Annotated in this window: 58 protein-coding genes; 36 read left to right on the forward strand and 22 right to left on the reverse strand. The window is 35.6% G+C overall.

Annotated features, from left to right (window positions below):
- Positions 1-100: 100 nt before the first annotated feature.
- The 10 genes from GN105_RS06430 to GN105_RS06475 form a co-directional block, all read right to left on the reverse strand.
- Positions 101-364 (reverse strand): hypothetical protein, encoded by a 264-nt coding sequence (locus GN105_RS06430; RefSeq protein ID WP_155284584.1) that lies wholly within the window; start codon positions 362-364, stop codon positions 101-103.
- Between the two features lie 321 nt (positions 365-685).
- Positions 686-2143, reverse strand: coding sequence for a Fe-S cluster assembly protein SufB (gene sufB / locus GN105_RS06435; RefSeq protein WP_155284585.1), 1458 nt, complete (start codon positions 2141-2143; stop codon positions 686-688).
- A gap of 91 nt (positions 2144-2234) precedes the next feature.
- The gene (locus tag GN105_RS06440) at positions 2235-2624 is read right to left on the reverse strand and encodes a four helix bundle protein (RefSeq protein WP_155284586.1); all 390 of its coding nucleotides are present in this window, start codon (positions 2622-2624) and stop codon (positions 2235-2237) included.
- 72 nt (positions 2625-2696) lie between these two features.
- Complete coding sequence (locus tag GN105_RS06445) at positions 2697-3026, reverse strand: HesB/IscA family protein (RefSeq protein WP_155284587.1); 330 nt, start codon at positions 3024-3026, stop codon at positions 2697-2699.
- A 183-nt stretch (positions 3027-3209) separates the two neighbouring features.
- Entirely contained in the window at positions 3210-3761 is a 552-nt protein-coding gene (locus GN105_RS06450; protein WP_155284588.1) for a TlpA family protein disulfide reductase, read from the reverse strand.
- Between the two features lie 156 nt (positions 3762-3917).
- Positions 3918-5132 (reverse strand): 2-oxoglutarate dehydrogenase complex dihydrolipoyllysine-residue succinyltransferase, encoded by a 1215-nt coding sequence (gene odhB, locus GN105_RS06455; RefSeq protein WP_155284589.1) that lies wholly within the window; start codon positions 5130-5132, stop codon positions 3918-3920.
- A 51-nt stretch (positions 5133-5183) separates the two neighbouring features.
- A complete protein-coding gene (locus GN105_RS06460; protein ID WP_155284590.1) occupies positions 5184-5513 on the reverse strand; it encodes a hypothetical protein in 330 nt (109 codons plus the stop codon).
- A 411-nt stretch (positions 5514-5924) separates the two neighbouring features.
- Entirely contained in the window at positions 5925-6236 is a 312-nt protein-coding gene (locus tag GN105_RS06465) for a virulence protein (protein WP_155284591.1), read from the reverse strand.
- Positions 6237-6563: 327 nt separating this feature from the next.
- Entirely contained in the window at positions 6564-7145 is a 582-nt protein-coding gene (locus GN105_RS06470; protein ID WP_155284592.1) for a hypothetical protein, read from the reverse strand.
- Positions 7146-7592: 447 nt separating this feature from the next.
- Positions 7593-10394, reverse strand: coding sequence for a 2-oxoglutarate dehydrogenase E1 component (locus GN105_RS06475; RefSeq protein ID WP_155284593.1), 2802 nt, complete (start codon positions 10392-10394; stop codon positions 7593-7595).
- A gap of 345 nt (positions 10395-10739) precedes the next feature.
- Here GN105_RS06475 and GN105_RS06480 point away from each other — a divergent pair, with 345 nt between their 5' ends.
- The 29 genes from GN105_RS06480 to GN105_RS06620 all read left to right on the forward strand — a co-directional run bounded on the left by GN105_RS06480 (position 10740) and on the right by GN105_RS06620 (position 38818).
- The gene (locus GN105_RS06480; RefSeq protein ID WP_155284687.1) at positions 10740-11123 is read left to right on the forward strand and encodes an START-like domain-containing protein; all 384 of its coding nucleotides are present in this window, start codon (positions 10740-10742) and stop codon (positions 11121-11123) included.
- A gap of 17 nt (positions 11124-11140) precedes the next feature.
- A complete protein-coding gene (locus GN105_RS06485; protein WP_155284594.1) occupies positions 11141-11995 on the forward strand; it encodes an aminotransferase class IV in 855 nt (284 codons plus the stop codon).
- A gap of 90 nt (positions 11996-12085) precedes the next feature.
- Positions 12086-13393, forward strand: a complete 1308-nt coding sequence (gene rimO / locus GN105_RS06490; RefSeq protein WP_155284595.1) for a 30S ribosomal protein S12 methylthiotransferase RimO — start codon at positions 12086-12088, stop codon at positions 13391-13393.
- A 126-nt stretch (positions 13394-13519) separates the two neighbouring features.
- Positions 13520-14002 carry a DUF3127 domain-containing protein gene (locus tag GN105_RS06495; protein ID WP_155284596.1) on the forward strand — a complete coding sequence of 161 codons (483 nt, stop codon included), beginning with the start codon at positions 13520-13522 and terminating at the stop codon, positions 14000-14002.
- A 3-nt stretch (positions 14003-14005) separates the two neighbouring features.
- On the forward strand, positions 14006-14650 hold the full coding sequence (gene aat, locus GN105_RS06500; protein ID WP_155284597.1) for a leucyl/phenylalanyl-tRNA--protein transferase: 645 nt from the start codon (positions 14006-14008) through the stop codon (positions 14648-14650).
- Between the two features lie 365 nt (positions 14651-15015).
- Positions 15016-18081, forward strand: a complete 3066-nt coding sequence (locus GN105_RS06505) for a SusC/RagA family TonB-linked outer membrane protein (protein WP_227977411.1) — start codon at positions 15016-15018, stop codon at positions 18079-18081.
- 12 nt (positions 18082-18093) lie between these two features.
- Positions 18094-19716 carry a RagB/SusD family nutrient uptake outer membrane protein gene (locus GN105_RS06510; protein ID WP_155284598.1) on the forward strand — a complete coding sequence of 541 codons (1623 nt, stop codon included), beginning with the start codon at positions 18094-18096 and terminating at the stop codon, positions 19714-19716.
- 31 nt (positions 19717-19747) lie between these two features.
- Complete coding sequence (locus tag GN105_RS06515; protein WP_155284599.1) at positions 19748-20218, forward strand: DUF5018-related domain-containing protein; 471 nt, start codon at positions 19748-19750, stop codon at positions 20216-20218.
- A 220-nt stretch (positions 20219-20438) separates the two neighbouring features.
- Entirely contained in the window at positions 20439-21512 is a 1074-nt protein-coding gene (gene prfA, locus GN105_RS06520) for a peptide chain release factor 1 (protein ID WP_155284600.1), read from the forward strand.
- A 90-nt stretch (positions 21513-21602) separates the two neighbouring features.
- The gene (locus tag GN105_RS06525; RefSeq protein ID WP_227977410.1) at positions 21603-22619 is read left to right on the forward strand and encodes a DNA adenine methylase; all 1017 of its coding nucleotides are present in this window, start codon (positions 21603-21605) and stop codon (positions 22617-22619) included.
- Positions 22603-23436 carry a type II restriction endonuclease gene (locus tag GN105_RS06530; protein ID WP_155284601.1) on the forward strand — a complete coding sequence of 278 codons (834 nt, stop codon included), beginning with the start codon at positions 22603-22605 and terminating at the stop codon, positions 23434-23436. The genes GN105_RS06525 and GN105_RS06530 overlap by 17 nt, the downstream gene beginning before the upstream one ends.
- Positions 23437-23453: 17 nt before the next feature.
- On the forward strand, positions 23454-25214 hold the full coding sequence (locus GN105_RS06535; protein WP_155284602.1) for an ATP-dependent nuclease: 1761 nt from the start codon (positions 23454-23456) through the stop codon (positions 25212-25214).
- The gene (locus GN105_RS06540; RefSeq protein WP_155284603.1) at positions 25207-26010 is read left to right on the forward strand and encodes a DNA-methyltransferase; all 804 of its coding nucleotides are present in this window, start codon (positions 25207-25209) and stop codon (positions 26008-26010) included. Before GN105_RS06535 ends, GN105_RS06540 begins: the two co-directional genes overlap by 8 nt.
- Positions 26011-26016: 6 nt before the next feature.
- Entirely contained in the window at positions 26017-26370 is a 354-nt protein-coding gene (locus GN105_RS06545; protein ID WP_155284604.1) for a VOC family protein, read from the forward strand.
- A 219-nt stretch (positions 26371-26589) separates the two neighbouring features.
- Positions 26590-27777 carry an Ig-like domain-containing protein gene (locus tag GN105_RS06550; RefSeq protein WP_155284605.1) on the forward strand — a complete coding sequence of 396 codons (1188 nt, stop codon included), beginning with the start codon at positions 26590-26592 and terminating at the stop codon, positions 27775-27777.
- A gap of 513 nt (positions 27778-28290) precedes the next feature.
- Positions 28291-28947 carry a PQLLE family protein gene (locus tag GN105_RS06555; protein WP_155284606.1) on the forward strand — a complete coding sequence of 219 codons (657 nt, stop codon included), beginning with the start codon at positions 28291-28293 and terminating at the stop codon, positions 28945-28947.
- Positions 28948-29058: 111 nt separating this feature from the next.
- Positions 29059-30105: a hypothetical protein gene (locus tag GN105_RS06560; protein ID WP_155284607.1), complete on the forward strand. Its 1047-nt coding sequence runs from the start codon at positions 29059-29061 to the stop codon at positions 30103-30105.
- A gap of 94 nt (positions 30106-30199) precedes the next feature.
- The gene (locus GN105_RS06565) at positions 30200-30751 is read left to right on the forward strand and encodes a hypothetical protein (protein ID WP_227977409.1); all 552 of its coding nucleotides are present in this window, start codon (positions 30200-30202) and stop codon (positions 30749-30751) included.
- 34 nt (positions 30752-30785) lie between these two features.
- Positions 30786-30995: a hypothetical protein gene (locus tag GN105_RS06570; protein WP_155284608.1), complete on the forward strand. Its 210-nt coding sequence runs from the start codon at positions 30786-30788 to the stop codon at positions 30993-30995.
- Positions 30996-31164: 169 nt separating this feature from the next.
- A complete protein-coding gene (locus tag GN105_RS06575; RefSeq protein ID WP_155284609.1) occupies positions 31165-31863 on the forward strand; it encodes a hypothetical protein in 699 nt (232 codons plus the stop codon).
- A 22-nt stretch (positions 31864-31885) separates the two neighbouring features.
- Entirely contained in the window at positions 31886-32296 is a 411-nt protein-coding gene (locus tag GN105_RS06580; protein ID WP_155284610.1) for a DUF2262 domain-containing protein, read from the forward strand.
- Positions 32297-32443: 147 nt separating this feature from the next.
- Positions 32444-32971: a hypothetical protein gene (locus GN105_RS06585; protein ID WP_155284611.1), complete on the forward strand. Its 528-nt coding sequence runs from the start codon at positions 32444-32446 to the stop codon at positions 32969-32971.
- 121 nt (positions 32972-33092) lie between these two features.
- Positions 33093-34151, forward strand: coding sequence for an ankyrin repeat domain-containing protein (locus tag GN105_RS06590; RefSeq protein ID WP_155284612.1), 1059 nt, complete (start codon positions 33093-33095; stop codon positions 34149-34151).
- Positions 34152-34220: 69 nt separating this feature from the next.
- Positions 34221-34874, forward strand: coding sequence for a hypothetical protein (locus tag GN105_RS06595; RefSeq protein WP_155284613.1), 654 nt, complete (start codon positions 34221-34223; stop codon positions 34872-34874).
- A gap of 18 nt (positions 34875-34892) precedes the next feature.
- Complete coding sequence (locus tag GN105_RS06600; RefSeq protein WP_155284614.1) at positions 34893-35342, forward strand: DMP19 family protein; 450 nt, start codon at positions 34893-34895, stop codon at positions 35340-35342.
- A 34-nt stretch (positions 35343-35376) separates the two neighbouring features.
- The gene (locus tag GN105_RS06605; protein ID WP_155284615.1) at positions 35377-35940 is read left to right on the forward strand and encodes an SMI1/KNR4 family protein; all 564 of its coding nucleotides are present in this window, start codon (positions 35377-35379) and stop codon (positions 35938-35940) included.
- A gap of 61 nt (positions 35941-36001) precedes the next feature.
- A complete protein-coding gene (locus tag GN105_RS06610; RefSeq protein ID WP_155284616.1) occupies positions 36002-36301 on the forward strand; it encodes a hypothetical protein in 300 nt (99 codons plus the stop codon).
- A gap of 344 nt (positions 36302-36645) precedes the next feature.
- Complete coding sequence (gene pyrF, locus GN105_RS06615) at positions 36646-37458, forward strand: orotidine-5'-phosphate decarboxylase (RefSeq protein ID WP_155284617.1); 813 nt, start codon at positions 36646-36648, stop codon at positions 37456-37458.
- Between the two features lie 178 nt (positions 37459-37636).
- The gene (locus tag GN105_RS06620; protein ID WP_155284618.1) at positions 37637-38818 is read left to right on the forward strand and encodes an Ig-like domain-containing protein; all 1182 of its coding nucleotides are present in this window, start codon (positions 37637-37639) and stop codon (positions 38816-38818) included.
- Positions 38819-38940: 122 nt separating this feature from the next.
- Here GN105_RS06620 and folE read toward each other — a convergent pair whose 3' ends face one another.
- The 3 genes from folE to GN105_RS06635 all read right to left on the reverse strand — a co-directional run bounded on the left by folE (position 38941) and on the right by GN105_RS06635 (position 41934).
- Complete coding sequence (gene folE / locus GN105_RS06625; protein WP_155284619.1) at positions 38941-39615, reverse strand: GTP cyclohydrolase I FolE; 675 nt, start codon at positions 39613-39615, stop codon at positions 38941-38943.
- A 94-nt stretch (positions 39616-39709) separates the two neighbouring features.
- Positions 39710-40879, reverse strand: a complete 1170-nt coding sequence (locus GN105_RS06630; RefSeq protein WP_155284620.1) for a dicarboxylate/amino acid:cation symporter — start codon at positions 40877-40879, stop codon at positions 39710-39712.
- A gap of 44 nt (positions 40880-40923) precedes the next feature.
- Positions 40924-41934: a 3-oxoacyl-ACP synthase III family protein gene (locus GN105_RS06635; protein WP_155284621.1), complete on the reverse strand. Its 1011-nt coding sequence runs from the start codon at positions 41932-41934 to the stop codon at positions 40924-40926.
- Between the two features lie 145 nt (positions 41935-42079).
- On the opposite strand from GN105_RS06635, the gene GN105_RS06640 reads away from it, so the two are divergent.
- Positions 42080-43009, forward strand: a complete 930-nt coding sequence (locus GN105_RS06640) for a lytic transglycosylase domain-containing protein (protein ID WP_155284622.1) — start codon at positions 42080-42082, stop codon at positions 43007-43009.
- Positions 43010-43068: 59 nt separating this feature from the next.
- Here GN105_RS06640 and GN105_RS06645 read toward each other — a convergent pair whose 3' ends face one another.
- Positions 43069-45069 carry a family 20 glycosylhydrolase gene (locus tag GN105_RS06645; RefSeq protein WP_155284623.1) on the reverse strand — a complete coding sequence of 667 codons (2001 nt, stop codon included), beginning with the start codon at positions 45067-45069 and terminating at the stop codon, positions 43069-43071.
- A 143-nt stretch (positions 45070-45212) separates the two neighbouring features.
- Between GN105_RS06645 and ribD the strand changes: the two genes are divergently transcribed.
- The gene (gene ribD / locus GN105_RS06650) at positions 45213-46259 is read left to right on the forward strand and encodes a bifunctional diaminohydroxyphosphoribosylaminopyrimidine deaminase/5-amino-6-(5-phosphoribosylamino)uracil reductase RibD (protein ID WP_173014976.1); all 1047 of its coding nucleotides are present in this window, start codon (positions 45213-45215) and stop codon (positions 46257-46259) included.
- Positions 46260-46280: 21 nt separating this feature from the next.
- Positions 46281-46892: an IMPACT family protein gene (locus GN105_RS06655; RefSeq protein WP_155284624.1), complete on the forward strand. Its 612-nt coding sequence runs from the start codon at positions 46281-46283 to the stop codon at positions 46890-46892.
- Here GN105_RS06655 and GN105_RS06660 read toward each other — a convergent pair.
- The 3 genes from GN105_RS06660 to cmk are packed head-to-tail and all read right to left on the reverse strand — an operon-like array spanning position 46872 to position 49072.
- Positions 46872-47666, reverse strand: coding sequence for a TIGR02757 family protein (locus GN105_RS06660; protein ID WP_155284625.1), 795 nt, complete (start codon positions 47664-47666; stop codon positions 46872-46874). The two genes, GN105_RS06655 and GN105_RS06660, sit on opposite strands and share 21 nt — an antisense overlap.
- Entirely contained in the window at positions 47663-48322 is a 660-nt protein-coding gene (locus GN105_RS06665) for an ABC transporter ATP-binding protein (protein WP_155284626.1), read from the reverse strand. Before GN105_RS06665 ends, GN105_RS06660 begins: the two co-directional genes overlap by 4 nt.
- Before the next feature lie 12 nt (positions 48323-48334).
- Positions 48335-49072, reverse strand: coding sequence for a (d)CMP kinase (gene cmk, locus GN105_RS06670; RefSeq protein WP_155284627.1), 738 nt, complete (start codon positions 49070-49072; stop codon positions 48335-48337).
- A 190-nt stretch (positions 49073-49262) separates the two neighbouring features.
- On the opposite strand from cmk, the gene GN105_RS06675 reads away from it, so the two are divergent.
- From GN105_RS06675 to GN105_RS06685, 3 genes are read left to right on the forward strand one after another with little or no spacing between them, the layout of a single operon-like run.
- Positions 49263-49763 carry an RNA polymerase sigma factor gene (locus GN105_RS06675; protein WP_155284628.1) on the forward strand — a complete coding sequence of 167 codons (501 nt, stop codon included), beginning with the start codon at positions 49263-49265 and terminating at the stop codon, positions 49761-49763.
- Positions 49764-49765: 2 nt separating this feature from the next.
- Entirely contained in the window at positions 49766-50542 is a 777-nt protein-coding gene (locus tag GN105_RS06680) for a hypothetical protein (protein ID WP_155284629.1), read from the forward strand.
- A gap of 11 nt (positions 50543-50553) precedes the next feature.
- On the forward strand, positions 50554-50811 hold the full coding sequence (locus GN105_RS06685; protein ID WP_155284630.1) for a hypothetical protein: 258 nt from the start codon (positions 50554-50556) through the stop codon (positions 50809-50811).
- Positions 50812-50857: 46 nt separating this feature from the next.
- Here GN105_RS06685 and eno read toward each other — a convergent pair whose 3' ends face one another.
- The 5 genes from eno to GN105_RS06710 form a co-directional block, all read right to left on the reverse strand.
- Positions 50858-52147 carry a phosphopyruvate hydratase gene (gene eno / locus GN105_RS06690; protein ID WP_155284631.1) on the reverse strand — a complete coding sequence of 430 codons (1290 nt, stop codon included), beginning with the start codon at positions 52145-52147 and terminating at the stop codon, positions 50858-50860.
- Positions 52148-52356: 209 nt separating this feature from the next.
- Positions 52357-53457, reverse strand: a complete 1101-nt coding sequence (carA, locus tag GN105_RS06695) for a glutamine-hydrolyzing carbamoyl-phosphate synthase small subunit (RefSeq protein WP_155284632.1) — start codon at positions 53455-53457, stop codon at positions 52357-52359.
- 139 nt (positions 53458-53596) lie between these two features.
- The gene (locus GN105_RS06700) at positions 53597-55117 is read right to left on the reverse strand and encodes a sulfatase family protein (RefSeq protein WP_155284633.1); all 1521 of its coding nucleotides are present in this window, start codon (positions 55115-55117) and stop codon (positions 53597-53599) included.
- A 41-nt stretch (positions 55118-55158) separates the two neighbouring features.
- Complete coding sequence (locus GN105_RS06705; protein WP_155284634.1) at positions 55159-55935, reverse strand: ABC transporter ATP-binding protein; 777 nt, start codon at positions 55933-55935, stop codon at positions 55159-55161.
- Between the two features lie 36 nt (positions 55936-55971).
- Positions 55972-56709, reverse strand: a complete 738-nt coding sequence (locus GN105_RS06710; protein WP_155284635.1) for an MlaE family ABC transporter permease — start codon at positions 56707-56709, stop codon at positions 55972-55974.
- Positions 56710-56996: 287 nt separating this feature from the next.
- Between GN105_RS06710 and GN105_RS06715 the strand changes: the two genes are divergently transcribed.
- Positions 56997-57590: an HD domain-containing protein gene (locus tag GN105_RS06715; protein WP_155284692.1), complete on the forward strand. Its 594-nt coding sequence runs from the start codon at positions 56997-56999 to the stop codon at positions 57588-57590.
- Positions 57591-57671 lie beyond the last annotated feature (81 nt).

A 57671-nucleotide genomic window follows, 5' to 3' on the forward strand; every position in this document is an offset into this window, starting at 1 on the left:
AAATATTTGTTGTTATATTGTCCTATACAATGTAAGGGCGTATTGCATACGCCCGATACAAAATATATTTTGATCCTACAGGGATATTTCCAATCCTTTATCATAAAAATACAATGTTTGGGCGTATGCAATACGCCCCTACGGGGAAACACTTCATTTCATCAGGGATGTTGCTCATCCCTTTAGGGAAGTGTCCTATCCCTTCAGGGAAATGCTTTGTGCCATCAGGGATATTGTTCATCCCTTTAGGGAAACGTCTTGTACCATCAGGGATATTGTTCATCCCTTTAGGGAAATGCTTTGTACTATCAGGGATATTGCTCATCCCTTTAGGGAAATACTCCATCCCTGATGAAAAATACATTATTTCTGTTGTAAAAACATAATTTTATGATGAAATATATCTTTTTTCTACACGTAAAATACAATATAAAGGTAAAAAATGTTTCGCTTCTACAATAAAAATGCAATGTACGGGCGTATGCGATACGCCTCTACAGGGATAATGTAATGTAAAGGCGAAAAACGTTTCGTTTCTACAATAAAAACGCAATGTACGGACGTACGCGATACGCCCCTACAGGGATAACATAATATAAAGGCGAAAAACGTTTCGCCTTTATTGTATATCGTCTTATTATTTCTTCTTTTTGGAGAAAAATAAATTGGGTGTCGAGCCTCTCGACTATCCGACGCTTCCTTCCAAGGAGATTTCCAATAATTTCTGAGCTTCTACGGCAAATTCCATTGGGAGTTTGTTTAAAACCTCTTTGCTGAAACCGTTTACAATCAGGGCGATGGCTTTTTCCGTGTCGATACCGCGTTGGTTGCAGTAGAAAATTTGGTCTTCCCCGATTTTGGAAGTTGTGGCTTCGTGTTCTATTTGAGCGGTCTTGTTTTTCGCCTCGATGTACGGGAAGGTATGAGCCCCGCACTCGTTCCCCATCAAAAGGGAATCACACTGCGAGAAGTTTCGTGCATTCTCGGCATTCGGGCTAACTTTCACCAATCCTCGGTAAGAATTCTGCGATTGTCCGGCAGAAATTCCTTTTGAAATAATAGTTGAACGCGTATTTTTCCCTAAGTGAATCATTTTCGTTCCTGTGTCCGCCTGTTGGAAGTGATTTGTTACGGCGATGGAGTAAAATTCCCCAATCGAATTATCACCTTTGAGCACACACGATGGATATTTCCAAGTTACTGCGGAACCTGTCTCGACCTGCGTCCAAGATATTTTGGCGTTCTTTTCACATAGCCCGCGTTTGGTTACAAAATTGAAAACCCCTCCTTTACCATCTTTATCCCCCGGGAACCAATTCTGAACGGTTGAGTATTTTATCTCGGCATTGTCTAAAGCTATCAGCTCCACTACGGCAGCGTGCAATTGGTTTTCGTCACGTTGCGGAGCGGTACATCCTTCAAGATAAGACACGTAGCTACCTTCATCGGCAATTACTAAAGTACGCTCGAACTGTCCGGTACCTGCCTGATTGATTCGGAAATACGTAGAAAGCTCCATCGGACAACGAACGCCCTTGGGTACATAACAGAAAGACCCATCGGAAAATACCGCCGAGTTCAGGGCAGCATAGAAATTGTCGGTTTTAGGTACGACAGACCCGATGTATTTTTGCACCAACTCGGGGTGTTCTTGAATGGCTTCGGAGATAGAACAGAAGATGATTCCTTTTTCTGCCAAGGTCTTTTTGAAAGTTGTCGCCACGGAAACGGAATCCATCACGATGTCCATCGCAACAGGGGCAACGCCTGTTAAACGTTTCTGCTCCTCGATGGAAATACCTAATTTGTTAAAAGTTTCAAGAAGTTTTGGGTCTACTTCATCTAAACTTTCATACTGAGGTTTCTGCTTGGGTGCGGAATAATATGAAATATCTTGGAAATCAGGTTTTTCATATTTTACATTTGCCCATTCGGGTTCCTCCATTTGTTTCCAAATGCGGAAAGCATCGAGCCGCCAATTGGTCATCCATTCGGGTTCGTTTTTCTTTTTGGAAATCGCAATTACAATTTCCTCATTAAGTCCCTTCGGAAAAGTTTCGGCTTCGATATCTGTATAAAAACCATAGGCGTATTCCTTGGTTTGTAATTCGTCGCGTAAATCGTCTTCTGTGTATTTTGCCATAGTTTTAGTTTTTAAGTTTAAGGTTCTATGTTTGAAGTTCAAAACTCTATTGCCAAAGTTTAGTATTTGAATTGTGAACTGAACCCTAAAATTATTTGTACTTTATGCCTTTTAAATTGCTGTTAATTAAATAATTGATGAAAGTATTTATTTTCTTGCTTAAAATTTCAGTCTGATTTTTTAGTTTGATAAATTCTTCTTCGGAAATGAATCCTCTATCCAAAATTCGATACAATTGCGACCTTGTCTCTCCACAAGAAGCCTTCGCTATTGATAAAAATTGTATAAATTCCTTGTTTCCATTACGTTCAAAGCCTTCTGCGATATTATCCATTATTGATCCTGATGCACCATCAATTTGGTTGCTTAAGCGGAAATTGTTTTTAAGTTCCGTATTTTCAATGATTTGATAAATACTTTTGCTTAGTGTTCTTGCTAATTGCCAAATCTCTAAATCTTCAAATCTTTTGATTGTAGCCATAATGCATTTTAGGGTTGGACACGTAAATTTTCGGACAAAACTTTGAACATCAAACTTTGAACCTTGAATTATTTATAACGAAAAACTTTCTCCACAGCCGCAGGTTCTGTTGGCGTTAGGGTTGTTGAAAACGAATCCTTTGCCGTTGAGTCCGCCTGAATATTCGAGGGTTGTGCCCACTAAGTAGAGGAAACTTTTTTTGTTTACGGCGATTCGTATTCCGTTGTCTTCAAAGATTTTGTCGTCGGCATCGGTGGTTTTATCGAATTTGAGTTCGTAGGAAAGTCCGCTACAACCACCACTTTTTACACCTACTCGAACAAAATCGGTAGTGGGGTCAAAATCCTCCTCTTCCATTAAGGAAATCAGTTTTTTCTTAGCTTTTTCGGATACTTGAATCATTATTGTTTTGTGTTTTTGATTGTGTTCTGAAAAAAAAGTAAATATGATATATGTCAGTTTTTTTGTGGCAAAAATAGTACATATAATTCAAATACCAAACCATATATAATCGAATTATGTGTATGTTGATATAAGATTTTTTTATTATTGTGATTCTGTAGATGATTGAAAAGTAATCAGAAGTTATTTTGAAACGGAATCCAACAAATTACGGACGGCATCACTATTCCATTTGGCGATTCTGTTGCTTTTTGCTTTGACAAAACCTTGTTTGTCAATGATATATCCGGAGGGGATTTCTTCAGGGTTGAAAGGCATTTTTTCTCCTATGATTAAGTAAGTTACTTTAAAGTCATATCCTCTTCTGTTCATCAACTCTTCAACGGGTTCGGGTAACTCATTGGTAATTATATAGAAATCAACTTTCTCTTTATAGTCATTGTAGAGCTTTTGTATGCCAGATAAGTCGGCAATGCTGGTAACTCTCCACGAAGACCAGAAATAAACAAAGGAAGGTTTCTTTCCTTCTGACTGAGAAAAGTTAAATTCTTTATTATCTCGGTCTTTGAGTTTCCAATCAAAGTCAATTTTATACTGTTCACCGGCAGGGAGAATTTCAACAGAGCTTGCAAATATCCTTTGTAGGATTATCTTACTCTCATATCCCAAAGGAGTTACGAAAAAAGAGAGAATCAATAAAATAAGTGCGAGATTCAAAACAGTTTTTAGTTTCATTTATGCTTAATTAAGGGGATTATTTATCAATATTATTTTTTAAAGTACAATTACTATGGTAAAGAATTTCGTAATTATTGTGTGAAAATAAACATCAGAAAATAAAAGCTCAAAAGGTATGTTCTTTTGAGCCTTTATTTTGTTTGTTATTGCCTTTTATAACTCTAATGCAGCCTTTGCATTGCCATTCATCAAAATTTCAACGGGATTTTCAAGCGCTTCTTTCACGGCGACTAAGAAACCTACGGATTCACGTCCGTCAATGATGCGGTGGTCATACGAAAGTGCGACATACATTACCGGAGCTATCACAATTTGTCCGTTTTTAACCACAGCTCTTTCTACAACATTGTGCATTCCTAAAATACCTGATTGTGGAGGATTGATAATAGGAGTGGAAAGCATCGAACCGAAGACACCTCCGTTGGTAATGGTGAAAGTTCCTCCCGTCATTTCGTCCACGGTAATCTGACCATCGCGAGCACGTACCGCCAAACGCTTAACTTCTGCTTCAACTCCGCGGAAAGATAAGTTTTCGGCGTTGCGAATTACCGGAACCATCAACCCTTTCGGACCTGAAACGGCAATCGAGATGTCATAAAAGTTATATGTTACCTTTTCTTGTCCGTCAATCATCGAATTTACGTCAGGATACATCTTTAAAGCCCTAACTACTGCCAAAGTAAAGAAAGACATAAAGCCTAAATTCACATTATGTTTCTCTTTAAAGACATCTTTGTACTGATTGCGAAGCTCATAAATCGAAGTCATATCTACCTCGTTGAAGGTTGTGAGCATTGCCGTTTCATTTTTGGCAGATACCAACCGCTCTGCGACTTTACGACGCAACATTGACATTTTCGTACGCGTTTCACTGCGGCTTCCTCCCGTTGGTGTGCCCATCGATGGCTTCGATGCCTTTAAAGCATCTTCTTTGGTAATACGTCCGTCCTTGCCTGTGCCTTTTACTGCCGATGCAGGGATTTCTCTTTCTTCCAATATTTTGCGAGCTGCCGGACTTGGAGTGTTAGTCGCATATGTTGTCTTTTCAACCGACGTAGGTTTCGGTTCTTCTTTCTTAACTTCTTCTTTTTTTGGCTCTTCTTTATTTGTTGTTGCTCCGCCTGTCGGTTTGCTTGCCGATGTGTCAATCAAACAAACTACTTGTCCTACTTTTACTGCATCACCTTCCTCAGCCTGTAAGGTAATTACGCCACTGGCTTCGGCAGGAAGTTCAAGTGTTGCCTTATCTGAATCTACTTCGGCGATGGCTTGGTCTTTTTCTACGTAATCTCCTGTTTTTACCAACCAACGAGCGATTTCTACTTCCGTTATCGACTCTCCCGGTGAGGGAACTTTCATTTCTAACATAATAGTATTAGTTTTAAGTATGAATTTTTATATATTACAATTCGTTATTATCTATCTTGATGTCTCAATACCGAACTCTCTCCATCTTGGTTGCGGCATAGCCAACTTTACTACGGCATTGGCTTCTCGCATTTGCTCTTGAATTGCGTTAAGTTTCTGAACAAATTCTTCTGTTTTGGCTTTGAGTTCGGCTTTTAAGCGTTCTTGTTCGTTATTAAGGGCGATTGCCTCTTCACATTGCCTTTCAAGTAGCGTAGTAAATTCGGAATCAATTCCTCTTTTCTGTACCTCTTGGGCATTGTTTTTCAATCCTGCTACCATTACCTGAGCTTTTGCTACAAGTTCGGCATAACTTACCTTGGGTCTGCTTGATTTTGCCATTTTACTTCTTTTTTAGTTACGAGTTAATTTATAATTATCGAAAGAATACGATTTTGTATTCTTAGTTTTCTGTATTTATTTCTTATTTCGGGGTGTAGTATCTTCACTTTCGGTGTCTTTTACCTTTTGTCAGAACTTTATTTTCTTACTTTTAGAAATAAATTTCTATACTCTGTCTTCTTAAAAACTATATTCGATGTTTGTTTTTTGATGAAAAATATATGATTTTCTATCGGAAGCGACCTATTTCCGATATGAAGTAATCCATTTTCTGTTAGAAGCAGCTGATTTCTGATGGGAAGCATCTTGTTTTCTATAAGAAGCAATCAGTTTCTGATATGTAGCGATGAATTCCTGATGTGAAGCAACTAATGCCCGAGATGAAAAATAATAAAAAGAACGTATTTTTTGTTATCTTGATATTTTGAAAACTACTTCCCTCATTTTTTCTTGTATTGTCGGAGTAAAGTCGTTCCAATCTTCTATTTTGAATGTTTGCACTTTTTTGACGGATAATAAAAACCAATCTTTTTTAGAAAGTGCTTCTATTGCGTTGTCGGTTTCCTGTTTTGAAGCAGTCTTTGAAAAATATACGCCCTTCTGCTCCTGATAAAAGTCATAATTTTTCAGTAATTCCTTTATGTCGTCATAGGCTTTGGGGTATGATTCTCCATAATTTTGTTTCAATACGGAAACGTCAATATCAAAAAGGATTGCATACATTTTTATTAGCTTTGTTGTTTTCTAAATAAACTTTCTTTCTTTATGAAAATTCTATTTTGTTGAATGTCTATTCCTTTAATTGGTTGCTTGTCAGGCTGAGCGGAGTCGAAGCCTTTTTTGTTTCTTCCCTTCGACTTCGCTCAGGGTGACAGGTGTCTTGCTCAGGGTGACAGGTGTCTCGCTTAGGGTGACAAAAACTTCATTTAGGCTGACAAATATCTTATTAAAGGTAACACAGCAACAAAATTACGTATATTATTTCATTGTAAGTTCATTATATAACGGAAACTTTGCCAAAGCTACGAAAACTTTGTTGTTTATTTTCTTTTATTTGGTAAAAAATAGCTCATAATCCAAACTATATCCTTTTGCGTAGTTATCTTGTCTCAACCAGTTGGCATTTGATGTCATTTTTAGCAGAGAATAACTACCTTTACTTGTAACGAATTTTACTTTTATGGTTTTTTGAGTTCTATTTTTGTCTATAATTTCAAAACCAATTAAATAATTTTTATTTTCTTCCAATAGTATAGGACTTGATGAAAAGTTGAAAATTACTTCTTTGGTTGTATTTTCCAAGGGAAATTGTTTGGTTAAAACAAGAACTTCTTCCATATTTTCAAATAAGATTAACGGACAGATAAAAATCACATCAGATACCAAATCAGAAACATCAAATGTGAATTTAATGCCAACCAAGTACCCTTCTTTTCTTTGGCGATGATTGCTTACAACCGAAATGTCCTTACTGGAAAGTTTTGTGAAATACTTTTTTCCTTTGAGTTCTCTTTTTGCGTCATATTTAGGAGGTTGATGCCCCATAATGACAACTTCATCTAATAGTTCTACTTTTTCCTGTGCATTTAAAAAACTTATACCGAGAAAAATAAATAATAAAAGTTTTTTCATTCTCCTATATTTTTATATGACGCCGGATAAGTCGGGCATTAAAAAAAATCTTTAAAACCAATACAAGAATTATGAAATTATATCCTCTTAATCGGTTACTTGTCAGGCTGAGCGGAGTCGAAGCTTTTTTTGTTTTTCCCCTTCGACTTCGCTCAGGGTGACAGTTGTCTCGTTCAGGGTAACAAGTATCCCGCCCAGGGTGACAGGTGTCTTGCTCAGGGTGACAGTTGTCTCGCTCAGGGTGACAGGTATCTCGTTCAGGGTAACAAGTATCCCGCTCAGGGTGATAGTTGTCTCGCTTAGGGTGACAAAAACTTCATTTAGGCTGACAAATGTCTTATTTAAGATAACACAGCAACAAAATTACGTATATTATTTCATTTTAAGTTTATTATATAACGGAAACTTTGCCAAAGCTACGAAAACTTTGGCAAAGTACACCATATATTATATATTCTTTTTTGCATTGGCGTTGCGGTCAAAAACCATTGCGACAGCCTCTGCGTGACGTTTTCTATCACGTGTGTAACTTCCGGAAGCCGGTGCCGAATACACCGTATTTGATGCCAAACGCCAGTTTACAAAGTCGAAGAACATCAACATATATCCGTAAGCTCCCATATTTTTAGGCTCTTCTTGTGCCCAAACAAAATCGTCTGCGTTATTGTATTTGCTTATAACGGCTTTGATTTGCTCAACAGGAAGCGGGAATAACTGTTCAATGCGAACAAAGGCGACATCATCGCGTCCTAATTTCTCACGTTCGGCATAAAGGTCGTAATAAAAGCGTCCTGAACAGAAAACCAACGTTTTCACTTTTGAAGCATCGGCGATTGGGTCGTCAATTACTTCTTGGAAATGCCCATTTGCCAAATCATCAACGGTAGATACCACTTGCGGGTGGCGAAGTAGGCTCTTCGGTGTGAAAACTACGAGTGGTTTGCGGAAATTGGTTTTCATCTGTCTTCTTAATAGATGGAAGAAGTTCGCCGGAGTAGTACAATTTGCTACATACATATTTTTGTCCGAGCATAATTGCAAATACCGTTCGATACGTGCCGAAGAGTGTTCCGAACCTTGTCCTTCATATCCGTGAGGAAGCAAAATTACTACGCCGTCTTGGGTTTTCCATTTGTCTTCTCCGCAAGAAACGTACTGGTCAAGCATAATTTGAGCCCCGTTTGAGAAATCTCCGAACTGAGCCTCCCAAATAGTTAGCGTATTGGGGCTTGCCATTGCGTAACCATACTCATAGCCTAACACGGCATACTCTGAAAGTAGCGAATTATAGACGTAAAAGTTTCCTTTTGAGAATTTTTCGTGCTGTTTTAGGGCTTTAAGTGGCGTTATTTCCTCTTCCGTATCTTCGGTTTTTACCACCGCGTGCCGATGTGAGAAAGTTCCTCGCTGAACGTCCTGCCCTGTTAGCCGAACGTTGAAACCTTCGGAGAGTAGGGTAGCAAAGGCTAAATGCTCGGCGGTACCCCAGTCGATACTATCTTTATCGAAGAAACCTTCTTTGCGGTCGGCGATGATTTTTTTGATTTTGCTGATGAATTTCTTGTCGGAAGGTAGCTCGGTTATGATTTTAGCAATTTCGGTAAGGGCTTCTTTGTTGAAAGAAGTGTCCACTTTTTCCAACATTTTGGCACGTGATGCGATTTCAAAGTCTTTCCATACTTCTTGCATAAATGGTTTGATGATGGTTAGCTTTTCTTTTCGCGAAGTTTCCAAATCTTTGTCCAAAAGTGCTTTATAATCATTTTCGAGTTGGGTAACGAATTCCTGCTGAATGACTCCTTCTGCGATTAGTTTCTGAGCGTAAATATTTCTCGGATTATCGTGTTTCCCGATAGTTTTATAAAGTACCGGTTGTGTAAAACGAGGTTCGTCGCCTTCGTTATGTCCGTACTTACGATAGCCTAAAAGGTCGATAAATATGTCTCTTCCAAACTCTTGTCGGAAATCCAATGCCAAAAGGAAAGCGTGAATTACCGCTTCTGCATCATCTGAATTTACGTGTAGCACAGGCGATGAATTTACTTTGGCAATGTCTGTACAATAAATAGATGAACGTGAATCGGTATGGTTAGTGGTGAACCCAACTTGGTTATTTACTACGATATGAAGGGTGCCGCCTGTCTTAAATCCGTTAAGCTGACACATTTGCGTAATTTCATATACGACACCTTGCCCCGAAACTGCCGCATCTCCGTGAATGGCAATGGGTAAAGCCTTTTTGATGTCGTTAGGATAGTATTTGTCTTGCTTGGCACGGGTAATTCCTTCGATAACAGCCCCAACGGTTTCCAGATGTGACGGATTGGGTGCCAAATTCAGGTTTATTTTTTTGCCTGCTTGGGTAACTCTCTCGGAAGAAATTCCTAAGTGATATTTAACATCGCCATCGAAATTGTCTTCCATTTCATAATCTTTTCCGTCAAATTCAGAAAAAATGTCTTGTGGATTTTTATTGAAGATATTAGCCAAAACGTTTAGCCGACCTCGGTGAGCCATTCCCAAAACTATGTGTTCCACTCCCTTTTCAGCGGCTTTTTCTACTACAAAATCCAAACCGGCTACCAGAGCATCATTTCCTTCGAGCGAAAAACGCTTCTGACCTACGTACTTTGTGTGCAGAAAATTCTCAAATGAAGTGGCTTGGTTCAGTTTTTTCAGAATTTGGATTTTTTCTTCTTTTGAGAATTGCGGTTTGTTGGCATTTTTGTACAATTTATTCTCAATCCATTGCCGAACTTCCGCCTCTCTAACGTACGTATATTCAATACCTACGGAATTGCAGTAAATGCTTTTCAATGTGCTGATAATGTTTTGCAGAGAAGTAGGCTGTAACCCGATTTCTTTGGCGGAATCAAACACAGTTTCCAAATCAGAGTCGGAAAGTCCGTAATTTTCTACGTTTAAATTCGGCAGATATGCTTCACGCTCACGAATTGGATTGATTCTTGTAAACAAATGACCATAAGTGCGGTAGGCGTTAATCAAGTTCAATACTTTGAACTCTTTTTGTAGTTTCTCCGAAGCCACATTACCGCCCGAATCAACCTTTTGAGCCATTACCTGAACCGTGTCGTGGTACGATTGTCCGTAATTTTCTTGTGCAAAATCAAATCCTTGGAAGAAAGCTCTCCAACTTGCTTCAACCGAGTCGGGGTTTTCTAAATATTTTTCATATAAATCTCCAAAAAATGCCGTGCTGGCAGCGTTCAAAAAAGAATATTTATCCATAGTAAAAACGTTATTCGTGATAAGTGAATACAAAGATATAATTAAGTTTTGTATTTTCTATTTTTTTGAAATTTTTTTAGAAGGATATTTACACGAATTTGTGAAAAATGGATATGTATTATTTGTTAGTTTGTTGATAATTAATAAACTAATTTCTTTTTTGATATGGAAATAAATTTCATTTAGTTGCTTTTTCTTTCGTTTTTAATTTCTGTTACTTTCAGAAGCAAAAACCATTTTGAGGTTTTATATTGAATTTTCTGGCAAGTCAAAACACAAAAAAAATTTGTTTATTTGATTTTTAAATCATACCTTGCCACCTTTCAAATTTTACCTAACGGAATAATGCAAAACAAAGTAAAGTACGAGTTGGAATTTGCGATTCACGCATCTCCTCAAATGTTATATCAATACATATCATCTCCATCGGGCTTATCGGAGTGGTATGCTGATAATGTGAACACAAGAGGGGAAATTTATACTTTTATTTGGAGTGATGCTGAAGAAAAAGCAAAATTGCTCCGAAAAAAATTAGATGAATCAATAAAATTCAGGTGGTTGAATAGCGGAAATGACACTTACTTTGAAATGAAAATCGTCGTTGATGAAATTACCGATGATGTGTCATTAGTAATCATAGATTTTGCAACTCCTGAAGATTTGGAAGAATCTAAAATGCTGTGGGAGAATCAAGTATCGGAATTAAAGCACGTGTTAGGTTCAGTTTAAAATTTAGATAAAAGTAAATGAAAATAAATTATAAAGGGACACTTTTAGCCTCTGATGAGGCTTTTTTACCTATTGAAAGTAGGGCATTTAAGTACGGAGATGCTGTTTTTGATACCTTAAAATATACCAATCAAAAACTTCTTTTTTGGGAAGAACACTATCTTCGTTTGATGGCGGGAATGCGTATTCTTCGTATGGAGATTCCGATGTCATTTACATTGGAATTTTTGGAAGAAGAAATTCTTAAAACTATAAAAATTAATGATTTGGAAAATTCCTCTGTTCGGGTGCGGATAACAGTTTCACGAAAAATGGGAGGTTTGTACACACCTGAAACCAATGAGGTAGATTATCTTATTGAAACACAAAAACTTGATTCTTACTTTTTTGAAATAAATGAGAACCCTTACGAAGTAGAACTTTTTAAAGATTTTTATATACAACCTGATTTGCTGGCGAATGTGAAACATACCAATCGTTTGATAAATATTGTGGGAAGTGTTTTTGCTAAAGAAAACGATTATCAGAATTGTATCCTCCTGAATTCCAATAAAAATGTTGTCGGGGCTTTGAATGGAAATTTGTTTATAGTAGAAGGAAATACACTAAAAACTCCTTTGCTTACCGATGGTTGCTTAAATGGAATTACACGTAAGATATTATTAAATATACTCAAAAAAACTTCTGATTTTGAGATAATTGAAACTTCTATTTCTCCGTTTGAACTTCAAAAAGCCGATGAATTATTTATAACTAATAGTATTGTTGGTATTCAACCAATTACAAAATATCGCAAAAAAGAATATACAAACACAGTGGCTAAAAATTTGGTCGGAAAACTCAATACGGTTGCCCGTTTTGGAAAGGTTTAAAGGTAATTTATATTCGTTCTAAATTTAGAAAGTGAGAGAACAATTTTAAAAATAAATATCTTTGCCCCCTGAAAAATCAGTTTTTAAAAAATGAGAACCAAATCGATAAAGAAAAATGTTATCAATGTTGTGACTTTGGGATGCTCCAAAAACGTGTACGATAGCGAGGTTTTGATGGGACAATTAAAGGCAGGAGGAAAGAAAGTTGTTCACGAAAAGGAAGGTAACATTGTGGTTATCAATACGTGCGGTTTTATCAATAACGCCAAAGAGGAAAGCATAAATACCATTTTGGATTATGTACAACGAAAGGAAGAAGGGCTTGTTGATAAAGTATATGTAATGGGCTGTTTGAGTGAACGTTATAAGCCAGATTTGGAAAAAGAAATTCCTGATGTTGACCAATATTTTGGAACAACCGAACTTCCGGCACTATTGAAAGTTCTTGGGGCAGATTATAAGCACGAGCTTATAGGTGAGCGACTTACTACAACTCCCAAAAATTATGCTTATCTGAAAATTGCTGAAGGTTGTGACCGTCCGTGTAGTTTTTGTGCCATTCCGTTGATGCGTGGAAGCCACCGAAGTACACCCATTGAAGATTTGGTTACCGAAGCCCAAAAACTTGCTGCTAAAGGCGTTAAAGAGTTGATTCTGATTGCTCAAGACTTAACATACTACGGATTAGACCTTTACAAAGAACGAAAATTAGCCGATTTGTTGCGTGCTTTAGTAAAAGTTGAAGGCATAGAATGGATTCGATTGCATTACGCTTTCCCGACAGGTTTCCCGATGGATGTGATTGAGGTAATGAAAGAAGAACCTAAAATCTGTAACTATTTGGATATTCCGTTGCAACATATTTCGGATTCTATTTTGAAGAGTATGCGACGTGGGACAAATAAGGAAAAGACAACCAAATTGCTGAAAGACTTTCGGGAAAAACTACCTGAAATGGCAATTCGTACCACTCTGATTGTAGGCTATCCCGGTGAAACAGAGGAGGATTTCAATACATTGAAAGAATTTGTGAAGGAAATGCGTTTTGACCGATTGGGTTGCTTTACGTACAGCCACGAGGAAAATACGCACGCTTACAATATGGTTGATGATGTTCCGGAAGAAGTGAAATTGCAGCGAGCCAATGAAATTATGGAAATCCAGTCTCAAATTTCGTGGGAATTGAATCAGGAAAAAATTGGAAAAATATTTCGATGTTTAATCGACCGAAAAGAAGGAAATTACTTTGTAGGTCGTACCGAATATGATTCTCCGGATGTTGATAATGAGGTGCTTATCGATGCCAAAAAGTACTATGTTAAAACTGGAGAATTTCTGACTGTGAAAATCACAGATGCAGCAGATTATGATTTGTATGCCGAACCAATCAATAGCTAATTTATATCTAAATTGATTGTTGATTTTAAGTTAGTTACATACAAAAGTAAAAGTTTTTCCATCCTGTTTGGAATAATTACATAATAAAATTGTACTTTTGTAAAATTCAGATTAAAAATAAGAAAAATGGAATTACAGGGACGTATAAAATTAATATCCAATACTCAAACCTTCGGGACGAATGGTTTTCAAAAGCGTGAAGTGGTAATTACCACCGAAGAGCAATATCCTCAACACGTTATTTTTGAATTTACGCAAGAAAAATGTGCTTTGTTGGATGCTTTTCGTGTAGGGCAGTTGGTAAAAATAAGCTTCAATGTACGTGGTAGAGAGTGGATTAATCCTCAAGGAGAAGCTAAATATTTCAATTCATTGCAAGGTTGGCGTATTGAAAATATGGAAATGGCACAACAAGCCTACCAACAGCAACAATATCAACAACCTTATCCAAATCAGCAGTATCAGCAACCGTATCAAACACAGCAGGCTTATGGTGGAAATCCGCCTTATTCAAATCAGGGAACTCCACCACCAATCCCACCACAACAAGGAGGTTTTGAAACCACACAAACTGCTAATACAGAGGATTTTGACGATTTACCTTTCTAAAAGTTGATTTTTTTAGAAGAAAATATGCCTTTTCCTTCTCCCGAAACTGCTTCAGGAGAAGGAATTGTTGCTTATGGTTACGATTTAACATCAAAACGGTTGCTTGAGGCTTACCAAAAAGGAATTTTTCCTTGGTATAATGAGGAAGAACCCGTTTTATGGTGGTCACCCAATCCCAGATTTGTACTTTTTCCTGAAAAATTACATATTTCAAAGAATATTAGGAAGTTACTTCGGAAAAAAAGCTATGAAGTAACGTATAATGAATGTTTTGAGGAAGTAATTGCAAATTGTGCATCTATTCAGCGTAAAGACCAAGAAGGTACGTGGATTCATCCTGAAATCATTTCGGCTTATTGCGAATTACACCGAATGGGATATGCTTTTTCGGTAGAAGTTTGGGAAGAAAATGAGCTCGTTGGCGGGCTTTATGGAATCAAAATGGGGAATATTTTCTGCGGAGAGAGTATGTTTAGCAAGAAAAATAATGCTTCACAGTACGGTTTTATTACTTTTTTGCAGCATCATCCCGAAATAAAATTAGTGGATTGCCAAGTTTACAGTGAATATTTAGAAAAACTTGGTGCAGAGGAAATTCCACGAGCTGATTTTTTGAAAATTCTTAAAAAGAATATAGAGCCTGTCTAATTTTTATCAAATTTTGAATGGTTTTTCTTTTCTTTGACTGATTTAATAAATTTGATTTATGGCAGAAAGTATCAGTTTCTTCAATTAGTTTTTCTGTCTTCGGAGTTATTTTTACATAGTATTTTTCTTCAAATTATATAGAATTTTAATTTAGCATCTTAGGAAATTAGTGTTTTATAAGATGTTATCTGTTTGTTAATTTATCGAGTTAAGTTATTCTTTGCATTATAAAAAGAAAATTATCGAAAGTGATAATCAAGTATTTTTTTTCGAAAAGAAAAAATGTTAACAGAAATTACGCAAAATTTTTTGTTATGATAAAAAGATTCGTAATTTTGTGACATTAATTTCAAAACAGTTAAAGTATGTCAAAACAATTATTTTGGTTATTTGTTTGCTTCTTTTCAACTTTTTCGTTGGTAGCACAAATAAAAGTAACTGGAAAAGTTACTGATGAAAACAATAGTCCGTTGCCCGGTGCCAGCATCGTGGTAAAAGGGACTACGCAAGGAGTGAGTTCCGATTTTGACGGGAATTATGAAATTCAAGCCAAACAGGACGACATCCTTGAAGTCTCGTTCGTTGGATTCCAAACTCAAACCAAAAAAGTAGTGGGGGGGGGTAAATCCTTAATTATCAATTTCTTGCTAAAAGAGGATGCTCAGCAACTTGATGATGTAGTAGTAGTTGGATACGGAACGCAGAAAAAAGCTAATCTTACAGGGACGGTTAATACAGTTAAAGCCGAAGCCATTGAAGGAAAAGCCACAACTTCACTTGCCAACGCACTACAAGGCGTTGCACCTGGAGTAACCATCATCTCCCGACCTGGTGATATTGGGGGCGATATGGGAAATATCAATGTGCGTGGACGCGGAAATTTGGGAACAGCATCACCTCTTTATGTAGTTGATGGCGTGCCTGTAAGTGAAGGCGATTTTCAAAGAATTTACGCAGGAGATATTGAAAGTATTAGCATACTGAAAGATGCTGCTGCTTCAGCTATCTATGGATCGAGAGCTGCTTATGGAGTCTTCTTGGTAACCACCAAGAAAGGTAAAGAAGGAAAAGCCAGCATTTCGTATAACGGATATTATGGGTTTCAAACACCAACAGTTCTTCCTAAAAAATTAAATGCATACGATTACGCAACTCTTCTTAATGAAGCCAATATCAATGCAGGTAAAAATGCTATTTATAATCAAAATGCAATAGATAGAATCATAGCACAAGACTCTCCTGATTTATATCCTGATAACGACTGGTATTCATTAGTTTTTAGAAAACATATTCCTATTCAAGAACACAATTTCAGCATTTCTGGAGGAGGAAAAACACGTTACTTTGTCAGCGGAACATTCTATGAGCAAGAATCTGTAGTGAAAGGACGTCTATTGGACAGATATAATTTCAGAGCCAATACCGAGCGTGATTTTACAGATAAATTCACATTAGGGACAAATATTTCGTATGTTCGTGATGACTACAAAAGAGACGGTAATTTTTCAATTACTGATTTAGACCGAATGACTCCGCTGACTGTAGCCCGCCATACTGATGGCAGTTGGGGAACTGTAACAGGAGGTAGCCAAAGTACCGTTTTAGCAGAAAATAACCCGCTTCGCAAAATAGCTGAATATGGACGACACGATTACATCACTACTCGTTTCAACGGTTCGCTTAACGGAGTTTGGAAGCCTTTGAATGGATTGAGCGTTACGGGACAACTCTCATACAGAACTGTTGATAAAAGAGCCACTGACTTCGAAAACAAAGTAGAGCAATTGGTAGGATTTATTTCCAAAAAGGCAATGTCAGGAACTGATGGACAAACCATTAACAAAATGACTAAAACGTGGGAACACACTACCAACTTAATTTCACAAGTGTATGCGAATTATGATTTTGCATTGAAAAACCACGATTTTTCTATAATGGCTGGAACACAATATGAAGATTATAGATATGAGTGGCTTCGTGCTTCACGTAAAGATTTTCCTAATAACAATTTGAATTCCATCAATGCAGGTTCAGGAAAAGCGGAGAATTTAGGTAACGATGGAAGAATTCAGGAACGTGCTTTCTTGTCGTTCTTTGGTCGTTTGAAATACAATTACAATGGTAAATATTTATTTGAAGCCAATGTACGGGCCGATCAATCTTCACAATTCCCTAAAGGAAACCGATTGGGAGTATTTCCTTCATTTTCTGCGGCATATCGTATTTCGCAAGGAAATTTTCTGCAAAATATTGATTGGCTTTCCGATTTAAAATTGCGAGCTTCGTGGGGGCAATTGGGTAACGTAAATAACGTAGGCTATTATGACTATTTTGATGCTTTGGGAGTTGGTTCTGCATACATTACTAATGAAGTAAAAGCTGACGGAGCTTGGCCTTCTATTCAGATAAATAAAAATATGACTTGGGAGACGGTTACAATGACCAATTTGGGAATTGATGCCTCGTTCTTCAAAAATTCATTGAATGTTCAGTTGGATCTTTTTGATAAATTAACCACAGATATTCTTTTGAAAATGCCTCAACCTTATGAATTGGGATTGGTTACAAACGACAATTATGATGAAAGAGCAGCTAAGAATGCAGGTAAAGTTTCTAACAAAGGAATTGAAGCATTGATTTCTTACCGAGGAAGCATCGGCGAGCTTAAATATGGCGTTTCAGGAAATTTCTCAAAAATATGGAATAAAATTATTGATTTGAATGGGCAAGATAATCAGATAAATGGAAATTTCATTCTTAAAGAAGGAGAGTCAATAGGTTCTTTCTACGGTTATCAGGCACAAGGATTGTTCAGAAATAGTGAAGAGGTAGCAAATCACATCAAACAAAATACCAATACTGCTGCTGGCGATATTAAGTATGTTGATGTTAATGGCGACGGAAAATTCGATGCAAACGATCGTACCATTTTAGGAAATGATGTTCCTTACTTTACTTACGGATTAGGCTTTGATGTTTCTTATAAGGGATTTGACCTTTCTGTGCAAGGACAAGGCGTGAGAGATGTAATGATTTATTTATCAGGAGAGGCGTCTGAAGCATTTTTCAACGGAGCAGGAGCTAAAGAATATCATTTAGGTCGTTGGACACCACAAAATCCTGACCCCAATGCGAATTATCCTCGGTTGTTAATCACATCTGCTAACCGACACAATTCCATAGGCTCTTCTTTCTGGTTGTATGATGCCGATTATTTCCGAATCAAAAGCATTATTTTAGGATATACAATGCCAGAGGATGTAAGCCAGTTTATGGGGTGTCAAAAAGTACGATTCTATGTGTCTGGAACAAACTTGTTTACGTTCAGGGCCGACAAAAGGATGAAAGACTTTGACCCTGAAGCCCCCTCTGCACGGGGAACGTATCCTAATATGAAAAATATTACTTTTGGAGTAAATCTATCATTTTAAAAAAGAAGCATTATGAAAATAAAACATATAATACCATTATTTACAATCTTGTTTATCACAGGGTGTAATTTGGACAGAGAACCTCAAGATAAAATCTTTTCAGATAGTTTTTGGAAAAGTGAGAACGATGCAACACGTGCGTTATTAGGTTGTTACGCATATATACCTGGGAGTGTAGGTGATGCTTATTTGGACGCCTATGCGGACAATACTTTTTGTCAATATCCTTGGGAAAGTAAGGCTACTGTAGGTTCAGCAGGTGATATTACTGATAATGATGATTTCGGATACGGATTTGGCGGATTAAGACGTTTTAATTATTTTTTGGACAATGTTGATAAAGTTCCAATGTCTGAAGAATTAAAAAAACAATACAAGTCAGAAGTAAGAACTCTTAGGGCTTGGTATTATTTCAATATGGCTTCCAAGTTTGGAGCAGTACCACTGATTAAAAACTACATCACTGAAACTGAGGAAGGGCAAATAGCACCAACAGCCGAAAACGAAGTAATTAATTTCGTAATAAATGAACTTGCAGAAAGTATTACTGATTTACCAACCACACCTTCTGTAAAAAGCCGCTTAGGAAAGGCTGCTGCATACACAATTAAAGCTCGAGTACACTTGTTTTATGGTCAGTATCCGCAAGTGGTGGAAGCAACTCAGGCCATTATGGGAATGAATTATGAGCTTTTTAAACTGAAAGCAGAGTTAAGTAGTGAAAAAGACGATTATGCCTCCTTTGTTGATTTTGTAGATGACGCACATAAACAAAAATTCTATAACGGACTTCGTAGTTATGAAAAATTATTCTGGGAAGAGAATAAAAACAATAATGAAGTTATTTTAAATCAGGAATTTATTGAAGATAATTTCAATTGGATATCCAGACGTTTACTTTCAAGTAACATAGGTGGGGGGTGGAGTTCAATCACTCCTACTGTAGAATTAGTTGATGCTTATTGGAAAGCTGATGGTACTCCTTTCACACCTCCAACAGCTAATGAAAGAAAAGCCAACTATAATGACGGGAAATACAAAACCGAGTATTTAAATGAGTTTAAAAATCGTGATACGCGTTTATATGCCTCTATTTTATTTCCAGGTGCGATTTGGAATGCCGTAATGGGGGATGAAAGATTCGTATGGCAAAACAATGGAAAGGCAAGTAATACTTCAAAAACAGGCTATAATTATCGAAAACTTACCGATCCGGAAGGAACAATCACACGTAAATTAAACGATTACCCCGTTATTCGTTATGCTGAAATTTTGCTAATGTATGCCGAAGCTCAAAACGAGGTTGCCGGAGCTGATGCTTCTGTATATGATGCCCTTAATAAAATAAGAACTCGCGTAGGTATGCCTGATGTAACAGCAGGGCTTTCAAAAGAGGCAATGCGTGAAGTTATCCGTAATGAACGCCGAATTGAATTAGCCTGTGAAGGACACCGTTGGAATGATATCCGTCGATGGGGAATTTCTTCTCAGGTAATGAAAGATATTTACAGCATTCACGGCGAATTAGCTCAAAAACGTCGTTGGGAGGATAAATTCGTGCGTATGCCTTATCCCATCTCAGCGATCGATAGAAATCCTAAATTAAAAGAGGCTCAGAAAGCAAAAGGATATTAAGAGATAATTGTAAAATTTAAATTAATCAAAAATGAGAAAATATATACATTTCCTACTCGCAGTCTTGGTAACGGGAGTGATTTCTTGCCAGAAGGAGGAAGGGTCGTCCAAATACGAAGAAAGCAATATCGTTGCGTTACAAGGTGTTGAATATCACTACGTATTTGAGCAAACAAGTGATTCTGGAACTCAAAAAGTCGTAAAATACATTAACTTAGTTATAGACAAGTCAGATATAAACAAAGAAACAAAGGCAATAACCATCGAGGTAACTGTACCCGCATCCAACAAATCATTTCCCGAGGAAGAAAGAGCTAAAGTTTCATTAAAGAATTTAGCAGTTGCAGTAGGAGTTTCTACAGCTGCGAAAGTTTATCCCATAGGAGAAGCTCCAAAATTAGGCATTCCTGCCGACTGGTCAAAACCTAGTAAATATCGAGTAGAGGCAGATAATGGCAACTCTTCTGAGTGGACAATCGAGGTAACTTCTTTCAAAAAATAACAGATAATTGTTATTATACATACAAAATAAACTGTAGAAAAGCTGTCTTTCTTAGACAGCTTTTTTGTCTTAATACTTATTAAATGTGTATTTTTATTCAAGTGTTATCTTTATAAAGGTTAAAACAAGTTCAATAAATATTCTTGAATGAATTGATTTTAAACGTCATTTTTACTATTTTTGCAACCAATTTTCAACGAAAAAATTCAATTTCAAAAAAATGCTTGACAGATTAAACATTGTAAAACAACGTTTTGACGAAATTTCGGATTTGATTATCCAACCCGATGTTATTTCCGACCAAAAACGTTACATTCAGCTCAATAAAGAATACAAAGAACTTAAAGAACTTATCGATAAAAGAGAAGAATACATTCTGGTAACCTCCAACATCAGTGAGGCAGAGGAAATTATCGCCAATGAAACCGACCCCGAAATGGTGGAAATGGCAAAAATGCAGCTCGACGAAGCCAAAGAAAAACTTCCGCAGTTGGAAGAGGAAATCCGCTTTATGCTTATCCCAAAAGACCCCGAAGATGCCAAAAATGCAGTGATGGAAATCCGTGCGGGAACGGGAGGCGACGAGGCTTCCATTTTTGCAGGAGATTTATACCGAATGTACACAAAATATTGTCAATCAAAAGGTTGGAATACGTCCGTAATGGACTACAACGAAGGAACTTCGGGCGGATATAAAGAAATTATCTTCGAAGTTACGGGCGATAACGTGTACGGAACGCTCAAATTTGAAGCCGGTGTACATCGTGTGCAACGTGTTCCGCAAACCGAAACACAAGGACGCGTACATACCTCAGCTGCAACGGTTATGGTACTTCCCGAGGCGGAAGAATTTGACGTAGAGCTTGATATGGCAGACGTTAAAATCATCAGAACGACCTCAACAGGACCTGGGGGGCAGTCGGTAAACACAACCTATTCTGCCATTCAGTTACAGCATATTCCCACAGGGATTGAAGTGCGTTGCCAAGACGAAAAATCACAGCATAAAAACTTGGATAAAGCCCTGAAAGTGTTGCGTTCGCGTTTGTATGAAATGGAATTGGCGAAAAAAATGGAAGCAGATTCGGCACGACGAAAAAGTATGGTTTCCAGTGGGGACAGAAGTGCTAAAATCCGCACGTATAACTATCCGCAAGGGCGTGTAACCGACCACCGCATCGGGCTGACGCTCTATGATTTGCAAAACGTAATCAACGGTGATGTACAACGCCTTATCGACGAGTTACAACTTGCTGAAAACACCGAAAAACTCAAAGAAAACGATATGTTTTAATAATGAAAAGACGATGCTCCAACATCGTCTTTCTTTTATATCCGACCATAAAGCAACATAAAAATCCGTAACTTATATTGATATCTAAGAATGAAAAATATACTATTGGATATAGGAACAAACTCGACAGGGTGGGCATTGGTTGATAAAACCAAATCCAAAATTGAAAGTTTGGGAGCTTTTATTAATGGCAAGAATACAGCTAAACCCTTTCTGAAATGGGCAGGCGGAAAAACGCAACTGATTTCGGAAATAGAAAGAAATTTACCTTCAAAACTTGTGCAAGGTAATTTTACCTATATCGAACCTTTTGTAGGGAGCGGAGCGGTTTTGTTTTGGATGCTAAACAATTTTCCGAATTTGAAAAAGGCGGTGATTAATGATATTAACCAAGACCTTATCAATACCTACAAAACAATAGCTTCGAATCCGAACGAGTTGATTTCTATTCTCGAAATTTTGCAAAGTGAATACCACGATTTAGACGGAAACGACGAAAAGAAAAAACAATATTATTACGACAAAAGAGCTTTGTACAATACTCGAAAGGAAGAAAAAACCAGTCAGTCGGCGTTGTTTATCTTCCTGAATCGCACTTGTTTCAATGGCTTATATCGTGTCAATAGGAAAAATGAATTTAATGTACCGATGGGAAGCTACAAAAAGCCCACCATTTGCGATACAGAAAATCTTTTGGCGGTCAGTGAGGCGTTGCAGAAAGTAGAAATTTTGTGTGGCGATTTTGAGCAAACACTCCCTTATGCAGAAGAAAATACATTGTTTTATTTCGATCCACCGTATAAACCGCTTAGCGAAACCTCGAGTTTCAATTCGTATGCAAAAGATGAATTTAATGATGAGGAACAAATTCGATTGCGAGATTTTTGCAGTAAGTTGGATAAACTAAATTACCATTGGATTTTGAGCAACTCCGATGTAAAAGGAAAAAATGCAGAAGATAATTTTTTTGATGACCTTTACGCTGAATTTTCAATACAAAGAGTAAATGCCAAACGAAGTATCAATGCCAATCCTAAAAAAAGAGGTCTATTGACTGAATTGTTAATTACAAATCAAATTACACCCGAATATGCGAACACCCTTTAATGAATTTCTTACTCAACTTGCTGAAACGAATGCTACATTGGATTATTTTGTTGCATTTGAAAAAATCAGTAATAATGTAGGCAAAATAGAAATGAAACTTAATCAATTGAATTATTTGATTGGGAAAGATGACTTAAAAAAGGCTGTTCAAGAACTTTTTGAAGAAAACCCAAAAGCCTTTGAAGTGTTGGATATTTTAATTGCAGTTCGGAATTCTAAATTAGCAAAAACATTTAATAGTAAGGGAGAAATAGTTTTGCTTACCACTTATTTTACTTCTTCAGAATTGATTTTAGAATACATTGAAGAAACAGGATTAGGCGAAATTTTCAGAACCAAAAAAATTACTAATTTAGTAGATTATGTTTTTGGTATCGAGGTAGGCTTAGATACCAATGCTCGAAAAAATAGAGGAGGTTCTAATATGTCAAAAGCTGTTGCTTCAATTTTTGACAAGGCAGGGATTTCGTACAAAGCGGAAGTTAATCATACAATATTTCCAGAAATTATGAGTTTGGGAACCGATGTAAAACGCTTTGATTTTGTAATTGAAACTCCCACAAAAACTTATTTGATCGAAACCAATTTTTATAATACAGGCGGTTCAAAACTCAATGAAGTTGCCCGAGCTTACTCCGATGTTGCTATGAAAATTAATCAATATCCGCAATACGAATTTGTTTGGATTACAGACGGACAAGGTTGGCTTTCTGCAAAAAATAAATTAGAAGAAGCTTATAACCTTATCCCAAGTGTGTATAATTTGACTACGCTTGGTGAGTTTATTAAGAAAGTAAGGAAGAATATTTTAGTTTAATTTTAAAGGTTTGCTATATGTTATATATTTCTAAAATCAGAATAAAAAATTTTAAATGTTTTGGGGAATTAGAGGTAGAGTTTGATCCTAACTTCAATTTAATTATTGGCGGAAATAATAGTGGTAAGTCTACAATATTTGATGCTTTAAGGCTTTGGCAACTTGCATTTCAAAAATTTTTAAAAGATAGAACAAATAATCAACAAAGCTCATTTTACGCTCATCAATATTCAAGTTTTACAATTGATGATATTTCTTTTTTAAGAATCCAAGATTTTAAAAATCTTTATAAAAATTCACGAATTAGAGATTTTGAAATATCATTGACAATTTCAAATGGAGATAATGAAGTTACTTTACCCATTATCTTTACTCGAACAACAAAAGATCAGGTTATAAATTTTCAATTACTTAAATCTCCTAGTTTGAGAAAAGGCATATCTAAAAAATTGTCAGAAATATTAAATCTTCCTTTTGGGTCGGATTTTAAAGAGACTTTTCTTTTTACATACATAAATCCAATTTTTTTACTTCCAAATAATGAACCATTGTTTGCCAAAGGGTATATATTAAATAAACTTAGAGAATCTAAAGCAAATGAAATAATTAGAAATCTTCTTTTTGCAATATCTCCAGAACAAAAAAAGTTAAAAAAAGAAAACAAAAATGATAAACTGATTCATATTGAAGAAGATATTAAAAAGATACTAAACATAGATGATATTTCATTTTCAAAAAGACTTGAAGATGAAGAGAGTTATATAAAAATCTTTTCTAAGAATGAAAATTTAAATACCTTAGTTGAAATTAATCAACTTGGTAGTGGAACTATTAATGTATTAAACATATTATCTGTTTTAGCTTATGGTGATTATGAAAGATTTAAACTTAATGCTTTATTATTAGACGAACCCGATTCTCATTTACACTTTAACCACCAAAGTAGATTATATCATCACTTAAAAAAGGTATCTGAAGATACTAATAAACAAATATTCATCATTACACATAATTCAACTTTGATTTCGCAATTTGATAAAGTTTTATTTCTTGAGAATAATAAGAAAAAGATAAATACAATTCTGTTGGGTGAATATTTAGAAAATCATTTAAAAAAGATAGATGAAAGTCATTACAATGTAATGAAAGATTTGAGTGAAACTAAAAAAGAAAAAGAGAAATTAGAGAATTTATTAAGAGATAGCAATAAACCAGTAATTTTTTGTGAAGGAACTTCTGATGTTTCTATATTACAAAAGGCTTTTAAAAAATTATACAATACAGAATTATTTAACAACGAAATTAAGATCGAAGGTGGCGGAGGAGAAGGTGAAGTTGGTAATAAAGTAAAAAGCAATAAAACAGAAAATATTATTATTGGAATTTTAGATAATGATTTCGCTGGTCAGAAGCAAAGAGATAAAATTATTAAAGACCATAACTTTAATAAAATTGATGATACTTACTGTGTAAATAGTAAAAATCACTTAGTTATTCTTCCTATTCCAGATTTTAGAAAGAGTGCCGCTGTGTATTTTGAAAAGAAAACATTTATTGAATACTTGTTTTCTGATGCAACACTAGAAGAAAAATTGGAAGTAGCATTAACTCAACACAGAGGAGAAACATTCAAACGATTTGATGACACAAAAATTGATTCTATAAAATCTCAAGTAATAAAGAATATAGATAAATTAGATAAATGTGATTTCATTCATTTTAAACCCTTATTTGAAAAAATTGCAGAAATAATAGGATATAAATTGCCTAATGCCTAACCCCTACTACATATCAAACAACAAAGATTTTTATCTTCTGCACGGAGATACAATGGAGCTTTTGCCTCAAATCAATCGTGAGTTTGATATGATATTTGCCGATCCGCCTTATTTTTTGTCCAATGATGGACTTTCTATCCAAAACGGACAAATTGTAAGCGTAAATAAAGGTAAGTGGGACAAATCACAAGGATTTGAATTTATCAATGATTTCAATCGTCAGTGGCTTTCTTTGGTTCGCGAAAAAATGAAAGACGACGCTACGATATGGATTAGCGGAACGATGCACAATATTTTTTCTGTAGGGCAAATTCTCATCGAATTGGGTTTTAAAATCCTCAATATCATTACTTGGGAAAAGACCAACCCGCCACCTAACTTTTCGTGTCGCTATTTTACCCATTCTACCGAGCAAATCATTTGGGCGAGGAAACACGAGAAAGTTCCGCATTACTTCAATTACGAATTGATGAAACAACTCAACGGCAACAAACAAATGAAAGATGTTTGGAAACTTCCTGCCATTGCACCTTGGGAAAAATCGTGTGGTAAACACCCTACACAGAAGCCTCTTTCGGTTTTAACGCGATTGATTTTAGCATCTACTCACCGCAGTGCGTGGATTTTAGACCCCTTTACGGGAAGTTCTACCACGGGCATTGCCGCCAATCTTTTCGGAAGAAATTTTGTAGGCATCGACAAGGAAAAAGATTTTTTAGAACTCAGTAAAAAAAGACGAGTTGAAATAGAAAATATTACAATTAGAAATCAAATTCTTCATAAAATAAAAACATAAACCAAAATGACCATCAAAAAAATCTACGCCTGTTGGGTATATGTGAGCGATTTGGTAGTTTCCAAAGCATTCTTTCAGAAATTAGGATTTGTACTGAAATTTCAGGAGGAAGATTGGGTGGAATTCGATTTGGGAGCGACTTCTTTTGCTATTCTCAAACGTCCTGCCGATAAAGGAAAGGTCAAACCGCAAAAAACAAGGGTTATGTTTGAAGTGGACGATATGGAAAACCTTTACGAAACCCTGAAAAGCCAAAATGTTCGCTTTGTTGGCACTATCCGATATGAAACTTACGGAAAACTACTTACCTTTGAAGACCCTGATGGCAATTGGTTTGAGTTTTTTGAAGATAAAAAGTAGAAATATCAATCAATTCAACTAAAAACAATTATCAAAATTAAAAACTTCTCTTATTAAAAACAGCTTTTATCACAAAGTTTTCACAAAAAAAAATATACATTAATTATTTTTCATACCTTTGTCGCAGATTTTAAATTATCAAAAGCAAATAAAACTCATATTTATTGTTGTTTGAATTAAAATCTTAATAAATTAGAAATAACTTAAAAAATTAACAAAATGAAAAAAAGTCTATTTTTATTATTATGCCTTATTTTAGGAATTGTATCGTGTTCGAAAGATAAAGAAGAACCAAAACCTATTGAACTGACACCAACAATTGTTCTTTCTGAAAATTCTCCTGTGAAATTAGTGGAGGGGCAATCCAAAGAAATTCAAGTTAGTGGAGAAAATTTGAAAGCGTTTACAGTAACTTCGTCAAATGCAGAGGTTGTAACTGTTAGTGCCAAAGAGAAGATGTTTGTCCTTGAAGCAAAATTAGCAGGAACAGCCACCATTACCGTTACTTCAAAAAATGTTTCAAAAGACCTTATTGTGGAAGTTTCGCCTAAAAATGTTTTAGTGCAACGTATTGAATTCAATGAACAAAATAAATTTCCTGTTGGAAGAAATGCCACATTGAATTTCACTATATTTCCGGAAAATGCAACCAACAAAAAATTAAAATGGGAGTCGAATAATCCCAACGTGGTAAGGGTAGATGAAAACGGAGGCATATTTGTGTTAAATAAACCGGGGCAACAAGCAACCATAAAAGCATCAGCCACAGACGGAAGTAATGTTTCCGCAGAAATAACAATTATAGCCTTTAACATTGTCAATGAACTGAATATTCGTATAGGAGAGGAAAAAGCTATGGCAGTAGGTAGCGAATTTGTCTTACAATATGATGCTTATGGTATTAATCGTAATGTACCTCCAACTGATAGCTCTGTTTCGTGGAAATCTGATGCTCCGGAAGTGGTATCAGTTGATGCAAATGGAAGAATAACTTGTCATAAAGAAGGACGTGCACAAATTACGGCTACTGCTAATGACGGTTTTGGAGCACAGGCACAGATTCTTATCAAATCGATTGTTCCTATTAACAAAATAAAGATTAATGGTCAGAGTAATAATGGAGCAATCTCTTTGAAAAAAGGTACAAGTCTTCCTCTTGTAATTACTACTTTTGAAGAAGATAAATTAGTAGAGACAATAAACGGAGGAAAATCCCAAAGCCAATATGTTACGATTCATTTTTCAAAAAGAACAGAGAGTACTACTTATCTGGCACAGATAAGTCGAGAGGGACTGCTACAAGCAAATTACAAAACAGGTACTTTTATCCTCAGAGTCAGTTATGAAAATAGTTTAATTTCAAATGAATCAGTTGATTGTGAAGTAACTGTAACAATAACGGAGTAAAGAGATAAAAAAAGAATAAAAGAAACTATAAAAACCCTTTGGAAGTTTTTCTGAAGGGTTTTTGTTTTTGATGAAATAAGTAAATTTCCATAAAATACATTCGTAATTCTTCAATGAATATAAAAAATCCTCCCTAAAAATTAGGAAAATAAATCCTAAATATCTAATTTTGACTGCAAAAGAAAGTAACAAGTTACGGGAGACAAGTATAAAGTGTAAAGGATAAAAGAGAAAGTAACAAAATCCAAATAGTAAGTTAGAAATAATCAAAAGTGATAATAAAATACACAAAAGTAAGTTCGCAAAACAGGAAAGTCAGTGTAAAAAACAGACGAGTCAGTACGGAAAACACAAAAGTAAGTGTAAAAAACACGCAAGTTAGTACGGAATGACCTCTTCTTTTAGTAGAAAATCAAAAAGTTAGTACGGAAAATAGAAAAGTGACTTGATAAAATAAAAATCCTTGATGAAAAAATAAAAATATAATCGTTTAACTATAAAAAATATAAAATTATGGCTTCTAAAATCTGTTTTACAAACGAAGAAATGCTTCAAAATGCTAAAGTCCTTTTTGAAACATTGGAAAATAATAGCAAAATTGCCGAGAAATTGGACGATTATGGCTATTCTGAATCGGAAATTGCTAAGGGAAAAGCATTATACGAAAAGGCTCAAGCTAAATATGGCTCTAACAAGAAAGAAACTGAAGAAGAACGTGTTGCGTATCTGAATTTCAAACAAAAACTGGATGAAATTTCTAAATCCTATCGCGAACATCGCAACAAAGCAAAGCTCATTTTCAAAACTAATGAGGAAGCAAAGGTAAGATTATCCTTAAAGGGAAGTCCTTCAAAGTCTATAGTCGCACTTTTGGAAGAAATGATCTTGTTTTATAAGAATTTAGCCGAGCAAGAAACCCTACGTACTCCATTAGAAAGGGTAAAAATCACCCAACAGATAATCACCGAAAAGCAATCGGAAATCGCACAAACTAAAGATTTGTACGCCATTCATTCTCAGGAAAAAAATGAAAGCGAACAAGCTACTAAAGACAAAAACAAAGCCTTTGAAGCTCTCGACAAATGGACGCGTGAGCTTTACAGCTATGCGAAATACGCCCTTGCCGATGAGCCTCAGTTTTTACAAATATTTGGCAAAACAGTACGATAACATTCAGTTGATTTTGTTAGAGTTTTTTTGTCAGACTGAGCGAAGTCGAAGTCTGTAACTAATAAGGCTTCGACTTCGCTCAGCCTGACACTCAAAAAAAATTAAAATACTATGGAAAACAATTTACTGAAAATTTACGAATATTTTGATAATAATGACATCAGTAGGGAAAACTTTTACAGCAAATACGGTTCGTGGTTAGGCGATGTCAATTGTATGTGTTTTCCCTTCTGTTCAGCTCCTGATGATATTCCGCAAGACTATGATTATCAGGAGGAAATCAAACTTACTAATCGGATTTTTGCTATTTTCGGATTTGGTGAGCTAAATGATGAAGATATTGAAGATATCAAGCGTGGCTGCGGATATGTATTGATGCATTACTTGTTTAAAGTCCGCAGAAACATCGGATTGGCAAAAACTTACTACGTCTCGTTTTCAATGATGAAAGCAGGAGACGATTTCGTTTTTATTCACTGCAATGATGTGGATTTAGAGATGACTTATCGGGAAATGATACTAAACAGTCACTCTTTTGAGTACGAGACAGCCGACGAAACCGAAAAATATCACTTTGATGAGCTACTGAAATTCACAGAGGAAGTCTGTAAAGCGATTAAAATCAAAACGGAGCAAAACAAAGGAGTTTTTGAAAAGGACAATACGGCTGATGAAGCGACTTTTGATGCATTAATTTCCTTATTGAATCACGATAACTATCTGTCAGACAATGAAATTTCCGATTTAAAAACCGATTGGAAGAATATTAACGAAAATCGGAAGGTTTTTGCCGAAAAGTTAATCGATGAAGGCATTTGGTTTGAGGAAGATTTGGAATATCTTGATGATTATGAAAAAGATTATCTGTTATATTGGGCATTTACAGAAAAATTTCACGTATTTAAAGACGATTGGAAGTTTGACACGAAGGAATTAAGCCGATTTATTTCGGAAAAGATAGGTCAGCCGTTCAAAGTTACCTTTAAGGAAGTGGGCAACGATTGGGGGCTTGTGCAGGAAAAGTTGGAAAATCGGTCGGATTACACCCTGCTTGATATCGCCAGCGGAAATGACGATTGCAACTTCATTGTGGTTAAAAAGAAAGATAAAGAAATTATCTATGCCTTAGCCAATGAGTTGAATGTCCCGATTGTGTGAGAAAAAAATAAGAAACAGCACTTTTAAAATACATCGTTAAATAAAAGAAAAAAGCCAAAAAAGAAATAAAATATAATCAAAAACAGGTTAAAAGATGAAAGAAATGCAAAAATTAATGCAATGCTTTATCTTATTTGCATCGGCGTTAAGCATTATGAGTTGTTCGGAAGAAAAACCGGTTACATTCAGTACGTATAGCAAAGAATATACTTTTAAATTGAGCAATCGATTTGAAAAAAACAAAAAGTTTGACGACCTTGATTTTTTTGACAACGGAAAATATCGAATTCAAATCGAAACGAATGCAAAGACTGATGTAGGTGTGCGAAAAATTTTTGAAGAATGCAGAACGAATCCTGAAAAAACGTATCGAAATAGTTCCTTTATGACGTTTCATCACACTGAATTTCCTGCTGAAAACGAAGAAGGATACCCAACGATGGCTTTTTATGGAGGCGGAAAGGATAAAAGCAGCATATTGCCCGTATATTACGAAGGGTATTTCTTTATGATGGAAACGCCTTATCATTTTGTACGAATTACGCTAAAACATACCGCCCGAACCAGCAATGCAATGGATAAAAATGAAGCCATTAACTATCTGATACCTATGATTAAGACTTTCCGTGAAGCAACTTATCGCTAAAAAGGAAACGATATTGATTAAATACGTAGGAAAAATGAAATTTTTATTCAGAATACTTCCCTTTATTTCAAAAATTATAGCTTGCTTGTACATTATGTACATTTTCTTTATTGAAAAAGGCTTGCGAAGACATAGTCCCATCAATTTTGAGACGCTAATGATGCTCGGCATACTGATGTGGCTCGTAACGATTATTTCTGAAGCTTGGAAAGATATCAAAACGCAATGGCATAAGCGAAAATAATCCCCTGAAGGAGAGCAAGAAGCTATATTTTTCCGTATCAGAATAAGAAAAACATATTTTGTTTTTACGAGATGAGTCAAACAAATAAAAATAAAATTTTATTAAACATCAGATTGAGGTTTTCAGTCATTTGAGTATATTTTTATAAAAAAAGACAGAATAAAAAAGTATGAAATCAATGACTTCGATGCGTATTGCCAATGTGTATGTGGTGGATACCGATGAATTTAGCAAAAGAGAGAAAGTGTTTTGTGATAAAATGTATTCGGTGATTTATTTTGCCGATTTCTTTTGTAAGAATGGCATTTCAAAAGTGATTCGTCCGCTGAATTTATATCTGACGGATGATAAATTACAAAACGGGCAACGGTTTCAATACGGCGTAAGGCTTTGGGTAGATGTGGAAAAACTCAAAAATACGCCTGATGAGCTTTTTCCGAAGGAAGCCATTTTGCAAGTAAAACAAAGTTTGATAGATATTGCTCCAATGCACGATTGGACGAAAGAAAACATCGAACTTAATTTTGAAAAAGTACTGATAACGAACTTGCAAGGCGAATGGGCAGTAACCAAAAACATCACACATAATGATGTTAAGTTTCAATTATTAATGCGTTACGATGGTAATAAAATAATTACCAATTCATCGGATTATATGCAGTTTATAATGAAAATAAAATTGCCCAAACAAAAGGCGACATTAGTTCCCGTATCTTTAAAGGATAAGATTGCATCGGGTATTCTCGTGCCGTCAATGGTGCGTTCGTTTTCATTTCAAAATAATATTTTGATTTTAAAAATTACCGATACACAAATTAAAAAATGGAAAGTTGATTTTGATAAAATTATTACATTAACACCTATTTAAAATTATAAAGAGATAAGAAATTATGATAAAATCAATCACAATTGATAATTTACAAACCTATTCAGATGCGTATAAAGCAGAAATTTTTCTGCACGAAAAAAAAGTACTATTGATTTTTGAACCGGACGGCTCAGCTATTGAAGAAACTTTGAAATTTGCAAACAAATTAATTCCGAATTTAGAGGAATTTGATGATAAGGCTAAAAAATATCTTTCAAAAGAATGTCTGGGAATTTATAATACTGAAATTAGAAAGAAAGATGAAGCTAAGATAGACAAGAATACATTTGAAATTCAGTTGGTTTTAGATGAAATATCGTTTGTAGGAGATGATTTCGTTTTATTCTTTTATAAAGGAATTGCGGAAGATTTCACTTGGGTTGCTTCTTCCTCCGATGGAGAAAACTTTGATGAATATGACATTCTTACGTAATAAAATGAGGATTTCTAAGAAGACTAAACATTTATTATCTTATTCGTTTGGGTATTTCAATATCAAAAGTATGAACAAGATATCTATGTCATTGAGAAAAAGATTGGATTTTGATAATGAAAAATTAAACAGCAAAGTAAAAAATATATGGAAAAGGACAACTATAGACTTGTAAAAATCTGTAAATGCGGTCATAAAGAGGAATTTCCATTGACTAAATTAGAAGCAGCTTTCGGGCTTTTTGGTAATAAGTATTGGAAAATGCCTTGTCCTAAATGTGGTGGTACAAAATCTGATTCTGTAAGTTATAATACCCCTGAAATAGATGTAGAATTGTTTAAAATTTGGAGTGAAAATGAAGATTATGAGTTTTCGGAACAAGATGAGGATTTGATTCTTGCTAAAATGGCAAATTTATCTCTTTTGCTTGAAGCCTTAGACGATGAGCAATTTCCTAAATCCAAAAAAATTGTTGTAGTCAATGCTTTATGTACATTATTATTTGATAATTTAAAGCTTTCAGGTGAAAAATATACTGAGGAAGAAAAACAACGAATGCAAAAGAACAAAGCTATTGTCTTACCAGAACTACAAAAACGCAAAGAGAAAATTTTGGAGCATCAAAGTACCATTTGGGATTATATTTGGAAGAAAATAGCCCCTTATTTGAGTTGAAAATCATAGCATCATAAAAAACTAAAGTAGAAATTGTAAATATTTTAAGATGAAATTCAGATAATTAACGTTTATATGATGAATTTACCTAATTAAAATATCTAAAAAAATAAAGCATATTATGGCAAAGAAAAGAGCAACACTACCCAACGATATTTATAAGATATTGGAAGAAAACGATTTTGAAGCATTTCAAAAAGTGTTTGAAAAATGTGATATCAACGCTTATGAACGGGATTATATCAAAAAACCGGCACTTTGTTTTTACGGCATTCCAACCGAATGGATACAATGGCTCGTAGCAAATGGAGCAAACATCGAAGCGGCTGATTCTTACGGAAGAACGGCTTTGTGGTATCATTCTTCCGTGAATAATGTGGAAAGAGTATGTACCTTATTGACATTAGGAGCAAATATTCACACTTCCGACACGTATAAAAATGGAGTTTTGCACGCTGCGGAAGGGAGATTTGAAGTTACACAACTTTTGGTGGAGCAAGGAGCGAATATTTCTGCTAAAAATGACAGAGGTTTGACGCCTTTACAGGAAATGTTACATCGATGTCAGAATGCAAGTATTCCGAGCGTGGCAAAAAGTGCCGCTTTATTGCTCAAATCGGGTGAAAAAATTACCAAATTTACCAAAGAACAAGTCGTTCGCATTGGTGAAAATTTTGAGTTTCATCGTGAACGCATTAATCCTGAGTTTTTGGAAGAAACTGAAAACGGATTGCAACAGCTTTATGCCTTGTTTAAGGTAGAGCCTGTGGCAAAACGCATTCAGCACGACGGAATTTCGCCGATAATTGTCCCCGATGATGATTTTCAAAAGCAATTTGAATACCTTTGGGACTTTTTGGTGCCGGGTTCGGGTTGTGCGAAAACCATTCAAGGCGAAGTTGTTCGTATTTCAGGGAAAATCCGCGATGAAATACTGCGGAATGGAAGCGGTAATTGGGATAAACATTTCAAAAAGATGCTTTCGGCAATGATGGTTTATTTCCAAAAAGGAAATCCGCTACAAGACGAGCAAATGCAAAAAGCCAACGAGCTAAAAACACTTCTTTATGAAGGCGATGACGACGGAGAAAACTCATTTGAATTAGCAAAATTGGCTGTTTTGTGGGTAACGCAAAACCCGAATCCTATAACTTTGGAAAAAGTGGAGTATAAAAGGTAAGTGAGGAGAAAAAATAAAAGTTTGAATGTTTGTACCGGTAGCAAGAGAACATTTTAAGAATAAAAAAGAATGGAAAAACTAACACATCATTATAATAAGGATATCAATTGCGTGGAGGTATTACCGGAATATTTGTCCAAAGGTATCAAAATGGCAAAAAATTATCATTGCGGATTGCGAATTACTGCGGATTTTGCAGGGCTTTTTGGTCAGTTTGAAGCAACCGGTGAAAAGGTCATTTTAGATTTTTCTCCTCTGAAGAATTATCCTGATTTACCGGAACTTATCATTGAAGATAATTTCAAAATAGATAAGGTTGTTGGGGTAGAAGTGCTATACACGTTACAAAAATTAACCATTCTGAATGTAAAAAAAGTGAGTAAAAAGCTGCAAATCGATGTTTCGCAGATTCCTAACTTGGTCGATTTGCGTTTTGATTTCTCTCCCTGTATTTTGGGGTTTGGCAAGGCTATAAATCTTAATCGTTTACATATTTGGTCGTACAATAAGGAAGATTTAACAGAATTAAAGGATTTAATTCATCTAACGGATTTATTATTAGTGTATCCTTCAATTCAAAGGCTGTCAGGGATTGAAAATATGACTCGTTTAGAGAAGTTTGAGATTACATACGCCCGAAAATTGGAAGATATTTCAGCATTGAAAGAATTACAAAAGAAACATATAATCAATCATTTGGCTTTACCTCAAAAGTTTTGGTAAAACAAAAATAGAAAAACTATGGAGGATTTATTTTTACTTGAAGACAATGACGATTTTACCATTGCGTTATACGAAATTCTCGCAGAAAAATGCAATCATAATCCTAATTTACTAAATTCTGTACAGAAAAAAATATTTTTGTGTATATTGTTAGAAAATTTTGGGCAGGCAGATGGTATTTTGGGATTTTTACAAGAGGAATATTCTGAATATAACGACGAAGTCATTGAAGCATTGCGAGAGATAGGAGCTGTAAAATCAGCGGAGATTATAACTAAGGCAGTTAAATTACTTCCTGCCGATGGTTCTTGGTTTTTTGACACTTCCGATGAATATTCGGAAAAGTTGATGGCTGAACTTGACAGCGAATTTTCATACTATCCCGATGGTTTTATGAGCGATTTGTATCGTAAGTATGCGGAAAAACATAGAGAAGAATTATGTTGTATGGAAAAGGTAAACACATAAGCGGCATTTAATCGAAAAACAACAAATTCATATTATGGAAATACAAATAATCTGGCAAAAAATACGTGAGGAACTTGAAAAAATGAATTCGAAAGTAGGAAAAAGTTTCAATCCACCTGCCGAAGAAGAGAAAATACATCAGTTAGAAGCAATTATAGAACAAAAATTGCCTGAGGATTTTAAAAATTATCTTCGTACGTTTAACGGACAAAATCATCAATGGTATGAAACGCTTTTTGTTGGCTATAATGCATTACTTTCTGTTGATGAAATTATTTCGGATTATGAAATGGCATTTGAGGATGAGGAAGTTATCGATTGGTTAACTCCAAATAAAATTCAGCCCAGCATTTGGAACAAGGGGTGGATACCTTTTGCTAATTTCAACGGCACACAACGGATTTTCATCGACTTAAATCCTGCTTGCAATGGCGTTTATGGGCAAATTGTACAACTTTGGTCAGGCATTGATATGGAAAGCGATGAAGTGGTAGTGGCAGATTCCTTTTATGAGTTTTCTCAAAAAGTATTACAATCCTTAAAAGAGAAAAGTTACGAGCTTGAAGATGATGTAATTAACATAGAATGGTTGGTGTAAAAGTTTCACATCTCTTTAATAGAGAAATAAATTAAAGAATAGAAAAAAACAGCTGGTAATTATGAGTTTTGGAGGACATATATTAGATATGATAAAAAGGACGAATGCAAACAATGCTCTGCGTAAAAAACATCGTTCCAAAAAAGACAAAATGACTAATGGCTTATGCAAATTAGAAAATGATTCTCCTCTGATTGATAAATCGAAATTCATTTCCAAAGAAGAATTGGAAAAAATAAAGTCAGATATAAGGCATAAGCTAAGAAAAGAACGCCAAAAAGAAGCTATTTTAATCGGTTGTATCTTTATATTATTCCTTTTACTTTTATATATTGTTCTTTATCTCTTTTTTAAAAACTAATTTATTTAACAGTGTAAAAAATTGGGAGGTGATGTAAAAAGTATAAAAAGTATGATGCCTTAAAAAAGAAGTGTTTTTGTCAGGCTGAGCGTAGTCGAAGCCTTATCATTACAAGGCTTCGACTACGCTCAGCCTGACAATCAGAACCACCACCATACTTTTTATAACACGACCAAAAATTGGTTAGAAATAAAACAAACAAAAATAGCTAATTTTAATTAACACAAAAACCACGAAAAAACATTTATCTTTGTTCGCCTAAAAAGCAATAATTTGTATTTTTTAAAGAAGAAATCATCTTAATTACAGCATTATAACACGATAAAAACAAAAAAAATCAGTATATGACACTACAAAAACTAATAGAACAAATACGAAAAAAGAAATCGCTTTTATGTGTAGGACTCGATACGGATTTGACAAAAGTTCCTGCCCATTTGTTACAAACTGAAGACCCTATTTTTGAGTTCAACAAAGCCATTATTGACGCAACGCATCCTTATACGGTGGCTTATAAACCCAATACGGCGTTCTATGAGGCTTATGGCGTGAAAGGTTGGCAATCGCTGGCGAAAACCATTGCGTATATCAATGAAAATCACCCTGATATATTCACCATTGCCGATGCGAAACGCGGTGATATCGGTAATACGTCGGCAATGTACGCTCAGGCTTTCTTTAATGATTTACAGTTTGATAGCGTTACGGTGGCTCCGTATATGGGAAAGGATTCGGTAGAGCCTTTTTTGGCTTTTGAAGATAAAATTACTATACTTTTGGCACTAACTTCCAATGCGGGAGCTTTTGATTTTCAAACGCAAATAGTAAACGATGAAGAACTTTACAAAAAAGTATTGCAAACTTCCTTAATGTGGAAAAATAGCCAAAACCTGATGTATGTAGTGGGGGCTACCAAAGCCGAATATCTGAAAGAAATCCGTAAAATCGTTCCGAACCACTTTTTGTTGGTTCCGGGTGTGGGGGCTCAAGGCGGTAGCTTGGACGAGGTTTGTAAGTACGGACTCAATACAGACAATGGCTTGCTGATAAACTCTTCTCGAGGAATTATTTACGCTTCCAACGGTGTCGATTTTGCCGAAAAAGCCCGCGAGGAAGCCCAAAAATTACAACAACAAATGGAAAAATGGGTGCAGTAAATGAGCTTTTCAAGTAATCTTTAATGTACGTTATTTTTATCATAAAGTTTTATTAAAACAAATTTTGGTAATTTCTTTTTCATACTTTTGCCCCGACTTTGTCAATAGAGAAAAATTATCGCTTCTTTTTTGCGAAATTAAAAAAGGTTAAACGAAATAATTAAAAATATATTATACAATGAAAAAGAATGTACTATGGATACTCTGCGGCTTGTTTTTAGCTTTTGTATCGTGTTCAACAAAGGAAGAAGATATGCCTATCGTTGCGGAAAAAACTCCCGTGATTAATCTATCTGAAACTTCACCGCTTAAATTGGCAGAAGGCGAGAGTAAAGAAGTTATTATCAGCGGAGAGCATATTGACAAGTTTGAGGTTAAATCATCAAATGTGAATGTTGCTTCGATAAATGTTGATGCCAAAGCCAAGAAGTTTGTCATTGAAGCCAAAACTTCGGGAACTGCAACTATTACAGTGAGTTCAGGAGGGAAAACCACCGAATTGGAGGTACAAGTTTCTAAGATACCTGTCGAGAGAATTGAAATTGAAGCTCAACATAATTTTCAACCCGGAAATCAAAGGCTTACTGCAAATGTTTATCCTGAAAATGCTTCTAATAAAACATTAGTCTGGGAATCAAGTGACACTCAAATCGTGCGTATTGTAAATCCACAAACAGGAGAAATTTATATTAATCCACGTTACGGTGCTTCGGCTACACTTACCATCAAAGCTACCGATGGCAGTGGTGTAAGTACCAAACACCTTATCAATGTTGTTAAATTAGTACAGAACATTACTATTTTAGCGATAACACAACTTGGGGTAGGAGCTAACCACAATTTACAGGCAACAATAGAGCCACACGATGCTACTAACACCACCTTAAATTGGGAATCAAGCAATCCCGATGTGGTTTCAGTGGATGGTCAGGGTAAAGTTACAGCTTTAAAAGAAGGAAGAGCTACCATCACTGCACAAGCCACTGATGGCTCATTTGTATCACAATCTATTGAAATAAAAGTGGTTTTGGGTATCAATAAAGTTACTATAGACCAAGCCCAAGACAAAACTATGCAAATTAAAAAAGGAAAACATCCTCTAAGTGTTTCTATTTGGCATAATAATGAAAAAAAGGAACAAGGGATTATGGATAAATCAAAAAGCGGATTCGGTAGTGTAAGTTGGCAAATTGTCAGCAATAACAGTGATAAAGCGGCTGTTTTCGGTTGGAAAGACGGTGAAAAACATATTTTGGACGCTATTAAAACCGGAACAGTTACCATTAAAGCTGTATATTATGATTCATTAACTGGAGAACATATTGATAGCGATGTAATTACAGTGAATATAGAAAATTAACTTTTAAATAAATGTTAAGCAGAACCGTATGATAAACATATCATACGGTTCTGCTTTTTTACATATTATTCGCTATAAGTTGTTTTACTGTAAATCTACATTGAAGATGTAAGAGAAGAAACTTAATATTTGGTATCCAGCTTAATATATTCTAAAAATTCTTTGCGAACTTCTGGATTTTTGAATTTTCCTCCAAATTCGGCAGTTACGGTGCTACTTTCAATATCCTTAATTCCTCTCGAATTAACGCATAAGTGTTTAGCATCAATCACACAAGCCACATCTTCCGTTCCCAAAGCTCGTTGCATTTCTTGAACAATTTGTAAAGTCAAACGTTCTTGTACTTGTGGACGTTTTGCGTAATATTCAACAATGCGATTCATTTTTGAGAGTCCGATAACTTTTCCATTGGAAATATATCCCACGTGAGCTCTTCCCACGATAGGCAAAAGATGATGCTCACAAGTGGAGTAAACCACGATATTTTTTTCAACCAGCATCTCTCCGTATTGGTAGTTGTTATCAAAGGTAGAAGCCGACGGACGACGTTCAGGGTGCAATCCTCCAAAAATTTCTTTAACGAACATTTTGGCAACTCGTTTTGGAGTTCCTCTTAAGCTGTCGTCGGTTAGGTCTAAGCCCAAAGTGTGCATAATCTGCCTTATGTTTTCTTCAATTATACTTATTTTCTCAGCATCAGTTTTGTCAAAGGCATCGGCACGTAAGGGCGTTTTTGCAGAAGTACACACGTGGTTATCCCCAAATGCATCTTCTTCTGAAATATGTTTATCTGTCATTTCTTTTAATAATTAATTCTTAAAAAATTCGTTTTACAAAGTCTGCAAAGATACTCTTTTAATTTGGAAAAAACCTTATTATGGTCTTTCCTTTTTATTCTCTTCCAGATAATGTACTGATTTTATTTACGATAAGAGCCACAGCTCCATCTCCGGTTACGTTACAAGCCGTTCCAAAACTATCCATTGCAATGTAAAGAGCAATCATAAGAGCCTGTTGCTGAGCATCAAATCCTAACATTGATTGCAGAATTCCAAGGGCAGCCATTATCGCTCCTCCGGGAACGCCCGGTGCGGCAACCATCATTATTCCGAGCATAAAAATCAGTCTTGAAAAAGATTCAAAGTCAACAATTTGTCCGCTCATTAGCATCAAAGCCATCGCACAAGCCGTGATTTTCATTGTACTTCCCGAAAGATGAATTGTAGCACAAAGAGGAACCACAAAACCAGCAATACGCTCAGGAACGCCCATTTTGATAACCTGCCTTAAAGTAACAGGAATTGTTGCGGCTGAGGATTGTGTTCCGAGAGCCGTAGCATAAGCAGGCATCATCTTAAGAAGTGACCTCATTGGGCTTTTTCCAGAGATTAATCCGGCTAAAATAAATTGCAAAATAAGCAGAGCAATGTGCATTACGAAAATAATTCCGATTATTTTGAAAAAAACACTTATTACCGAAACTACCTTTCCTCCGTAAGCAATCTCAGAGAAAATACTCATAATGTAAAAAGGCAAAAGCGGAATGATAACCTTTCCAATGACAAGAGTGATGATATCTCTAAAATCTTTTAACACTTCTCCCAAAGTTGAATTACTTTTCAGGGATAAACTAACTCCAATCATAAAAGCAAGTACCAAGGCACTCATAACATCAAGAATTGGGGGAATATTAATGGTAAAAAAGGCTTCTAAAGAACGTTCAGCTGCTTGAGCAGAGGTTACTGATGCTTGTTCGCCAATTATGGCAGGAAATAATGCACTTCCTACAAAGTAAGTGGAAAAACCAGAAAAAATAGTGAATGAATACGCAATTACAATAGTTACAAACAGTAGTTTTCCTGCATTTTTGCCAAGTTCGGCAATGGCGGGCATTACAAGTCCCATAATAATTAACGGAATTGAAAAACCGAGAAAACTCCCAAAAAGTTTATTGAAAGTTACAAAAGTACGGTTCAGCCAAAGAGGAGCGTAAAGTCCTACAACAATCCCGACTAAAATAGACAAGAAAATCCTGAATAGTAAATTGTTAAAAAGATTCATAACAAGGTGTTTTTTTTATATTTATATGTTTTTTCTTGTAAATATTACCATCGGATTATGGCACTTGCCCACGTAAATCCGCTACCGAAAGCAGCCAAAACTACCAAATCACCATCTTTAATTTTTCCTAATTGATGAGCTTCTGTTAATGCAATAGGAATGGAAGCAGCTGTGGTATTTCCGTATTTCATAATGTTGTTATAAACTTGGTTATCTGCTAATCCGAATTTTTGTTGAATGAATTGTGAAATACGCAAATTTGCTTGATGCGGAATTAACATATCAATATCTTTTTGAGTTAGTCCGTTGGCATTGAGTCCTTCTTGAATAACTTCAGAGAAGCGAACAACAGCATTTTTGAAAACGTGTTGCCCATTCATATAAGGAAAATAGCTTACGTCATCAGGATTATTTTCAGTTACAATGTCTGTAACCCAGCGTTTTCCGATTCCGGGAGCGATAAGAGCCAATTCTTCTGCGTGAAGTCCTTCGCTATGCAAATGAGTGGATAAAATTCCTTTTTCAGGATTTGTTTCCCGTGATACGATGGCAGCACCCGCTCCGTCTCCAAAGATAACAGAAACGTTACGCCCTCGTGTGGAAAAATCCAGCCCTGGAGAGTGTGTTTCGGAGCCGATAATTAAAATATTTTTATACATTCCTGTTTTGATGTATTGGTCAGCTATGGAAAGTGCATAAACAAACCCCGAACATTGATTCCGGATATCCAAGGCTCCCACAGTTTTTAATCCTAATTCCTTTTGAACCAACACTCCGCAACCGGGAAAGTAGTAATCAGGACTTAAGGTGGCGAAAATGATAAAATCAATATCATTTTTGTCAATTCCTGCATTTTCAATGGCTCTCATACTTGCCTTGACTCCCATACTGGTTGTAGTGTCTTTTCCTTTGATGATATGTCTGCGTTCTTGAATTCCTGTACGTTCTTGAATCCAAGCATCACTTGTGTCCATTAATTTTGATAAATCATCATTAGTTACAATATTGTCAGGGACATAAAACCCCAATCCTTTGATTTTTGAACGGTAAGTCATAATTTGATTATAATTTTTTACCAAAAGTATGGTTAAAAATTTTAATATCCAAAAAAGAAATATGAAATCCTTTCGTTAATCAAAAAAATAGTAGGATATTTGCAAACAAGTAGTACAGGGATTACATTTTACAATTTTGAAAAAGATGAGAAAAATAGTACAAAGCATATTTTACGTTGTAGGAATTGCTTTCATAGCGGGATTCCTTATCAATGCTGTTGCGGTAACAAATGAGGAAAATAATATTTTTGAGTCAGATACTCTTGAAGAAGTAAAATCTGATAAGTATAACGTTTATGCTATTGATTTACCTTCGGAGATGGATTTTGCGGGAGAGAGAGTCCCGCTGGAAATTCCTGATGTTTATGAGCGTTTGGACAGGGAGTTTTTAGTCAACACCTATTGGCAATCCAACGGTTTGCTGTTAATTAAGCGTTCCAATAAATATTTTCCTGTTATTGAGCCTATTTTGAAACGTAATGGCATTCCTGATGATTTCAAGTATTTGGCATTGATTGAAAGCGGATTACTTGATGTGGTTTCTCCTTCGGGGGCAAGTGGTTTTTGGCAATTTATGAAGCCTGCAGCCATAGAATACGGTTTGGAGGTGAGTAGCACTGTTGATGAGCGTTATCATTTGGAAAAAGCCACGCAAGCTGCTTGTGATTATCTGAAAAAAGCCAAGGAAAGTACAGGTAGTTGGACAATGGCAGCTGCAGCCTATAATGCGGGAATGGCAGGAATGACTCGCCAAATTGCGGCACAGCAAACCTCTGACTACTATGATTTATGGCTTAATTCCGAAACTTCGCGTTATGTTTTCCGAATTTTGGCAGTAAAAGAAATTATGAAGAACCCCAAACGTTATGGATTTAATTTTGAGAAGAGACATCTTTATAACGAAATGCCAACCTTTAATGTTAAAGTGGATACAAACATAACGGATTTGGTGAATTTTGCTAAGAAACACAACATTACTTACAAAGAATTGAAAATTCACAATTCTTGGCTTCGCGACCGAAAATTGGAAAATAAAAACGGAAAAACATATTATATCAAAATTCCTAAAAAATAAAGGTTATTTAAAATTAAAGTCCGTTTTTTATAAAAAACGGACTTTCTTTTATGTGTGATTTATTTTCCTCGGTTAGGACTAAAAATCAGATTTTCAATTCCTTCTTTGCCGTCTGGTGTTACAAAAGCAAAATTAAAATGCCATTTTACAAGCCGAATTTCCGGTGTAGAAAAATTTCCGACAGGTAACTTTAATAGTATTTTATTCCAACCTTTTTGCAACGTTACAGCAATGGGGCTTCGCACTTCAAAATTTTCGTTGGTAAGCGGAATTTCGTTCGATTTTTCTTTATGAGAAGAAGCCCATTTGGGAGGAAGAATTTCACTGCCGTTAATCCAAATTTTACTTTCTTTATAATCCCATTTTCCTTGCGGAGGAGGTAAATCTTTTTCGGAGCGGCTATAATTTTGAGTTGTAGCCCACAGTCCAACAGGTTGTTTCTTAGGAGAATAGACATAAGTGTAGGCGTAAGCGGTGTGATTTGGTTTTGGATTTTCATAAAAACTTTTCACAATATTCCCCCAAACGTGACGTAAATAAACGCCCGCCCCGATGGCTGTTTTTGTGAGATATTTTTTCCCATTATAAAAATAGCTTTTGGCAAAATTTTCTTTCTCCGGAGGGAAGACTTTTGATAAATTTCCTTCGTTGGGGAAAGCATCGGTAATTTGCCATTTTATATGTGTTTGTTTTACATAAGCAAATGGTAAATTGCTGAAATTATGTTTTTTATGCCAAAGTATTCGACGTTCAAAATCCTGAAAAGCAATAAAATTCTCATCTTTTTCAGAAAAAAGATTCGTTCCTTTTACGTCAAAATATTCTGTTCCGCCACCAAGCCAAGAACGCTCTGCCAAAGCCAACATTGACGGATAGAAATTATTTTGAATGATGATTTCCTTTTCGTTGGGAATGAATCGGTCGTGCCAAACCGCAATAATGGCTCCTGCGTGGTTGTCATCGCCTTTTTCCACATTTAAAATCCTGCTGTTGTACAAGGCTATCAAATCCGCAAACGCATCAAAATGATTGATGTAATGCAAACGACAATCAATGGCGGGAATGCCTTTTTGTACCTTCCCTCGATAGCTCCATAATTGCGTCATATCAATTTCACCAAGTTTGTAATTCCAGCCGGGATTCCACGAAATTACTTTTTTCCCGTTTTCCCGAATGAAACGCACCATTTCGGGAACAAAATCAGGATTTGTAAATTCTACCTCATCTGTCCCGATGTGAAAGTATGGAACGTCAAAGTAAGGCATCATTTCGGTTATTAATTCTTTCAAAATCAGCATTCCTCTTTCGGTTTGCATATCACATTTGAAAGCCTTTTGGAAAGCCAAGCTATGCCCCGGCATATCAATTTCGGGTATCAGAAGTACGTTGTGTTGCTTGCAGAAATCGACAAGTTCCTTAGCTTCTTCCAAAGTGTAGAATTTGGCGTGCATTCGTTCGTAGCTTGAGCTATCATTCAAAAGCGGGTAACGTTTGCTTTCTAATCTCCATCCTTGATTTTCAGTTAAATGCCAATGAAAAACATTGATTTTATATTGCGAAAGTATTTTTATTTCTTGCTTTAATTCTTCCAACGAAATAAACGTACGCCCCACATCTTGCATAAATCCGCGAATACGAAACGAAGGATAGTCCACAATGGAACAGCCCTCAAAATACGATTTTTCCCCTTTGGAGGATTTAAGTTGACGAAGCGTTTGCATTGCCCAATAAACGCCTTTTTCGGTTATGGCTTCGATTTGTATTTTTTGGTTGGAAACGATTAATTTGTACGCCTCTTCTTTATTTAGTTCTACTTGTGGAATATCGCTAACTAATTTTATTTCAATAGATTGTTTAGCTGAAGATGAAATTTCTCCGCCCATTTCCGAGATGAATTTTTGCCATTGTTCTTGCAAAACGGGAGTTTCCAAGCGTATTTTTCCGATGCGAAATATTTCCCCATTGGGCTGAATTTGTTGCGGTTTGGGCAATAAATTGTCAATTCCTGCATACGAAATTGAATTGAAAATCAGTATAATATAAAACAAATATTTTTTCATAATCAGAAAATTAGACAAGCAAAGATAAATGTATTTTTCATTAAAACGATTGTTTTTTTGTTTTAATTCATATTTTTCAAAATTTGTCAAATTGTTTGAAAACCTGTACTTTTGCATAGCGAATCTTACAGAGAAAGTTGAAGATGACAAACTTTGATTGTGAAATAATGAGCCGATGTATTGATTTGGCAACTAATGGTTTAGGTTCCACTTATCCCAATCCGATGGTGGGCAGTGTCATCGTTTGTGAGAATAAAATTATTGGAGAAGGTTGGCATAGGAAATCAGGTGAACCACACGCCGAAGTGAATGCGATTAATTCAGTGGAAAACAAAGAATTACTTTCCAAAAGTACAATTTACGTAAGTTTGGAGCCTTGTAGCCATTTCGGGAAAACACCTCCGTGTAGTGATTTGATTATCAGGCATAAAATCCCGAAAGTAGTTATTGGAACAACAGACCCTTTCGCTAAAGTGTGTGGAAATGGAATCAAAAAACTGAAAGAGGCTGGTTGTGAGGTTATTGTAGGTGCTTTAGAAAAAGAGAGCCAGGAATTGAACAAACGATTCTTTACATTCCATCAAAAAAAGCGACCTTACATTTTTCTCAAATGGGCAGAAACCCGTGACGGATTTATGGCTCCCAAAATTAGAAATAAAATCGCTCCTCAGTGGATAACTAATTTATATTCAAGGCAATATGTTCATAAAATGCGAAGTCAAGAGCAGGCTATTTTGGTAGGTACAAATACGGTTTTGCACGATAATCCAAAATTGAATACAAGAGACTGGTTTGGAGAAAATCGGTTGCGTGTGGCTGTTGATAAAGATTTGAAAATACCACGAACTTTTTCTGTTTGGAATGACGAACAACCAACGTTATTTCTTTCGGAAAATATTGATAATAAGTTGTTTAAAAATACTTCTTTTGAGAGAATTGATTTTTCAGAAAGCCTGCCTCAACAAGTTTGTGATTTATTGTTTGAGAAAAATATTCAAAGCTTAATTGTTGAAGGAGGAAGAGCCATTTTACAGCAATTTATAGAAGCGAATTTGTGGGATGAAGCATTTGTGTTTGTTGGAAATGTTTCTTTTGAGAGTGGACTGAAATCTCCTGATTTTCAACGGAAAACATTGCAAGAAGTTAAAGATTTTGAGGAAGATAAATTGTTTATTTATAGAAATTTATAAAATAAACAATAGCAGATTTTTATGGAAGATACTTTTAAAACGATAGAAGAGCCAGTTAAAGAAGTTATATTCAAGGAAAAAAGTAGCAAGTTTTTGGGATATGCTTTTCCTGTAAAGACGGAGGAGGAAATAAAGCGGCATCTTGAAGCGGTAAAAAAAGAACATTATTCGGCTCGGCATTGGTGTTACGCTTGGCAATTGGGATACGGAAATTCACAACATTATCGAGCTAATGACGATGGCGAACCCAACAACTCGGCAGGGATTCCTATTTACGGGCAAATACAATCCTTTGAACTTACGGATATTTTGGTGATAGTGGTGCGTTATTTTGGTGGAATAAAATTGGGTGTTGGCGGATTGGTACAAGCCTACAAAGCATCGGCACAACTAACATTGCAAGAAGCTAAAATTGTTGAGAAAATCATAACACAAACACTTGCCATTTCATTTGATTATAAGGATATGAATAGAGTTATGCGTGTAATCAAAGAACGTAACTTGCAGGTTGTTAGTCAAAAACTGGAAATGAATTGTACTCTTTTCATTGAAGTCCGCAATAGCGAGGCAGAGCAAATTCGGGCTGTTTTTGAGGCTATGTACGGTATTTCGCTACTTAAAAATGAGAGGTGATTTTTTCAAATCCAAATCATCAAAAACACCGATACCGAAGAGGGCAAAATCGTATTTTGCTGGGTCATTTGGGTCGAACTTTCGCAGGTGATTATCCAATTCCGTTAAGGCTTTTACATCATTTTGAGGGCGGGTTATGAGTCCTAAACTACGGGCTACGTTTCCTGAGTGCACATCTAACGGGCACGACAGCATTGATGGGGAGATTTGTTGCCAAATCCCGAAATCAACTCCCGAAATATCCTTGCGAACCATCCAACGCAAAAACATATTAAAACGCTTAGCAACTGAACCTTTGCGAGGGTCGGGTAGATGTTTTAGACTTCTTTCGTATTTTAAATCGTTGAAAAATAGTGTTTTGAAGTTTGAAATTCCTAATTGTAAATCGTTGTTTTCAATGCTGTTTGCAAAAGCATTTTCCAATCCATTATGATAAGTGTAGATGTTTTTTAGACTTGAAATAAATTGTTCTAAATCTTGACCGTTAAAAGTGCGGTGAACAAAATTTTGTAATCGTTCCAAGTCATTTTCAGTATGTGACATCACAAAATCATAAGGTGAGTTTCCAAACAAATTCATTAATTTCAATCCGTTAGAAATGATTGTTTTGCGTTGTCCCCAAGCGATTACAGATATCAGAAAACCTGCAATTTCGATGTCTTCCTTTGCAGAAAAATTTTTAGGGATTTGAATGGGGTCAGTTTCAATAAATTCAGGTCGATTGTATTGTATTACTTTTTCGTCAAGAAAAGATTTTAATTCGTTGAAATTCATATAAATTTTCCGTCAAGCATCGTTAATTTTCGGTCTGCCATATTGGCAAGTTCCTCATTGTGAGTTACAATCACAAAAGTTTGATTAAATGTTTTTCGCAAATCAAAAAAGAGTTGATGCAGATTTTCAGCACTTTCCGAATCCAAATTCCCGCTGGGTTCATCGGCAAAAACCACCGAAGGATGATTCATCAACGCCCGAGCCACCGAAACGCGTTGCTGTTCTCCGCCCGATAACGCACTGGGTTTGTGGTCAAATCTGTTTGATAAATTTAGAAAATCCAGCAACTCTTTGGCTCGTTTTTCGGCTTCCTTTTTGGGAGTTCCTTTTATAAAAGCCGGAATGCAAATGTTTTCCAAAGCCGTAAATTCAGGCAATAATTGGTGAAACTGAAAAATAAACCCGATATGCTCATTTCGGAATTTTGACAAGGCTTTCGATGATAAGTTTTTCACATCTATATCGTTGATAAACAAAGAAGTATCCTTGTCGTTGTTTGCGGAATCCAATGTTCCTAAAATATGGAGTAAGGTTGTTTTTCCAGCTCCCGAAGCTCCCACAATTGAAACGATTTCTCCTTTATTTACCTCAATATCAACACCTTTAAGGACTTCTAAATCTCCGTAGGTTTTGTGTATGTTTTTGGCTTTTATCATAATAAAAAGGAATTATTGCAAACGTTCGATTTTTTGTTTTGCCAAATTAATAATTTTACTCACCTGCTCATCAAAAGTCAGCTGTGAATTGTCAATTTCAATGGCATCTTCGGCTTTTTTTAAAGGAGATTCTTTCCGAGTAGTATCAAGAAAATCACGCTGTTGCACATTTTTAAGCACTTCTTCCAAAGATGTTTTTTCGCCTTTTTCTTGAAGTTCTTTATAACGGCGTTCAGCACGGATTTGCTCCGATGCGGTCATAAAAATTTTGAGTTCGGCGTTGGGAAAAACCACCGTCCCAATATCGCGTCCGTCCATAACGATGCCTTTTTCTTTTCCCATTTTTCTTTGTAAATCAACCAAATAGCTTCGTATTTCTGGAATTTTAGCAATTTCACTTACCAAATTTGCAACTTCAATGCTTCGTATTTCTCGCTCAATATTTTTACCATTCAGATACATTTCTGAAAAGCCCAATTCTGAACTGTATTTGAATGATAAATTGCTTATTTTCAGTTTTTTGAGTAATTCTTCTTTTTCAATATGAATTACATTTTTAAAATGTCCTGTTTTTTCGTTTTCTATGCCAGTGATTGCTATATATCCTTCTTTTACAGCTAAATACGTTACAGCCCGATACATCGCTCCCGTATCTACATAGACATATCCCAATTGTTGTGCTACTTTTTTGGCTGTACTGCTTTTTCCGGTTGAGGAAAATCCGTCAATGGCAATGATTATTTTCTGCATTTTTTGTGAGTTATATTCCGCAAAGATACTACTATTTGTTAAATTTTGAAATAAAACAGCGTTGAATGCGGAGGTGAATCGTTGCGTTTTTGGCTGTAATGAACATAAAATTTATTAAAAAATACAAATATTTTTTATTTTTGATGTAACAAATGAATTTGAAGTGCTACTAATACATCAAAACAAGAAAATGAAGTCATTGGAAAAAGAATTTTTGGAACGCATCGAAAAGCATAAAGGCATACTGTTTAAGATTGCCAAAATGTATATGGATGATTCTGATGACCAAAAAGACCTTTTTCAAGAAATCACTTATCAGTTATGGAAAGCTTACCCGACTTTTCAGCAAAGAAGTGAGTTTTCAACTTGGATGTATCGGGTGGCACTCAACACAGCGATTGTTTTCTTGAAATCGGAAAAGAAGAAAGATTTTATTTCGAGAGAAGATAACTTACACAATATCAAAATTAAAGACGAGGATAACTTGGAAGAAGAACATCAAATTAAAATACTATACGATGCCATTCATTTGTTAAATCCGATTGATAAAGCATTGATATTTTATTATTTAGAAGATTACTCCGGCAAGGAAATAGCTGAGCAAATGGGACTGTCGGAAATAAATGTTCGGGTAAAACTCAGCCGAGCAAAAAATAAACTTAGTGAAATAGTCAAAAAATTAAATGTTTAAAGATGGATAACTTTAAAGAACTTTGGAATAAAGACAAAATTGGTGAAACTCCTGAAATTTCGTTAGAAAAACAGCAGGAAATTCGTTTGCCTTTGGAAAAAATAAGAGCCAATATGAAAAAAGAATACAAATGGACAATCTTGTCATTTCCGTTTCTTTTTATCTTTTTGTTTTTTTTGAAAGGAATGTATAAAATTTCTGTCTTTTTGATGTTGGTGGGGATTGGTATTTTAATTACGGCATATTATTTCAGTAAATTTCGGGTTTTTTACAAAAAAATCAATACGCAAAGCTTTGATACATATCATAGTTTACTGAATTTAAGATATGAATTGGTGCTAAATACTGAATTGTATAAATCTTATTATTTATGCCTTGTGCCTTTGGTGTTTTCAGCCTATGTATTATTCTTTTTTGTGGAGCAAAATTTTCAGGAAGTAGCTAAAATCTTTGGTTCAATGTTGTTTTTTACTATTTTGTTTTATTTCTACGGAAAGACTATACTAAAGAATAAGTATGGAAAATATATTTTGGAAATTTCGGAATTAGTAAATCAAATGAATAACCATCAAGATGATTTTCAATATGATAGAGCTACTATTAAAATGGAAAAATATTTTTCGTTTTTTGAAAACACACAGCCTTCTTTTGTTGAAAAATTTGGCAAATCGGGAAAGGTTTTGCATATCATCTTTTGGATTTTTATACTTTTTGTGGCTTTATTTATTTTGGGTTTTATAGTAGGTTTTTTTGGAGCAATGTTTAATAATAATTTTTAGAATATAGGTTTATGAAAAGTATTTGGAAAGCGACTTATGCCTGTAATAAAATCAGAATTGAAAACACTTGGTTTCACGGAGAGCGGTTGTACGTCAATGACGAACTTCAAGATGAACAAAGTAATATATTTAATGCTTTATTAACGGGGCATCTTTTTGATGGGGAGATGAAAAAAAACATAAAAGTCAATATTTTTTCCCATTTTGTTCGGATGAAATGTAACCTTTTTGTTGATGACAAATTTGTGGAACTTACTCAAATGAAATAAAAAAAGAGGCTATCTTCATAGCCTCTTTTTTATGATTTTATAAAAATTATTTCACATTAAAAGCTTTTTCTTGTGGGAAATAAGCTACCGAGCCTAATTGCTCTTCAATGCGGATTAATTGGTTATATTTCGCCATACGGTCAGAACGTGAAGCTGAACCTGTTTTGATTTGCCCTGTGTTCAAAGCAACTGCCAAGTCAGCGATAGTGTTATCTTCGGTTTCTCCTGAACGGTGTGACATTACCGAAGTATATCCCGCACGGTGTGCCATATCCACAGCAGCGATAGTTTCAGAAAGCGTTCCGATTTGGTTTACTTTAATCAAGATAGAGTTACCTACACCTTTCTCAATTCCTCTTTCCAAAATAGAAACATTTGTTACAAATAGGTCATCTCCAACCAATTGTACTTTGTGTCCGATTTTGTCGGTAAGCATTTTCCAGCCTTCCCAGTCGTTTTGGTCCATTCCGTCCTCAATAGAAATGATAGGATATTTCTCTACCAATTCTGCCAAGTAATTTACTTGCTCTTCACGAGTACGTACTTTTCCTTTTGCACCTTCAAATTTGGTATAGTCGTATTTTCCGTCTGCGTAGAACTCTGATGAAGCACAGTCCAAAGCGATTTTGATTTCTTCACCCCATTTGTAACCTGCGTTTTCAACCGCTTTTTTGATAGAATCCAAAGCGTCTTCTGTTCCTTCGAAAGTAGGAGCAAATCCTCCTTCGTCACCAACAGCGGTGCTTAATTCTCTGTCGTGTAATACTTTTTTCAAGTTATGGAAAACCTCAGACCCCATTTGGATAGATTGAGAAAAGTTTTCGGCTTTTACAGGCATAATCATAAATTCTTGGAAAGCAATTGGGGCATCAGAATGTGAACCTCCGTTGATGATGTTCATCATCGGAACAGGTAATGTGTGAGCACTTACTCCACCAACATAACGGTACAAAGGCAATCCTAACTCCTCAGCAGCAGCTTTTGCCACCGCCAACGAAACTCCCAAAATAGCGTTAGCTCCTAAGTTTGATTTGTTTGGAGTTCCATCTAACTTAATCATTGTTTGGTCAATAAGGTTTTGTTCAAAAACACTCATTCCAACAATTTCTTCTGCGATGACATCATTAACGTTAGAAACAGCTTTCAAAACGCCTTTACCCATATAATTTTTTCCGCCATCACGAAGCTCAACAGCTTCATACTCACCCGTTGAAGCTCCTGACGGAACTGCAGCTCTTCCTAAGTAACCGTTTTCTGTTACAACATCTACTTCTACTGTTGGATTTCCTCTTGAATCCAAAATTTGTCGTGCGTGTACGCTTACAATAATACTCATATTTTCTATTATTTAATTAAAACTTCTTTTTATCAATTAACAATTTTACAATTAATAATTTACAATTAATAATTTACAATGAAATTTTTTAAAGAAATGGTAGTTCTAATTGTCAAGCTGATCGTAGTCGAAGCTCCATCATTATAAGGCTTCGACTACGCTCAGCCTGACAAAAAGCATTAAATTGTTATTTGTTCATTCCTTCATTGTTATTTATTCATCATTTCAGCAAATTGGTCAAACAGATATGTTGCATCGTTAGGTCCCGGACCCGCCTCGGGGTGGTACTGCACGCTGAAACATTTTTTACCTTTAATGCGAATTCCCATAATGGTATTGTCATTCAAGTGTGTATGGGTAATTTCTATGTTCGGGTTGGCTTCTGCTTGTGTTCTATCCACCGCAAATCCATGATTTTGAGAGGTGATTTCCCCTTTTCCCGTTAGGAGATTTTTTACAGGATGATTGATCCCTCTGTGTCCGTTGTGCATTTTAAAAGTTGGAATGCCGTTTGCCAAAGCAATAATTTGATGACCCAAACAAATTCCGAATAGGGGCAAATTTTCATCAATCATTTGTTTTACTTTTGAAATAGCTTCGGTAAGTGGTTCGGGGTCGCCAGGTCCGTTGGAAAGAAAATAACCATCAGGATTCCATTTTTTAAGTTCTTCCAATGGAGTGTCATACGGGAAAACTTTTACGTACATATCTCGTGCAGCCATATTTCGCAAAATGTTTTTCTTAATTCCGAAATCTAAGGCGGCTACTTTGTATTTTGCATTCTCATTACCAAAAAAATAAGGTTCAGTAACTGACACTTTCGAAGCCAATTCTAAACCTTTCATATCAGGAATTTTGTCCAATTTTGCTTTAAGAATTTCCAAATCATCTGTTTCGGTTGAAATAACAGCATTCATCGAACCATTATCGCGAATATGGGCTACCAACGCTCGCGTATCTACCTCACAAATGGCTACTAAATTCGTACGGTCAAAAAAATCTTTTAGTGAACAAGAGGCACTGGTGCGGGAATAATTATAACTGAAATTTCTACATACCAATCCTGCTATTTTGATATTGTCAGATTCGCTTTCGTTATCATTGACTCCGTAGTTGCCTATATGGGCGTTAGCTGTTACCATAATTTGCCCAAAATAGGAGGGGTCGGTAAAAATTTCCTGATAACCGGTCATTCCAGTATTGAAGCAAACTTCACCAAAAACAGTTCCTTCATTTCCAACACTTTTTCCATAAAATGCAGTTCCGTCGGCAAGTAAAATGACTGCTTTTTTCTTCTCTTGATACTTCATTTTTTTAGCTCTGAATTTTGATGGCAAAGATAATGAAAAAACTCATAAATGAAAAGTGAAAAACAGAAAAAATGACGAAAGGTCTTACAAGAAAAAACTCTCTTCTCTGTAAGACCTTTTTAATTGATTTTATTTCTTTTTAGTTGCTGTGAAAAACGTCCAAGGCAGTTTTATCATCCAGTTTTTGGATTTCTTCCAATAGGATTTTTTTCATTCGTTTAGTGATTTTTTCGCTTGATTTTTGACCATAAATGTTATTCATTTCTTTAGGGTCTTTTTTCAAGTCATAAAGTTCCCAACCGTTGTGACGTTTGTAATAGCGAATCAGTTTATAACGTTTGTTTTTTATCCCGAAATGAGGCGAAACGGCGTGTTCTCCATTTTCATAATAGTGATAATAAACCGTTTCCCGAACTTTTTTGCAAGGTTTTTTTAGTACGGGCAGAAACGATGTTCCCTGAATATCAGAAGGGATAGTAACACCTGCCATTTCCAAAAGGGTAGGAGCGATGTCCACATTCATTACAAAACTTTCAGTGGTTTTTCCTTTTTTGATGAATTTCGGATATTTGATAACCATCGGGGTTCGGAATGATTCTTCGTACATCCAACGTTTGTCATACCAACCGTGTTCGCCCATATAAAATCCTTGGTCGGAAAGATAAATAACTATTGTGTTGTCTGATAAATTGTTTTTGTCCAAATAATCCATCATACGACCAATATTTCTGTCAAGCGATACCGCAGTAGCATAATAATCACGCATATAACGTTGGAATTTCCATTCGGTAAGAGCATTGCCTGTTAAGTTTCTCTTCTCTAAATCTGCTTGAATTGCGTGATAAAAATCACCATAAGCTTTTCGCTGCTCGGGAGTCATTCGATTGAAATTACTGTCTTTGTCTTCTTCTCCCGAAGCGAACATTTTTAGGTCGTATCCCATTCTTAAATCTTTGGAGATGCTCATTTCTTGCATTGAGGCAGGAATACGTCCGTTGTAATTATCATAAAAGGTATCAGGAAGAGGGAAATTAATGTTTTCAAAAGAGCCTAAATCCTGAATGTTGGGCATCCAAGTTCGGTGTGTAGCTTTATGTCCCACAATTAGGCAGAAGGGTTTGTCTGTATTTCGGTTATCGAGCCATTTTTCGGCTTCATTTTCCACGATGTCAGTAACATATCCTTCCTCGCGAACGGTTTTTCCGCCTTCAATAATGAAATCAGGGTTAAAATAATATCCCTGACCAATCAATATTTTAAAGAAATCAAATCCTTTCGGGTCTCTTCCTAAGTGATATTTTCCTATCCAAGCGGTTTGATAGCCGTTTTGTTGCAAAAGGTTTACAAACTGTTGCTGACTTGAATTGTAACGAGAGGTTTCGTTATCAGTAAATCCGTTTTTGTGACTGAATTTTCCGGTGAGGATACAGGCACGGCTTGGTCCACAAATAGAATTTGCCACGTATGCTTTATTGAAAGTCAGTCCTTGGTCGGATAACTTGTCGATGTTTGGCGTGTATGAAGTTTCACCTTTATTATACGCCCCGATAGATTGGAATGAATGGTCATCTGAAATGATGATAACGATGTTTGGTTGTTTCTGTTGCCCCCAAGCGATGAGCGAAAGGAAGAAACTAAATAAAATGGTAATTTTTTTCATCTGAATAAAAATATTTGGCGTAGTTGATTATTTTAAAAAGTTTATATTTTAGAATCGGCTTCATCAAGATATGCTTTCCGAACTTTCTTGAATAATTCTGAAGAATAAACGAAATCCGTAACAGCTTCGTTATCTGTTCTGAAAATAGTTTCTTTGGAGCCTTCCCATTCTTTATATCCGTTTTTAAGGAAAATGATTTTTTCTCCGATTTCCATTACAGAATTCATATCATGTGTGTTAATTACCGTTGTAATATTGAATTCTTCTGTGATTTCCTTAATAAGATTATCAATAACGATAGCGGTTTTGGGGTCAAGTCCTGAATTTGGCTCGTCGCAAAACAAATAATTTGGTCGGTTTACAATGGCACGTGCAATGGCAACCCGTTTTTGCATTCCTCCTGAAATTTCGGACGGAAGTTTATTTTCGGCGTTTACTAAATTTACTCTATTAAGTACTATATCAGCACGTTCTCGGATTTCTTCTTTTGTTTTTGTTGAGAACATTTTTAGCGGAAACATCACATTTTCAAGCACGGTCATCGAATCGAACAAGGCACTTCCTTGAAATACCATTCCCATTTTTTGACGTAATTTTGTTCGTTCGTTGCGTTTCATTTCGGCGTATCGTACTCCGTCATAAATGATATCTCCTTCGTCCGGAGTGAAAAGACCCAATAGAGATTTGAGGAAAACCGTTTTACCGGAACCACTTTGCCCGATAATTAAATTGGTTTTTCCTTTTTCAAAAGAAGTTGAAATTCCTTTTAAAACAGGAACTCCGTTGAACGATTTATGTAAATTATCTACCTGAATCATTTTTTATAAGATATGTGTTGCTTCATTAGGAAAAAATTAAGCGTAAAACAATTGTGTTATGATTGAGTTGGAAAGAATAATTACGATACTTGTCCAAACGAAAGAAGTAGTACTTGCCTTTCCTACATCCAAAGCCCCACCTCTCATAAAATAACCGTGATAAGCCGGAATTGTGGCTAAAAAGAAAGCAAAAACAATTGTTTTAGTAAAAGCATAAATTAAACTATATACCTTAAAATCAAGCTGAACCCCTTGAATGAACTCGCTTGAAGTGGTGTATCCACTAACTACTGCTGATGTCCAGCCGCCTAAAATTCCTAAATACATTCCCATTGCTATCAAAAAAGGAAGTAGCAAAAGGGCAATTATTTTCGGGAAAACTAAATAATTCAATGAGTTGATTCCCATCATATCAAGGGCGTCAATTTGCTCGGTTACACGCATCGTTCCTATGCTTGATGTGATGAACGAACCTACTTTTCCTGCTAAAATAATCGCGATGAAAGTAGGGGCAAATTCCAAAATAATTGACTGACGTGTAGCAAAACCAATTAAATATTTAGGAATGAAGGGATTGTCGATATTTAATGCCGTTTGAACAGAAACAACTCCTCCCACGAAGAAGGAAATAAAAGCAACAATACCGATGGAGCTGAAAATCAAATCATCGATCTCCCGAAGAACTAAATCTTTCATAATTGACCAGCGAGTCCTTTTTCGGAATATGTTGTAGAGCATAATGAAATATCCTCCAATGGCTGCGATGTGTTTCATACAAAAAATATTAATGTTGAGGCAAAATTCTGAACAATTTTCACGAATAAGCAACATTTTTAAAGTATCGGCAAAAGTAGTAAAAAAAATATCATCAACAAAATTTACGCTTTTTAGGCTTCGAAAAACAAATTAAACTTATGTTGATGCAATGATATTTATTTGTTTTATAAAAATCACTACTTTTGCCAAGTTTGGTCATATTGTGAAAATACGCTCTTTTGCATTCCATTCCAAACTAAGAATACTTATTTGTAAGATTAATAATTTGCTGAAAACCACTAATGATGAAATTGGAAAAAGAAATACGCTTCATTTTAGCACTTGATGCACTAAAAAATATACAACGAAGAAATTATATTTTAGATGATTCCCGAAGGGAAAATTCAGCAGAACATAGCTGGCAGATAATGGTTTTCGCTCAGATTCTGTATCCGTATGCCAAGGAAAGGGAACAGATTGATTTACTTAAAGTTATCAGAATGTTATCCATTCACGATGTGGTGGAGATTGATGCCGGCGATACGTTTATTTTTGACGAGCAAGCAATGATAGGCAAGTATGAAAGAGAGCGTGCTTCGGCAAAGCGAATTTTTGGAATTTTAGATGAGCCGCTTCGTAGTGAGTTTCTTGATTTGTGGGAAGAATTTGAATCCGAACAAACTCCCGAAGCTATTTTTGCCTCTGCTGTGGACAGAATAATGCCTTTTGTTCTGAATACTCATACTTCGGCTAAAAGTTGGTTACAGGCTGAAGTGAGTGAGCAACAAATCAGAAAAGTGATTGAAAATACTGTAAAAAGAGCTTCCGATGCGATGGGAGAAACTTTTGATGTACTACTAAAGAAAGCTCTTGATGAAAATAAAATATTTAACAGATAGAAATTTCGATAGCAGAAAATAGTAATATAATATATAAGGTGTAGAAAATGGAAGTTTTTATATTAGTGAAGAGCTGGCAAT

This window comes from Capnocytophaga felis, assembly GCF_009684755.1.
GTDB classification, from domain to species: Bacteria; Bacteroidota; Bacteroidia; order Flavobacteriales; family Flavobacteriaceae; genus Capnocytophaga; species Capnocytophaga felis.

Bases quoted from the DNA above. Each gene is read 5' to 3' on its own strand.
- GN105_RS06430 (WP_155284584.1), bottom strand. From the start codon at position 364: ATGTATTTTTCATCAGGGATGGAGTATTTCCCTAAAGGGATGAGCAAT.
- sufB (WP_155284585.1), bottom strand. From the start codon at position 2,143: ATGGCAAAATACACAGAAGACGATTTACGCGACGAATTACAAACCAAG.
- GN105_RS06440 (WP_155284586.1), bottom strand. From the start codon at position 2,624: ATGGCTACAATCAAAAGATTTGAAGATTTAGAGATTTGGCAATTAGCA.
- GN105_RS06445 (WP_155284587.1), bottom strand. From the start codon at position 3,026: ATGATTCAAGTATCCGAAAAAGCTAAGAAAAAACTGATTTCCTTAATG.
- GN105_RS06450 (WP_155284588.1), bottom strand. From the start codon at position 3,761: ATGAAACTAAAAACTGTTTTGAATCTCGCACTTATTTTATTGATTCTC.
- odhB (WP_155284589.1), bottom strand. From the start codon at position 5,132: ATGTTAGAAATGAAAGTTCCCTCACCGGGAGAGTCGATAACGGAAGTA.
- GN105_RS06460 (WP_155284590.1), bottom strand. From the start codon at position 5,513: ATGGCAAAATCAAGCAGACCCAAGGTAAGTTATGCCGAACTTGTAGCA.
- GN105_RS06465 (WP_155284591.1), bottom strand. From the start codon at position 6,236: ATGTATGCAATCCTTTTTGATATTGACGTTTCCGTATTGAAACAAAAT.
- GN105_RS06470 (WP_155284592.1), bottom strand. From the start codon at position 7,145: ATGAAAAAACTTTTATTATTTATTTTTCTCGGTATAAGTTTTTTAAAT.
- GN105_RS06475 (WP_155284593.1), bottom strand. From the start codon at position 10,394: ATGGATAAATATTCTTTTTTGAACGCTGCCAGCACGGCATTTTTTGGA.
- GN105_RS06480 (WP_155284687.1), top strand. From the start codon at position 10,740: ATGCAAAACAAAGTAAAGTACGAGTTGGAATTTGCGATTCACGCATCT.
- GN105_RS06485 (WP_155284594.1), top strand. From the start codon at position 11,141: ATGAAAATAAATTATAAAGGGACACTTTTAGCCTCTGATGAGGCTTTT.
- rimO (WP_155284595.1), top strand. From the start codon at position 12,086: ATGAGAACCAAATCGATAAAGAAAAATGTTATCAATGTTGTGACTTTG.
- GN105_RS06495 (WP_155284596.1), top strand. From the start codon at position 13,520: ATGGAATTACAGGGACGTATAAAATTAATATCCAATACTCAAACCTTC.
- GN105_RS06505 (WP_227977411.1), top strand. From the start codon at position 15,016: ATGTCAAAACAATTATTTTGGTTATTTGTTTGCTTCTTTTCAACTTTT.
- GN105_RS06510 (WP_155284598.1), top strand. From the start codon at position 18,094: ATGAAAATAAAACATATAATACCATTATTTACAATCTTGTTTATCACA.
- GN105_RS06515 (WP_155284599.1), top strand. From the start codon at position 19,748: ATGAGAAAATATATACATTTCCTACTCGCAGTCTTGGTAACGGGAGTG.
- prfA (WP_155284600.1), top strand. From the start codon at position 20,439: ATGCTTGACAGATTAAACATTGTAAAACAACGTTTTGACGAAATTTCG.
- GN105_RS06525 (WP_227977410.1), top strand. From the start codon at position 21,603: ATGAAAAATATACTATTGGATATAGGAACAAACTCGACAGGGTGGGCA.
- GN105_RS06530 (WP_155284601.1), top strand. From the start codon at position 22,603: ATGCGAACACCCTTTAATGAATTTCTTACTCAACTTGCTGAAACGAAT.
- GN105_RS06535 (WP_155284602.1), top strand. From the start codon at position 23,454: ATGTTATATATTTCTAAAATCAGAATAAAAAATTTTAAATGTTTTGGG.
- GN105_RS06540 (WP_155284603.1), top strand. From the start codon at position 25,207: ATGCCTAACCCCTACTACATATCAAACAACAAAGATTTTTATCTTCTG.
- GN105_RS06545 (WP_155284604.1), top strand. From the start codon at position 26,017: ATGACCATCAAAAAAATCTACGCCTGTTGGGTATATGTGAGCGATTTG.
- GN105_RS06550 (WP_155284605.1), top strand. From the start codon at position 26,590: ATGAAAAAAAGTCTATTTTTATTATTATGCCTTATTTTAGGAATTGTA.
- GN105_RS06555 (WP_155284606.1), top strand. From the start codon at position 28,291: ATGGCTTCTAAAATCTGTTTTACAAACGAAGAAATGCTTCAAAATGCT.
- GN105_RS06560 (WP_155284607.1), top strand. From the start codon at position 29,059: ATGGAAAACAATTTACTGAAAATTTACGAATATTTTGATAATAATGAC.
- GN105_RS06565 (WP_227977409.1), top strand. From the start codon at position 30,200: ATGAAAGAAATGCAAAAATTAATGCAATGCTTTATCTTATTTGCATCG.
- GN105_RS06570 (WP_155284608.1), top strand. From the start codon at position 30,786: ATGAAATTTTTATTCAGAATACTTCCCTTTATTTCAAAAATTATAGCT.
- GN105_RS06575 (WP_155284609.1), top strand. From the start codon at position 31,165: ATGAAATCAATGACTTCGATGCGTATTGCCAATGTGTATGTGGTGGAT.
- GN105_RS06580 (WP_155284610.1), top strand. From the start codon at position 31,886: ATGATAAAATCAATCACAATTGATAATTTACAAACCTATTCAGATGCG.
- GN105_RS06585 (WP_155284611.1), top strand. From the start codon at position 32,444: ATGGAAAAGGACAACTATAGACTTGTAAAAATCTGTAAATGCGGTCAT.
- GN105_RS06590 (WP_155284612.1), top strand. From the start codon at position 33,093: ATGGCAAAGAAAAGAGCAACACTACCCAACGATATTTATAAGATATTG.
- GN105_RS06595 (WP_155284613.1), top strand. From the start codon at position 34,221: ATGGAAAAACTAACACATCATTATAATAAGGATATCAATTGCGTGGAG.
- GN105_RS06600 (WP_155284614.1), top strand. From the start codon at position 34,893: ATGGAGGATTTATTTTTACTTGAAGACAATGACGATTTTACCATTGCG.
- GN105_RS06605 (WP_155284615.1), top strand. From the start codon at position 35,377: ATGGAAATACAAATAATCTGGCAAAAAATACGTGAGGAACTTGAAAAA.
- GN105_RS06610 (WP_155284616.1), top strand. From the start codon at position 36,002: ATGAGTTTTGGAGGACATATATTAGATATGATAAAAAGGACGAATGCA.
- pyrF (WP_155284617.1), top strand. From the start codon at position 36,646: ATGACACTACAAAAACTAATAGAACAAATACGAAAAAAGAAATCGCTT.
- GN105_RS06620 (WP_155284618.1), top strand. From the start codon at position 37,637: ATGAAAAAGAATGTACTATGGATACTCTGCGGCTTGTTTTTAGCTTTT.
- folE (WP_155284619.1), bottom strand. From the start codon at position 39,615: ATGACAGATAAACATATTTCAGAAGAAGATGCATTTGGGGATAACCAC.
- GN105_RS06630 (WP_155284620.1), bottom strand. From the start codon at position 40,879: ATGAATCTTTTTAACAATTTACTATTCAGGATTTTCTTGTCTATTTTA.
- GN105_RS06635 (WP_155284621.1), bottom strand. From the start codon at position 41,934: ATGACTTACCGTTCAAAAATCAAAGGATTGGGGTTTTATGTCCCTGAC.
- GN105_RS06640 (WP_155284622.1), top strand. From the start codon at position 42,080: ATGAGAAAAATAGTACAAAGCATATTTTACGTTGTAGGAATTGCTTTC.
- GN105_RS06645 (WP_155284623.1), bottom strand. From the start codon at position 45,069: ATGAAAAAATATTTGTTTTATATTATACTGATTTTCAATTCAATTTCG.
- ribD (WP_173014976.1), top strand. From the start codon at position 45,213: ATGACAAACTTTGATTGTGAAATAATGAGCCGATGTATTGATTTGGCA.
- GN105_RS06655 (WP_155284624.1), top strand. From the start codon at position 46,281: ATGGAAGATACTTTTAAAACGATAGAAGAGCCAGTTAAAGAAGTTATA.
- GN105_RS06660 (WP_155284625.1), bottom strand. From the start codon at position 47,666: ATGAATTTCAACGAATTAAAATCTTTTCTTGACGAAAAAGTAATACAA.
- GN105_RS06665 (WP_155284626.1), bottom strand. From the start codon at position 48,322: ATGATAAAAGCCAAAAACATACACAAAACCTACGGAGATTTAGAAGTC.
- cmk (WP_155284627.1), bottom strand. From the start codon at position 49,072: ATGCAGAAAATAATCATTGCCATTGACGGATTTTCCTCAACCGGAAAA.
- GN105_RS06675 (WP_155284628.1), top strand. From the start codon at position 49,263: ATGAAGTCATTGGAAAAAGAATTTTTGGAACGCATCGAAAAGCATAAA.
- GN105_RS06680 (WP_155284629.1), top strand. From the start codon at position 49,766: ATGGATAACTTTAAAGAACTTTGGAATAAAGACAAAATTGGTGAAACT.
- GN105_RS06685 (WP_155284630.1), top strand. From the start codon at position 50,554: ATGAAAAGTATTTGGAAAGCGACTTATGCCTGTAATAAAATCAGAATT.
- eno (WP_155284631.1), bottom strand. From the start codon at position 52,147: ATGAGTATTATTGTAAGCGTACACGCACGACAAATTTTGGATTCAAGA.
- carA (WP_155284632.1), bottom strand. From the start codon at position 53,457: ATGAAGTATCAAGAGAAGAAAAAAGCAGTCATTTTACTTGCCGACGGA.
- GN105_RS06700 (WP_155284633.1), bottom strand. From the start codon at position 55,117: ATGAAAAAAATTACCATTTTATTTAGTTTCTTCCTTTCGCTCATCGCT.
- GN105_RS06705 (WP_155284634.1), bottom strand. From the start codon at position 55,935: ATGATTCAGGTAGATAATTTACATAAATCGTTCAACGGAGTTCCTGTT.
- GN105_RS06710 (WP_155284635.1), bottom strand. From the start codon at position 56,709: ATGAAACACATCGCAGCCATTGGAGGATATTTCATTATGCTCTACAAC.
- GN105_RS06715 (WP_155284692.1), top strand. From the start codon at position 56,997: ATGAAATTGGAAAAAGAAATACGCTTCATTTTAGCACTTGATGCACTA.